At 45.1% G+C, this 49,457-nt stretch carries 37 protein-coding genes, 21 tRNA genes, 1 riboswitch and 1 other annotated feature; of the genes, 44 read left to right on the forward strand and 14 right to left on the reverse strand.

The genetic code is table 11. The features are described from left to right. Positions 1-13: 13 nt before the first annotated feature. Positions 14-3,063 (forward strand) — a sequence feature (most likely nonfunctional fraction of RNA operon). The 27 genes from FZC79_RS23930 (at position 131) to FZC79_RS21335 (ending at position 13,974) form a co-directional block, all read left to right on the forward strand. Further along, positions 131-256, forward strand: a complete 126-nt coding sequence (locus FZC79_RS23930) for a hypothetical protein (RefSeq protein WP_286365387.1) — start codon at positions 131-133, stop codon at positions 254-256. Its footprint overlaps the feature before it by 126 nt. A gap of 8 nt (positions 3,064-3,071) precedes the next feature. Further along, a tRNA-Val gene (locus FZC79_RS21210) sits at positions 3,072-3,147 on the forward strand. Between the two features lie 116 nt (positions 3,148-3,263). Next, positions 3,264-3,339 (forward strand) — tRNA-Thr (locus FZC79_RS21215). Between the two features lie 15 nt (positions 3,340-3,354). Next, positions 3,355-3,430, forward strand: a tRNA-Lys gene (locus FZC79_RS21220). Between the two features lie 35 nt (positions 3,431-3,465). After that, positions 3,466-3,550, forward strand: a tRNA-Leu gene (locus FZC79_RS21225). A gap of 3 nt (positions 3,551-3,553) precedes the next feature. Continuing rightward, positions 3,554-3,628, forward strand: a tRNA-Gly gene (locus tag FZC79_RS21230). 12 nt (positions 3,629-3,640) lie between these two features. Continuing rightward, positions 3,641-3,729, forward strand: a tRNA-Leu gene (locus FZC79_RS21235). Positions 3,730-3,743: 14 nt separating this feature from the next. Then, positions 3,744-3,820: transfer RNA gene (locus FZC79_RS21240), tRNA-Arg, on the forward strand. 7 nt (positions 3,821-3,827) lie between these two features. Next, positions 3,828-3,904 (forward strand) — tRNA-Pro (locus FZC79_RS21245). Between the two features lie 16 nt (positions 3,905-3,920). Next, positions 3,921-3,993 (forward strand) — tRNA-Ala (locus FZC79_RS21250). A 116-nt stretch (positions 3,994-4,109) separates the two neighbouring features. Next, positions 4,110-4,183 (forward strand) — tRNA-Met (locus tag FZC79_RS21255). Positions 4,184-4,189: 6 nt separating this feature from the next. After that, positions 4,190-4,266 (forward strand) — tRNA-Ile (locus tag FZC79_RS21260). 19 nt (positions 4,267-4,285) lie between these two features. Beyond that, positions 4,286-4,378, forward strand: a tRNA-Ser gene (locus FZC79_RS21265). A 14-nt stretch (positions 4,379-4,392) separates the two neighbouring features. Continuing rightward, a tRNA-Met gene (locus FZC79_RS21270) sits at positions 4,393-4,466 on the forward strand. A 35-nt stretch (positions 4,467-4,501) separates the two neighbouring features. After that, positions 4,502-4,578, forward strand: a tRNA-Asp gene (locus tag FZC79_RS21275). 184 nt (positions 4,579-4,762) lie between these two features. Further along, positions 4,763-4,838: transfer RNA gene (locus tag FZC79_RS21280), tRNA-Phe, on the forward strand. A gap of 19 nt (positions 4,839-4,857) precedes the next feature. Further along, a tRNA-His gene (locus tag FZC79_RS21285) sits at positions 4,858-4,933 on the forward strand. A gap of 10 nt (positions 4,934-4,943) precedes the next feature. After that, a tRNA-Gly gene (locus tag FZC79_RS21290) sits at positions 4,944-5,017 on the forward strand. Between the two features lies 1 nt (position 5,018). Then, positions 5,019-5,095: transfer RNA gene (locus tag FZC79_RS21295), tRNA-Ile, on the forward strand. Positions 5,096-5,104: 9 nt separating this feature from the next. Continuing rightward, positions 5,105-5,179, forward strand: a tRNA-Asn gene (locus FZC79_RS21300). A gap of 4 nt (positions 5,180-5,183) precedes the next feature. Beyond that, positions 5,184-5,274 (forward strand) — tRNA-Ser (locus tag FZC79_RS21305). A 9-nt stretch (positions 5,275-5,283) separates the two neighbouring features. After that, positions 5,284-5,355, forward strand: a tRNA-Glu gene (locus tag FZC79_RS21310). A gap of 671 nt (positions 5,356-6,026) precedes the next feature. Next, positions 6,027-7,979, forward strand: a complete 1,953-nt coding sequence (glgB, locus tag FZC79_RS21315) for a 1,4-alpha-glucan branching enzyme (protein ID WP_148948662.1) — start codon at positions 6,027-6,029, stop codon at positions 7,977-7,979. Beyond that, positions 7,909-9,069 (forward strand): glucose-1-phosphate adenylyltransferase, encoded by a 1,161-nt coding sequence (locus FZC79_RS21320; protein ID WP_148948663.1) that lies wholly within the window; start codon positions 7,909-7,911, stop codon positions 9,067-9,069. The genes glgB and FZC79_RS21320 overlap by 71 nt, the downstream gene beginning before the upstream one ends. 30 nt (positions 9,070-9,099) lie before the next feature. Beyond that, positions 9,100-10,128 (forward strand): sugar phosphate nucleotidyltransferase, encoded by a 1,029-nt coding sequence (locus tag FZC79_RS21325; RefSeq protein WP_148948664.1) that lies wholly within the window; start codon positions 9,100-9,102, stop codon positions 10,126-10,128. Further along, positions 10,125-11,576, forward strand: coding sequence for a glycogen synthase GlgA (gene glgA, locus FZC79_RS21330; RefSeq protein WP_148948665.1), 1,452 nt, complete (start codon positions 10,125-10,127; stop codon positions 11,574-11,576). The genes FZC79_RS21325 and glgA overlap by 4 nt, the downstream gene beginning before the upstream one ends. Then, positions 11,566-13,974, forward strand: a complete 2,409-nt coding sequence (locus FZC79_RS21335; protein WP_148948666.1) for a glycogen/starch/alpha-glucan phosphorylase — start codon at positions 11,566-11,568, stop codon at positions 13,972-13,974. Before glgA ends, FZC79_RS21335 begins: the two co-directional genes overlap by 11 nt. A gap of 124 nt (positions 13,975-14,098) precedes the next feature. Here the strand turns inward: FZC79_RS21335 and FZC79_RS21340 are convergent, their stop codons facing one another. Continuing rightward, a complete protein-coding gene (locus FZC79_RS21340; protein WP_148948667.1) occupies positions 14,099-14,854 on the reverse strand; it encodes a TraR/DksA C4-type zinc finger protein in 756 nt (251 codons plus the stop codon). A gap of 1,730 nt (positions 14,855-16,584) precedes the next feature. Beyond that, positions 16,585-17,505, reverse strand: coding sequence for a 1,4-dihydroxy-2-naphthoate polyprenyltransferase (locus FZC79_RS21345; RefSeq protein WP_148948668.1), 921 nt, complete (start codon positions 17,503-17,505; stop codon positions 16,585-16,587). Positions 17,506-17,977: 472 nt separating this feature from the next. Here FZC79_RS21345 and FZC79_RS21350 point away from each other — a divergent pair, with 472 nt between their 5' ends. The 6 genes from FZC79_RS21350 to menC all read left to right on the forward strand — a co-directional run bounded on the left by FZC79_RS21350 (position 17,978) and on the right by menC (position 25,955). Next, positions 17,978-19,384: an isochorismate synthase gene (locus tag FZC79_RS21350; protein WP_148948669.1), complete on the forward strand. Its 1,407-nt coding sequence runs from the start codon at positions 17,978-17,980 to the stop codon at positions 19,382-19,384. After that, positions 19,374-21,107 carry a 2-succinyl-5-enolpyruvyl-6-hydroxy-3-cyclohexene-1-carboxylic-acid synthase gene (gene menD, locus FZC79_RS21355; protein ID WP_148948670.1) on the forward strand — a complete coding sequence of 578 codons (1,734 nt, stop codon included), beginning with the start codon at positions 19,374-19,376 and terminating at the stop codon, positions 21,105-21,107. Before FZC79_RS21350 ends, menD begins: the two co-directional genes overlap by 11 nt. A gap of 108 nt (positions 21,108-21,215) precedes the next feature. Next, positions 21,216-22,022 carry a 2-succinyl-6-hydroxy-2,4-cyclohexadiene-1-carboxylate synthase gene (menH, locus tag FZC79_RS21360; RefSeq protein WP_148948671.1) on the forward strand — a complete coding sequence of 269 codons (807 nt, stop codon included), beginning with the start codon at positions 21,216-21,218 and terminating at the stop codon, positions 22,020-22,022. Between the two features lie 14 nt (positions 22,023-22,036). Continuing rightward, positions 22,037-22,855, forward strand: coding sequence for a 1,4-dihydroxy-2-naphthoyl-CoA synthase (menB, locus tag FZC79_RS21365; RefSeq protein WP_113927219.1), 819 nt, complete (start codon positions 22,037-22,039; stop codon positions 22,853-22,855). Positions 22,856-23,359: 504 nt separating this feature from the next. Then, positions 23,360-24,862 carry an o-succinylbenzoate--CoA ligase gene (locus FZC79_RS21370; protein ID WP_148948672.1) on the forward strand — a complete coding sequence of 501 codons (1,503 nt, stop codon included), beginning with the start codon at positions 23,360-23,362 and terminating at the stop codon, positions 24,860-24,862. Continuing rightward, complete coding sequence (gene menC / locus FZC79_RS21375; protein WP_148948673.1) at positions 24,849-25,955, forward strand: o-succinylbenzoate synthase; 1,107 nt, start codon at positions 24,849-24,851, stop codon at positions 25,953-25,955. Before FZC79_RS21370 ends, menC begins: the two co-directional genes overlap by 14 nt. A 547-nt stretch (positions 25,956-26,502) precedes the next feature. On the opposite strand, the gene FZC79_RS21385 is transcribed toward menC, so the two are convergent. From FZC79_RS21385 to FZC79_RS21395, 3 genes are all read right to left on the reverse strand, one after another. Beyond that, on the reverse strand, positions 26,503-26,658 hold the full coding sequence (locus FZC79_RS21385; protein ID WP_148938098.1) for a DUF1540 domain-containing protein: 156 nt from the start codon (positions 26,656-26,658) through the stop codon (positions 26,503-26,505). An 84-nt stretch (positions 26,659-26,742) separates the two neighbouring features. Next, entirely contained in the window at positions 26,743-27,771 is a 1,029-nt protein-coding gene (locus tag FZC79_RS21390) for a cytochrome d ubiquinol oxidase subunit II (protein WP_148948674.1), read from the reverse strand. A 42-nt stretch (positions 27,772-27,813) separates the two neighbouring features. Then, a complete protein-coding gene (locus FZC79_RS21395) occupies positions 27,814-29,166 on the reverse strand; it encodes a cytochrome ubiquinol oxidase subunit I (protein WP_148948675.1) in 1,353 nt (450 codons plus the stop codon). Positions 29,167-29,241: 75 nt separating this feature from the next. Between FZC79_RS21395 and FZC79_RS21400 the strand changes: the two genes are divergently transcribed. Then, entirely contained in the window at positions 29,242-29,499 is a 258-nt protein-coding gene (locus FZC79_RS21400) for a hypothetical protein (RefSeq protein WP_148948676.1), read from the forward strand. 301 nt (positions 29,500-29,800) lie between these two features. On the opposite strand, the gene FZC79_RS21405 is transcribed toward FZC79_RS21400, so the two are convergent. From FZC79_RS21405 to ytzI, 3 genes are all read right to left on the reverse strand, one after another. Further along, positions 29,801-31,009, reverse strand: a complete 1,209-nt coding sequence (locus tag FZC79_RS21405; protein WP_148948677.1) for a metal ABC transporter solute-binding protein, Zn/Mn family — start codon at positions 31,007-31,009, stop codon at positions 29,801-29,803. Between the two features lie 135 nt (positions 31,010-31,144). Continuing rightward, positions 31,145-31,381 (reverse strand): membrane protein insertion efficiency factor YidD, encoded by a 237-nt coding sequence (gene yidD / locus FZC79_RS21410; protein WP_215727448.1) that lies wholly within the window; start codon positions 31,379-31,381, stop codon positions 31,145-31,147. A 203-nt stretch (positions 31,382-31,584) separates the two neighbouring features. After that, on the reverse strand, positions 31,585-31,761 hold the full coding sequence (gene ytzI / locus FZC79_RS21415) for a YtzI protein (RefSeq protein WP_148948679.1): 177 nt from the start codon (positions 31,759-31,761) through the stop codon (positions 31,585-31,587). A 140-nt stretch (positions 31,762-31,901) separates the two neighbouring features. On the opposite strand from ytzI, the gene FZC79_RS21420 reads away from it, so the two are divergent. Continuing rightward, positions 31,902-32,093, forward strand: coding sequence for a polyribonucleotide nucleotidyltransferase (locus FZC79_RS21420; RefSeq protein ID WP_148948680.1), 192 nt, complete (start codon positions 31,902-31,904; stop codon positions 32,091-32,093). A gap of 165 nt (positions 32,094-32,258) precedes the next feature. Here FZC79_RS21420 and FZC79_RS21430 read toward each other — a convergent pair whose 3' ends face one another. Further along, positions 32,259-32,507, reverse strand: coding sequence for a DUF6154 family protein (locus FZC79_RS21430; protein WP_252183426.1), 249 nt, complete (start codon positions 32,505-32,507; stop codon positions 32,259-32,261). 148 nt (positions 32,508-32,655) lie between these two features. Here FZC79_RS21430 and FZC79_RS21435 point away from each other — a divergent pair, with 148 nt between their 5' ends. From FZC79_RS21435 to ytkD, 3 genes are all read left to right on the forward strand, one after another. Then, positions 32,656-33,066, forward strand: a complete 411-nt coding sequence (locus FZC79_RS21435) for a phage holin family protein (RefSeq protein WP_252183427.1) — start codon at positions 32,656-32,658, stop codon at positions 33,064-33,066. Between the two features lie 52 nt (positions 33,067-33,118). Beyond that, positions 33,119-33,442 carry a hydrolase gene (locus FZC79_RS21440; protein WP_148948681.1) on the forward strand — a complete coding sequence of 108 codons (324 nt, stop codon included), beginning with the start codon at positions 33,119-33,121 and terminating at the stop codon, positions 33,440-33,442. A 934-nt stretch (positions 33,443-34,376) separates the two neighbouring features. Continuing rightward, on the forward strand, positions 34,377-34,853 hold the full coding sequence (ytkD, locus tag FZC79_RS21445; RefSeq protein ID WP_148948682.1) for an RNA deprotection pyrophosphohydrolase: 477 nt from the start codon (positions 34,377-34,379) through the stop codon (positions 34,851-34,853). Between the two features lie 223 nt (positions 34,854-35,076). Here the strand turns inward: ytkD and FZC79_RS21450 are convergent, their stop codons facing one another. The 3 genes from FZC79_RS21450 to FZC79_RS21460 all read right to left on the reverse strand — a co-directional run bounded on the left by FZC79_RS21450 (position 35,077) and on the right by FZC79_RS21460 (position 37,726). Next, positions 35,077-35,880 carry an ABC transporter permease gene (locus FZC79_RS21450; protein WP_148948683.1) on the reverse strand — a complete coding sequence of 268 codons (804 nt, stop codon included), beginning with the start codon at positions 35,878-35,880 and terminating at the stop codon, positions 35,077-35,079. Beyond that, positions 35,864-36,637, reverse strand: a complete 774-nt coding sequence (locus tag FZC79_RS21455; protein ID WP_148948684.1) for an ABC transporter ATP-binding protein — start codon at positions 36,635-36,637, stop codon at positions 35,864-35,866. The genes FZC79_RS21450 and FZC79_RS21455 overlap by 17 nt, the downstream gene beginning before the upstream one ends. Before the next feature lie 84 nt (positions 36,638-36,721). Next, positions 36,722-37,726, reverse strand: a complete 1,005-nt coding sequence (locus FZC79_RS21460) for an ABC transporter substrate-binding protein (RefSeq protein WP_148948685.1) — start codon at positions 37,724-37,726, stop codon at positions 36,722-36,724. A gap of 483 nt (positions 37,727-38,209) precedes the next feature. On the opposite strand from FZC79_RS21460, the gene FZC79_RS21465 reads away from it, so the two are divergent. Beyond that, positions 38,210-38,995, forward strand: a complete 786-nt coding sequence (locus tag FZC79_RS21465) for an alpha/beta hydrolase family protein (protein WP_148948686.1) — start codon at positions 38,210-38,212, stop codon at positions 38,993-38,995. A gap of 15 nt (positions 38,996-39,010) precedes the next feature. Continuing rightward, complete coding sequence (locus FZC79_RS21470) at positions 39,011-39,253, forward strand: DUF2584 domain-containing protein (RefSeq protein ID WP_148948687.1); 243 nt, start codon at positions 39,011-39,013, stop codon at positions 39,251-39,253. Positions 39,254-39,295: 42 nt separating this feature from the next. Here FZC79_RS21470 and pckA read toward each other — a convergent pair whose 3' ends face one another. Then, positions 39,296-40,885 (reverse strand): phosphoenolpyruvate carboxykinase (ATP), encoded by a 1,590-nt coding sequence (gene pckA / locus FZC79_RS21475; RefSeq protein ID WP_148948688.1) that lies wholly within the window; start codon positions 40,883-40,885, stop codon positions 39,296-39,298. 677 nt (positions 40,886-41,562) lie between these two features. Next, positions 41,563-41,713: riboswitch (SAM riboswitch) on the forward strand. Between the two features lie 208 nt (positions 41,714-41,921). On the opposite strand from pckA, the gene metK reads away from it, so the two are divergent. Then, entirely contained in the window at positions 41,922-43,121 is a 1,200-nt protein-coding gene (gene metK, locus FZC79_RS21480; RefSeq protein WP_148948689.1) for a methionine adenosyltransferase, read from the forward strand. Between the two features lie 1,288 nt (positions 43,122-44,409). Here the strand turns inward: metK and FZC79_RS21485 are convergent. Next, positions 44,410-44,928, reverse strand: coding sequence for a gamma carbonic anhydrase (locus tag FZC79_RS21485; RefSeq protein ID WP_148948690.1), 519 nt, complete (start codon positions 44,926-44,928; stop codon positions 44,410-44,412). A 408-nt stretch (positions 44,929-45,336) separates the two neighbouring features. On the opposite strand from FZC79_RS21485, the gene FZC79_RS21490 reads away from it, so the two are divergent. From FZC79_RS21490 to FZC79_RS21500, 3 genes are all read left to right on the forward strand, one after another. Further along, entirely contained in the window at positions 45,337-46,146 is an 810-nt protein-coding gene (locus FZC79_RS21490; RefSeq protein WP_148948691.1) for an alpha/beta hydrolase, read from the forward strand. 30 nt (positions 46,147-46,176) lie between these two features. Next, positions 46,177-47,250: a tetraprenyl-beta-curcumene synthase family protein gene (locus FZC79_RS21495; RefSeq protein ID WP_148948692.1), complete on the forward strand. Its 1,074-nt coding sequence runs from the start codon at positions 46,177-46,179 to the stop codon at positions 47,248-47,250. Positions 47,251-47,411: 161 nt separating this feature from the next. Beyond that, a complete protein-coding gene (locus FZC79_RS21500; RefSeq protein WP_148948693.1) occupies positions 47,412-48,413 on the forward strand; it encodes an LLM class flavin-dependent oxidoreductase in 1,002 nt (333 codons plus the stop codon). The last annotated feature ends 1,044 nt before the right edge of the window (positions 48,414-49,457 follow it).

The following is a 49,457-nucleotide window of genomic DNA, read 5'->3' on the forward strand; positions in this document are numbered from 1 at the left end:
GGTTAAGTTAGAAGGTTAAGTTAGAAAGGGCGCACGGTGGATGCCTTGGCACTAGGAGCCGATGAAGGACGGGACTAACACCGATATGCTTCGGGGAGCTGTAAGTAAGCTTTGATCCGGAGATTTCCGAATGGGGRAACCCGCTGCACGTAATGGTGCAGTATCCATACTTGAATACATAGAGTATGGAAGGCAGACCCGGGGAACTGAAACATCTAAGTACCCGGAGGAAGAGAAAGCAAACGCGATTCCCTGAGTAGCGGCGAGCGAAACGGGATTAGCCCAAACCAAGAGGCTTGCCTCTTGGGGTTGTAGGACACTCTATACGGAGTTACAAAGGAACGAAGTAGACGAAGAAGCTTGGAAAGGCTCGTCACAGAAGGTAATAACCCTGTAGTCGAAACTTCGTTCCCTCTTGAGTGGATCCTGAGTACGGCGGGACACGAGAAATCCCGTCGGAAGCTGGGAGGACCATCTCCCAAGGCTAAATACTCCCTAGTGACCGATAGTGAACCAGTACCGTGAGGGAAAGGTGAAAAGCACCCCGGAAGGGGAGTGAAATAGAACCTGAAACCGTGTGCCTACAAGTAGTCAGAGCCCGTTAACGGGTGATGGCGTGCCTTTTGTAGAATGAACCGGCGAGTTACGATCCCATGCAAGGTTAAGTCGGAAAGACGGAGCCGCAGCGAAAGCGAGTCTGAATAGGGCGAATGAGTATGTGGTCGTAGACCCGAAACCAGGTGATCTACCCATGTCCAGGGTGAAGTTCAGGTAACACTGAATGGAGGCCCGAACCCACGCACGTTGAAAAGTGCGGGGATGAGGTGTGGGTAGCGGAGAAATTCCAATCGAACCTGGAGATAGCTGGTTCTCTCCGAAATAGCTTTAGGGCTAGCCTCATGTAGTAAGAGTCTTGGAGGTAGAGCACTGTTTGGACTAGGGGCCCTCATCGGGTTACCGAATTCAGACAAACTCCGAATGCCAAAGACTTATCCATGGGAGTCAGACTGCGAGTGATAAGATCCGTAGTCGAAAGGGAAACAGCCCAGACCACCAGCTAAGGTCCCAAAGTATACGTTAAGTGGAAAAGGATGTGGAGTTGCTTAGACAACCAGGATGTTGGCTTAGAAGCAGCCACCATTTAAAGAGTGCGTAATAGCTCACTGGTCGAGTGACTCTGCGCCGAAAATGTACCGGGGCTAAACGTATCACCGAAGCTGTGGATTGACACCRWTWGGTGTCAGTGGTAGGAGAGCGTTCTAAGGGCTGAGAAGCTGGACCGTAAGGACTGGTGGAGCGCTTAGAAGTGAGAATGCCGGTATGAGTAGCGAAAGACAGGTGAGAATCCTGTCCACCGAATGCCTAAGGTTTCCTGAGGAAGGCTCGTCCGCTCAGGGTTAGTCGGGACCTAAGCCGAGGCCGAAAGGCGTAGGCGATGGATAACAGGTTGATATTCCTGTACCACCTCTTTTCCGTTTGAGTGATGGGGGGACGCAGGAGGATAGGGTAAGCGCGCTGYTGGATATGCGCGTCTAAGCAGTTAGGCTGGTGATGAGGCAAATCCCGTCACCGTGAAGGCTGAGCTGTGACAGCGAGGGAAATATAGTACCGAAGTTCCTGATTCCACACTGCCAAGAAAAGCCTCTAGCGAGGAAAAAGGTGCCCGTACCGCAAACCGACACAGGTAGGCGAGGAGAGAATCCTAAGGTGAGCGAGAGAACTCTCGTTAAGGAACTCGGCAAAATGACCCCGTAACTTCGGGAGAAGGGGTGCTCTGGTAGGGTGCAAGCCCGAGAGAGCCGCAGTGAATAGGCCCAGGCGACTGTTTAGCAAAAACACAGGTCTCTGCGAAGCCGTAAGGCGAAGTATAGGGGCTGACGCCTGCCCGGTGCTGGAAGGTTAAGGGGAGTGCTTAGCGCAAGCGAAGGTGCGAACCGAAGCCCCAGTAAACGGCGGCCGTAACTATAACGGTCCTAAGGTAGCGAAATTCCTTGTCGGGTAAGTTCCGACCCGCACGAAAGGCGCAACGATCTGGGCACTGTCTCAACGAGAGACTCGGTGAAATTATAGTACCTGTGAAGATGCAGGTTACCCGCGACAGGACGGAAAGACCCCGTGGAGCTTTACTGTAGCCTGATATTGAATTTTGGCACAGCTTGTACAGGATAGGTAGGAGCCTTGGAAACCGGAGCGCCAGCTTCGGTGGAGGCGTCGGTGGGATACTACCCTGGCTGTGTTGAACTTCTAACCCGCGCCCCTTATCGGGGTGGGAGACAGTGTCAGGTGGGCAGTTTGACTGGGGCGGTCGCCTCCTAAAGAGTAACGGAGGCGCCCAAAGGTTCCCTCAGAATGGTTGGAAATCATTCGCAGAGTGTAAAGGCACAAGGGAGCTTGACTGCGAGACCTACAAGTCGAGCAGGGACGAAAGTCGGGCTTAGTGATCCGGTGGTTCCGCATGGAAGGGCCATCGCTCAACGGATAAAAGCTACCCCGGGGATAACAGGCTTATCTCCCCCAAGAGTCCACATCGACGGGGAGGTTTGGCACCTCGATGTCGGCTCATCGCATCCTGGGGCTGTAGTCGGTCCCAAGGGTTGGGCTGTTCGCCCATTAAAGCGGTACGCGAGCTGGGTTCAGAACGTCGTGAGACAGTTCGGTCCCTATCCGTCGTGGGCGCAGGAAATTTGAGAGGAGCTGTCCTTAGTACGAGAGGACCGGGATGGACGCACCGCTGGTGTACCAGTTGTCTTGCCAAAGGCATCGCTGGGTAGCTATGTGCGGAAGGGATAAGTGCTGAAAGCATCTAAGCATGAAGCCCCCCTCGAGATGAGATTTCCCATCACTTTATGTGAGTAAGATCCCTGAAAGATGATCAGGTAGATAGGTCTGAGGTGGAAGCGTGGATAACTCGTTATAATAGTATTTGTCCCTAAAAAAAGGACATTGTCTGGTGACTAAGGCGAAGAGGTCACACCCGTTCCCATGCCGAACACGGAAGTTAAGCTCTTCAGCGCCGATGGTAGTTGGGGGATCTCCCCCTGTGAGAGTAGGACGTCGCCAGGCTTTACAACGGAGGATTAGCTCAGCTGGGAGAGCATCTGCCTTACAAGCAGAGGGTCGGCGGTTCGATCCCGTCATCCTCCACCAAGTTTTTTATAAAGCGAAGCGGAGTAAATAAACTTCCTTTAAAAAGGCTTCAGCGTAAAAAGTAAAGCGAATTAAAATAACACCTAGTAAGTTGTTTCTAATGAGACAAAATACTTGCCGGTGTAGCTCAACTGGTAGAGCAACTGACTTGTAATCAGTAGGTTGGGGGTTCAAGTCCTCTTGCCGGCACCACTTTCTAATTAGTACGAGCCATTAGCTCAGTTGGTAGAGCATCTGACTTTTAATCAGAGGGTCGAAGGTTCGAATCCTTCATGGCTCACCATGGTTTTTTGCCAGAGGCAAATGACTTATAAACATGCGGGTGTGGCGGAATTGGCAGACGCACCAGACTTAGGATCTGGCGCCGCAAGGCGTGGGGGTTCAAGTCCCTTCACCCGCACCATTTGCGGAAGTAGTTCAGTGGTAGAACACCACCTTGCCAAGGTGGGGGTCGCGGGTTCGAATCCCGTCTTCCGCTCCATACAGTTTCTTAGCCGGGGTGGCGGAACTGGCAGACGCACAGGACTTAAAATCCTGCGGTAGGTGACTACCGTACCGGTTCGATTCCGGTCCTCGGCACCAGAGATTTTTCATATGCGCCCGTAGCTCAATTGGATAGAGCGTTTGACTACGGATCAAAAGGTTAGGGGTTCGACTCCTCTCGGGCGCGCCATTTATTTCGGGGAGTAGCTCAGCTTGGTAGAGCACTTGGTTTGGGACCAAGGGGTCGCAGGTTCAAATCCTGTCTTCCCGACCACTTTTCTCAACATTACGGGGCCTTAGCTCAGCTGGGAGAGCGCCTGCTTTGCACGCAGGAGGTCAGCGGTTCGATCCCGCTAGGCTCCACTTGATTTTTTTATGAAACGAAGTGAAGTAAAATAAATATCATTAACTTTGCGCAGTGCAGCGAAGCAATCGATATTTAATTTGAAAGTTTTGCAAAAGAATCTATTCAATATCATGGCGGTGTAGCTCAGCTGGCTAGAGCGTACGGTTCATACCCGTGAGGTCGGGGGTTCGATCCCCTCCGCCGCTACTTAAGGGACCTTTAGCTCAGTTGGTTAGAGCAGACGGCTCATAACCGTCCGGTCGTAGGTTCGAGTCCTACAAGGTCCACCATCTTTTTGAATGTTATAACGGAGGAATACCCAAGTCCGGCTGAAGGGATCGGTCTTGAAAACCGACAGGGGTGTAACAGCCCGCGGGGGTTCGAATCCCCCTTCCTCCTCCATATTCTTTTATCGTCGCGGGATGGAGCAGTTCGGTAGCTCGTCGGGCTCATAACCCGAAGGTCGCAGGTTCAAATCCTGCTCCCGCAATACAGAGGCTTTCGCTTACTGCGGAAGCCTCACATGGTCCGGTAGTTCAGTTGGTTAGAATGCCTGCCTGTCACGCAGGAGGTCGCGGGTTCGAGTCCCGTCCGGACCGCCATTTTCAAGATGAATTGTTAGAACATTTACTATTGAACTCATAGTTCAAACTAAGAGGGTTTCGATAAGCAAGAAGGTCGAGGAAGCAACCGAATGAACACCGGAGTGCACTGACAGGTGCATGAGGATGTGAATGAGGGCGCTGACGAAGAGATTCGCAGCTTAGCGGAAGCCGAAACTATTAAGGCTCAGTAGCTCAGTTGGTAGAGCAATGGACTGAAAATCCATGTGTCGGCGGTTCGATTCCGTCCTGAGCCACCATTATTAAAAAAATACTATGGCGATTGTGGCGAAGTGGTTAACGCATCGGATTGTGGTTCCGACATTCGTGGGTTCGATTCCCATCAGTCGCCCCATTTGGTTTTTGCGGGTGTAGTTTAGTGGTAAAACCTCAGCCTTCCAAGCTGATGATGAGGGTTCGATTCCCTTCACCCGCTCCATGGGCCTATAGCTCAGCTGGTTAGAGCGCACGCCTGATAAGCGTGAGGTCGGTGGTTCGAGTCCACTTAGGCCCACCATGATTTTTTTCCGCAGTAGCTCAGTGGTAGAGCTATCGGCTGTTAACCGATCGGTCGCAGGTTCGAGTCCTGCCTGCGGAGCCATATTGGAGAAGTACTCAAGTGGCTGAAGAGGCGCCCCTGCTAAGGGTGTAGGTCGGGCAACTGGCGCGAGGGTTCAAATCCCTCCTTCTCCGCCATCTGCATACGGCCCGTTGGTCAAGCGGTTAAGACACCGCCCTTTCACGGCGGTAACACGGGTTCGAATCCCGTACGGGTCATCCCAAGAGATTATCTTTTAGATAGTCTCTTTTTTGTTTGTCCAGTTTTTATAAATTCAAGGATGTTCTCAGAAGTATTGGTTTTATTTTGGCTTCCAGGGAAGTTTCCTTTGATAATAGAGTAGAGCTGAATCTCCTACATCCAAGAACTCTAATTCATCTATCCCTTCCTTACAGCACTGAATCTCCACCATGAGAAATCGATGCACTCAGAAACCCTCGCAGACAGCATAGAATCCACACATTGAATCAGCATAACCAAAAATCGATGCAGCCAGAATGCCACACAGAAAGCATTGATTCTCCCCCATACGAAATCGGTGCTGTTAGTAGCTGAGCATTCAATTCCATAAGGATAAATGGATACTACAAGTGAGCTGCCACTCAATACAGAATCTTGTAACCTTAATTGTACCGTTTCACAACAAATCTATTCCTCTCTCAAAAAAGTTTCATTTTCCTCTCCATTTTTTTATTTTCCCGCCAATAAGTTTCGACAAAAGAAGCCAAATATACGCATGAATACTGTTTAAATGTATGCTGTAATTCTTGTTAACCGCTTTCATGTAATATAAATGTCGGATTTGTTCGAAAACTCAATAGAGGGATTCCTTCTATTTAAGCGAAAGGTTAATATTAAATACATTTAAATTAAACTGCAGGTGAAAGAGATGAATGCCGTGATTCCTACTGATTTCAATATTCACTTATTCCATGAAGGGAATCTGTTCGAAGCCTACCGCATGCTGGGGGCTCATCGTTATTTAAAAAGGGATGGTTACTGTACTTCCTTTTGTGTCTGGGCTCCTCAAGCTCGTTCTGTGAGTGTGGCCGGCAGTTTCAATGATTGGAACAGCAAAGGCTTTGAGTGCCAGAAGATTAATAAGGAAGGTATTTGGTTTCTGGAGGTTGATGAAGATCTTCTTGACCATACGTATAAATATGAGATCGTGACAGCAACTGGGGACATCCTGTTGAAGAGCGATCCTTTTTCCTTTTTCAACGAGCTCCGGCCGGATACCGCAAGTATTGTTTCTGATCTTGGTGGGTTCAAATGGACGGATGAAGAGTGGCTGATGAAGAAGAGTAAGGTTCCCTTGTATGATCAGCCGATGTTCATTTATGAGGTTCACCTTGGAACCTGGCGCAAAAAAGGTGAAGAGGAATTTTTGAGTTATCGTGAAATGGCTGCGGAGATTATTCCTCATGCTGTTTCTCTCGGCTTTACTCATATTGAACTGCTTCCTGTGATTGAACACCCCTATGACAGGTCGTGGGGCTACCAGGGGACAGGCTATTTCGCTCCAACAAGCCGTTATGGTTCCCCATCTGATTTCAAGTACTTCATTAATGAATGTCATGCACAAGGACTTGGGGTCATCCTGGATTGGGTCCCTGGCCATTTTTGTAAAGATGCGCATGGCCTTTATCGTTTTGATGGTTCCTTTGCGTATGATTATTCCCAGCCTCATGACCGTGAGAATTATACATGGGGAACTGCTAATTTTGATCTCGGCAAAGGAGAGGTGCAAAGCTTCCTGATTTCCAGCGCCCGGTTTTGGATGGAAGAATATCATATTGATGGTTTCCGGGTGGATGCAGTAGCTAATATCATTTACAGGGCAAACCAGAATCAGAACAGTGTCAATGATGAGGGAATTGCTTTTTTGAAGAAACTGAACAAGGCGGTTTTTGAATATGACCCTTATGCCTTGATGATTGCAGAAGATTCCACAGATTGGCCCGGCGTTACCTCTCCGGTCCATTATGGCGGTCTTGGATTCAATTATAAATGGAATATGGGCTGGATGAACGATGTGCTGAAATATATGGAATCCGATTCTGGCCAGCGCAAGGAAAACCATTCGTTGATCACATTTTCCCTATGGTACGCTTTCTCGGAAAATTTTATCCTGCCTTTCTCTCATGATGAAGTGGTTCATGGAAAGAAGTCACTGCTTGATAAAATGCCTGGTGACTATTGGCAGAAATTCGCCCAGCTTCGATTGCTTCTCGGATTCATGACAGCTCATCCAGGTAAGAAACTTCTGTTCATGGGATCAGAAGTTGCTCAATTCTCAGAGTGGAAGGACCTGGGTCAAATAGACTGGCATTTGCTGGAGTACGAAAAACATCAAAAGTTTAACACATATCTCAAGGAACTTTTGCATTTATATAAAAAGTCGCCCTCATTATATGAGCAGGATCATCGTTCGGAAGGGTTTGAGTGGGTGGATGTAAGTAACTCTGCTCATCAGATTTTCTCTTTTATAAGAAAAGGGGAACAACCGGAAGATCATATGCTGGTTCTCTGTAACTTCAGCCCGGCTGTTTACCATCATTATAAAGTGGGTGTCCTGAAAGCGGATGGATACAGAGAAGTTTGGAACAGCGACCATGAACGCTTTGGGGGTTCTCATCAAATCAACCCGGAAGTATTGTCTGTAAAGCACGAAGGCTACCATGGAAAACCATGTTTTGTGGAGATGACCATCCCACCATATGCAGTAGTCTATTTGAGACCAATTCATCACAGGAAGGAGCGTATTAAATATGGCAAAGGCAAATTGTGTCGCAATGTTGTTAGCAGGAGGGAAGGGCAGCAGGTTAAGTTCACTCACTAAGAGCCTGGCAAAGCCCGCAGTACATTTCGGAGGCAAGTACCGTATCATCGACTTTACTTTAAGCAACTGTACGAATTCAGGAATCGAAACGGTAGGTGTTCTGACTCAGTATCAGCCTCTTTTGCTGAACTCCTACATAGGAATTGGGAGCGCTTGGGATCTCGACAGGAAGAGCGGCGGGGTAACGGTTCTGCCGCCGTATGCTGAATCGTCAGAGGTCCGCTGGTACACAGGGACGGCGAGTGCAATCTTCCAAAACCTGAACTATATTGAGCAATTTGATCCTGAATATGTTCTCATTTTATCGGGAGATCACATTTACAAAATGGATTATGAAAAAATGCTGGAGTACCACATCAATAAAAAAGCGGATGTCACTATTTCAGTGCTGGAAGTTCCATGGGATGAAGCAAGCAGGTTTGGAATCATGAATACTTCAGAGGATTTGAGAGTTGTAGAATTTGATGAAAAGCCTCAATTTCCGAAAAATAACCTGGCTTCGATGGGCATCTATATCTTTAACTGGTCACTGCTGAAAGAATATCTTGAGATGGATGACCGCAATCCCGAATCAAGCCATGACTTCGGCAAGGATGTGATTCCTTTGCTGCTAGAGGAGAAGAAAAAGCTGATGGCGTATCCATTTCAGGGCTACTGGAAGGATGTCGGCACGGTAAAGAGCCTGTGGGAAGCGAATATGGACTTATTGGATGATGACTGCGATCTCAACCTGTTCGACCATGAGTGGCGGATCTATTCTGTGAATCCAAATCAGCCGCCTCAGTATATTTCAGAGAACGCTGTGGTGGAAGGGTCATTAATCAATGAAGGCTGCTATATCGAGGGAACCGTCGACCACTCAGTATTATTTCAAGGGACAAGGGTGGAGGCAGGAGCCCATATCAAGAAGTCTGTCATAATGCCTGACGCGGTTATCGGGAAAGGCGCTTATTTAGAAAAGGTGATTGTGCCGCCGAATGTACGCATTCCGGATGGAGTATGCATCATTCCTGAAGAGGGATCAGACGAGGTTATCCTTGTCACAGAAACGTTCCTGCAATCATTCATGGAAGAAGAGGAAGTGCAATAAGAATTCATCTTAGTGACAGGGGGAAATCACATGAACAAATCTATGCTCGGGGTTATAGACGCAACCACTTATCATGAATCTTTGGAGGATTTATTAATTAATCGTTCTTTGGCCGCAGTCCCAATTGCCGGCAGATACCGGCTGATCGATTTTATTTTATCCAATATGGTGAATTCAGGCATTCACAGCGTTGCCATATTTCCTAAGTATCAGTACAGGTCTCTGATGGATCATTTAGGATCAGGGAAGAACTGGGATCTTAACAGAAAAAGAGATGGATTATTCTTTTTCCCGGCTCCTGTGGTCGATTCAGTAGACCAAGGGATGGGTTCTTTTAATCACTTCGCTCATCATATGGACTATTTCCGAAGAAGCAAACAGAAATATGCGCTGATAAGCAACTGCAACACCATTTTTACAACGGACTTCAACCCACTGCTAAAGCGTCATATCGAGACCGGCGCTGAGATTACCAAAATGAATCACCAGGATAAATCGATGGAGATATATTTGATGGAAACGTCCATGCTGATCGATCTGATAGAAACACGAGGAGAAACAGGATACACCTGCATGAGGGATGTAGTGGAAGACCCTGCAGGAAAACTAAGAGTCTGTGATTACCAGTACCTTGGCTATGTTGAAAGAATTCAGTGTATCCAAAGCTATTTCAATGCGAGTATGAATCTTTTGAAGTCCGAATGCTGGAAACAGCTTTTCCGAAAAGAATATCCTGTTCTGACCAAGGTGAAAGACGAACCTCCGACAAGGTATCAAAAAGGAGCATCCGTCAAGAATGCCATCATTGCCAATGGCTGCTTCATAGAAGGAGATGTGAAAGAAAGCACAGTCTTCAGAGGTGTTAAAATCGGAAGCGGATCGACCGTCTCAAACAGCATTATCATGCAAAAAAGCCAGGTTGGGGAAAATTGTGTATTAGAATATGTCATTCTGGACAAAGATGTGAAGATAGAGGACAATGTGAGGCTTGTCGGAAGCCCGGAGAATCCGATTGTCATCAAAAAAGGTATGATTCAAGGAGCGTTGATGAACTCGTGAAAGTATTATTTGTTGTCTCGGAATGTGTCCCATTCATAAAGTCCGGAGGCCTGGCAGACGTTGCCGGCTCACTGCCGAAGGAATTGAGAAGTCTTGGTACAGACGTCAGGGTCATTCTGCCGAAGTATCAGTCCATAGCGGAAGAATATAAAAGCAGTATGAAAAAGGTATGCGAGTTTACAGTTTCCATTGGCTGGAGAGAACAATACTGCGGCATAGAGTCATTGGAAATTGATGGGGTCACATTCTATTTTGTTGATAATGAATACTATTTCAAACGAGATGGTCTGTATGGATATTGGGATGATGGCGAAAGGTTCTCCTATTTCACTAAAGCAGTATTGGAAAGCTTGGAACACCTGAATTTTTATCCGGAGATTCTTCACTGCCATGATTGGCACACCGGTATGATTCCATTTCTCCTGCGCACCCAATATCAGTGGAGGAAAGGATACAGTTTCATCAGGACTATTTTCACGATCCACAACCTTCAGTTTCAAGGTGTTTTCCCTAAAGAAGTGATGACAGAGCTTTTGGGGATAGAAGAGTCCTGCTTTCATCCTGAAAAGCTGGAGTTTTACGGAAACATCAACTTCATGAAGGCAGCTTTGATCTCCAGTGATTATATTACCACTGTCAGCCCGACTTACCGGGATGAGATTTTGACAGCTTACTATGGTGAAAAACTCGAGGGTGTCTTAAAGGGACGTGCAGGAAATCTCCAAGGAATATTAAACGGTATAGATGATTCTTACTATTCTCCGGAAGCAGGCGGCGAGACCATCCCTTTCACAAAAGAAATTCTAAGTGGAAAAAAAGAAAATAAGATGCGTCTTCAGCAGAAATTCGGCCTCGAACAAAATCCAGAGGTGCCAATCATTTCGATTGTATCAAGATTAACTAAGCAAAAAGGGCTTGATCTGGTCAAGGGAGTCTTTCATGAAATCATGCAGGAAAATCTGCAATTTATCATTCTCGGTACAGGTGAGCAGGAATTTCAACAATTCTTCAAAGAAATGGAAAGCATTTATACGGAGAAGCTCAGAGTAACAATTGGATTTGATGAAGAACTTGCTAAACAGATCTATGCCGGAGCGGATCTTTTCTTGATGCCATCGCGGTTTGAACCATGCGGGCTGGGCCAAATGATTGCTTTAAGATATGGAACGCTGCCCCTTGTCCGCGAAACAGGCGGGTTGAATGACACCGTTCAGTCTTATAATGAGGAAACAAAAGAAGGACATGGATTCTCATTCGCGAATTTTAACGCCCACGATATGCTCTATACTTTAAATCGGGCACTGTCGATTTATCATGAAGATCAAGAAACATGGAACCTTATCGTCAAAGAAGCAATGGGGATCGATTGTGGATGGGCCCAGTCCGCTTTTAAATATAATCGGTTGTATGCGAAAATTTCCTCCAGGAGTGAGAGCCATGTTTTCTGATGTGAATGATTTCAAAGAAGCTTTTCTGAAGAGGCTTGAAATGATGTACGGAAAAACCTTCCCTGACTCCACCCCTCGCGACCAATACTTTACGCTCGGGAATATGATCAGGGAGTATATCAGCATTAATTGGATCGGCACAAATGAACAGTATCGATTCAACGGGCAGAAGCAGGTTTATTACCTGTCGATTGAATTTCTGCTGGGCCGTCTTCTGCGCCAAAATCTTATGAATCTGGGAATCTATGAAACGGTGGAAGCAGGGTTGAATGACCTTGGAATCGATCTTGATGAGATTGAGGAAGAGGAAGCGGATGCTGGTCTTGGAAATGGGGGATTGGGAAGGCTGGCTGCCTGTTTCCTTGACTCTTTGGCATCACTTGATCTGCCGGGACATGGGTGCGGAATCCGATATAAACACGGACTTTTCGAACAAAAGATCGTGAAAGGATTTCAGGTGGAATTGCCGGAACAGTGGCTTCGGCATGGGCACGTATGGGAAGTAAGGAAGCCGGATCTTGCGGTGGAGGTGCTCTTCTGGGGAAGAGTGGAATCCTCTGAAGACAAAGGCCGCTGGAAGTTCAGGCATGTGGACGCTGAAGCGGTGACTGCTGTTCCTTACGATATGCCTGTAGTAGGTTATCAGAATTCAACCGTCAATACCCTGAGGCTGTGGAGTGCGGAACCTTCTTCTTATCAAGCGGGCAAGGACATGATGAAGCATAAGAGGGAAACAGAAGCCATCACAGAATTTCTCTATCCGGATGATACCCATGATGAAGGAAAGATTCTTCGTTTAAAGCAGCAGTATTTCCTTGTCAGTGCAAGCCTCCGTTCAATTCTCAGATCTTACACTGCGAAAAAAAGGGATATCCGTGAGCTGCATGAATATATATCGCTTCATATCAATGATACCCATCCGGTGCTGGCAATCCCTGAATTAATGAGGATCCTGCTGGATGAACATGGATTGGATTGGGACGAAGCCTGGGAAATCACCACTAAGACGTTCGCCTATACCAACCATACGACATTATCAGAAGCGCTGGAAAAGTGGCCGGTAAGGATATTTCAACCGCTGCTGCCGCGTATTTTCATGATTGTGAATGAAATCAATGAGAGGTTCTGTCAAAGTCTGTGGAGTGAGTATCCAGGGGACTGGGACAGAATAGAGCAAATGGCCATCATTTCTCATAATGAGATCAAGATGGCGCACCTGGCGATTGCAGGAAGCTTCAGTGTGAACGGCGTTGCTGCGATACATACCGAAATTCTGAAGCAGCGTGAAATGAATTTGTTTTATCAATTTTATCCTGAAAAATTTAATAATAAGACCAATGGGATCACTCACCGCAGGTGGCTCCTGAAGGCAAATCAGCCGCTGGCCAAGCTGGTGTCGAATGCCATCGGCAGCGACTGGATTTATGAGCCGGAAAAGCTGCAGAAGCTTCAAGCATTCAAGGATGACCGCATGTTCCTTGAAGAGCTTCATAAAGTGAAAAAATATAAAAAAGAGCAGCTAGCCCTGAAAATTATGGAGCAAAACAGGATCGAGATTGACCCGGAATCGATTTTTGATGTGCAAATTAAACGTCTTCATGCTTATAAAAGACAGCTTCTGAATGTACTGCACATCCTTCATCTGTATAACCGTTTCAGGGAAGATTCAAGTTTTGATATGCACCCAAGAACTTTCATCTTCGGCGCGAAGGCTTCACCAGGATATTTTTATGCCAAAAAAATCATCAAGCTGATTGATTCAGTGGCGAAGCTTGTCAATAATGATCCTATAGTAAAAGGCCGAATAAAAGTCGTGTTCATGGAAAACTACAGGGTATCGCTGGCAGAAGATATTATCCCGGCCGCGGATATCAGCGAGCAGATCTCTACTGCAAGTAAAGAGGCTTCCGGTACCGGCAATATGAAGTTCATGATGAACGGGGCCCTCACTGTAGGTACGCTTGATGGCGCGAATATAGAAATCCTTGAGAAAGCAGGACAAGAAAATATTTTTATTTTCGGTTTGACGGCAGAAGAGGTCATGAAGTATTACGCTGAGGGCGGGTACTATTCTATGGAATATTATCATCATGATGAACATATCCGGCAAGTGGTCAACCAGCTGATCGATGGGACACTCCCTGATGCAGCCGATCATTTTGAAGAGGTGTTCGATTCGCTGCTCGCTGAAAATGATCAATATTTTGTACTGAGGGATTTCTCTTCCTATGCCTCTATTCAAGAAAAGGCAGGCAGAGCTTACGAAGATAGAGAAAAGTGGCTGAAGATGAGCTTAGCCAATATTGCAGAATCAGGTTATTTCTCCAGCGACCGGACCATTAAGCAATACGCCCGGGAGATTTGGGGGATTGCCGGGAAAGAACTGCAGAGAAGGTAACAGAAGGGAAGCACCAGTGTATCGGTGCTTCCCTTCTGTCTTAGTATGTAGGAGGCCGATTCCACCCGGCCCCCAAGTGTGAGTAAAGATATCTATACATCATCAGGCATCTTAGCCTGTGACTTTATTTTTTCTTATCGGAAACGTAGCTGTCCTCTTTTTTATATGGAATATCTCCAAGTGGGGATTCTAGTTCTTCCCGATCTAGATTTTCTTCGTACTTTTCCATCTTCTCATTTGGGACGACTTTCCTGTCCTTACCTTCAATGTCTGTCGCAGAGAAGGAATCAATGTCTTCGGTATTTCCGTCATTTGAATTGACGCCATCCTGGTACATGGAATCGTAATCCTCATAGGTGCCCTGAAAGTCGGATGGGGTTTCAGAAGTACCATATCTTCCGGCTTCCTGGAAGCTGTCCTGATAGTCTTTGATTTCATCCCGGCGGCCTTTGATATAACTGTCATTCTTAGGCGGAGTGAGGATTTCTTCCTCTACGGGCCTGTCTCCTGCAAGTGATTTCTCCGGCGTATCCTCTACACAATAAAGAGTAGTCGGCAGTACTTCCAGCCTTCCATACTCAATCTCCTTGCCGCATACCTTACATTCTCCGTAAGTCCCATCTTCCATGGCAGAAAGTGCTTCTTGTACTTTTTCCATCTCCGATTGAGCATGTTCGTCAAGGGCAAACCCTTTTTCACGCTCATATAACTCTGTACCGAGATCGGCAGGATGGTTATCGGCCGTATTCAACTCACCGTATCTTTCCTGCTCAGATTGGTTGTGCAGGGTCTCCTTGTCATTATCCAGGCGCCTTTGCAGCTGTTCCTTCCGCTCAAGCAATTCATCTTTTAACTTGCCAAGCTGTTTATCCGTCAACATCCGTTTCACGTCCTTTATACCTGTTTTTATATCGATGTAAACATTTTAGTGTAAAAAGTTACATTCATTTTCATGTATGTTGTACTTTATCCAATATGGCCGGTGTGGAAACATTATTTTGTTTTATGGAAAACTTTGAGAGGCTGCAGAACAAGTGAATCATGGTTAGTTGTTTGATTGATTTGGTTTGGTTTGGCACCTGGGGAAAGGGTTTTACTGAGTGTTGTTGGGCAGTTGGCAAAGTGATTTAAAATGTGGGAGATTGTGCTTTGGGGAGGGACATGTGTGAGTGCTTTTAAGCTGGATGTGTATCCAGAGAGTCGAGGTGGGTACACGAGTTGCTGCTTTTTAATGAAGATATGTATCCAGAGAGTCGAGGTGGGTACACGAGTTAGTGCTTTTTAGTGAAGATGTGTATCCAGAGAGGCGAGGTCGGTACACGAGTTAGTGCTTTTTAGTGAAGATGTGTATCCAGAGAGGCGAGGTCGGTACACGAGTTAGTGCTTTTTAGTGAAGACGTGTATCCAGAGAGGCGAGTTGGATACATGAGTAGGTGCTTTTTGGTGAAGACGTTGTATCCAGAGAGGCGAGGTGGATACATGAGTGAGTGCTTTTTAGTGAAGATGTGTATCCAGAGAGACAGGGTGGGTACATGAGTAGGTGCTTTTTGGGGAAGACGTGTATCCAGAGGGTCGAGGTGGGTACATGAGTGAGTGCTTTTTGGTGAAGACGTGTATCCAGGGAGGCGAAGTGGGTACATGAGCTTGTGCTTTTAGATGTAGATGTGTATCCAGAGGGTCGAGGTGGGTACAAGAGTAAGTGCTTTTTGGTGAAGATGTGTATCCAGGGAGTCGAGGTGGGTACACGAGTTGATGCTTTTTTGTGAAGATATGTATCCAGAGAGGCGAGGTGGGTACATGAGTAGGTGCTTTTTGGGGAAGACGTGTATCCAGGGAGGCGAGGTGGGTACATGAGATGGTGCTTTTTGGTGAAGATGTGTATCCAGGGAGGCGAGGTGGGTACACGAGTTGATGCTTTTTAGTGAAGATATGTATCCAGAGAGACGAGGTGGGTACATGAGTAAGTGCTTTTTAGTGAAGATATGTATCCAGAGAGGCGAGGTGGGTACACGAGTGAGTGCTTTTTGGTGAAGACGTGTATCCAGAGGGTCGAGGTGGGTACACGAGATGGTGCTTTTTAGTGAAGATGTGTATCCAGAGAGGCGAGGTGGGTACATGAGTAGGTGCTTTTTGGTGAAGATATGTATCCAGAGAGGCGAGGTGGGTACATGAGTAGGTGCTTTTTGGTGAAGATATGTATCCAGAGAGGCGAAGTGGGTACAATAGTGTGTGCTTTTGGGTGAAGATGTCCTAAAAGATTTTTGCTTTAGAATGCTATTTTATCTCCTCCACATTTTCACGTGGAAGGATTGGAGCGTAAGGCGTGCGACCTCCTGAGGGACTAGTGGTCGTCTAGTTCCAGCACCTAGCCCCTCGGGGTTAAATAACCTCAAGAGAATAAAAGGAAAAACCGCCTTTTTTCTCTTGAGAACATTTGCCTGTCGGGGCTGACCGAGGCGCTTCCACATTTATACAGGCGAAGCCGAGGAGGCCGGGCGCCCGCCCCGCGGAGTAGCGTGCCTGGAGCGGAAATCCATTACTTTAAATATAGCCACTATCTTTGCGAAAACAGCCATTAAGAAAGACCAGCCGATAAAAGGCTGGTCTTCTTTAGATATAACTGATGAACAGCCCGATTGAAAGCAGAAAACCAAAAATGGTATTTGTTTGCGCAGTTGCTTTCATGGCCGGCATCATTTGGATAGGCATCGTTTTTCCGATGAAGCCTTTATATGCTTTATAAGCTTTTGGGATGCTGACTAAACAAATCAGCAGCCAAGGGGTAAAGGAACCCGCTAGGACCAACCCGATGATCCAGATGTAGGATAGTGCAAACATGGCACCCAGGAGGTTGATTGCTTTTTTTCTTCCAATAAGGATAGCGAGTGTCTTTCTTCCGTTTTCTTTATCTCCGTCGAGATCACGGATGTTGTTGGCCATCAGGATCATGCCGACCAGGATGAAGATCGGGATGGAAATCAATATGCTTGAAAGGGTCACTGTACCGGTTTGGATATAGAAAGAGATCAATATGATGACAATTCCCATAAAGAACCCTGCTACGACTTCACCAAGAGGCGTGTAAGCAATTGGAACAGGTCCACCAGTATAAAAGTAGCCTGCCGCCATGCAAACTAAGCCTATTACCGCGAGCCACCAGCTGCTGTTTGCACAGATGTACATGCCTAGTAAAAATGCTATGCCATATAGGCCGAACGCGAGATTCTTGACAGTGGAAGGTTTCACTCCGTTGCGGACAATGGCTCCGCCTATGCCGATGGAATTCTCATTATCGAGGCCTCTGGCAAAATCATAGTATTCATTGAACATGTTGGTTGCGGCCTGAATAAGGATGCTGGCCGCCAGCATAGCTAAAAAAAGAAGCCAGTCAATTTCCCCGTATTGAACAGCCAGGGCGGTTCCCAGCAGGACGGGTACAAATGCGGCTGTAAGTGTATGCGGTCTGGTCAGCTGCCACCAGATACGCCAGCCTTTATCTGACTCCACAATATTGGACGTATAAGTCTCCATTTTTGTCTCTCCTTAATTGTGGAAAATAGTAAGATTACAATTGCTTTACAGATTAAAGTTTAGGTAAAGGACACAAATGTGTCAATAACTTTTTCAAAAAGCCGGAAGGTGTTATTTTCCATAAGCCGAAAGGCAAAACGTTCCGTTTCTCAAATGAGGAAAAAGAGGTTATTATATAATAAGGAAATAAATTGTTGAGCGTTGACACGAATATACGTCAGGTGTATCTTAAAATAGGTTTAATCTTAAGGAAAAAGCTGTTTTCGTATATTGCTGCTTTCGGAAAAATCCCAAGAGCCGGATTTTTCCCCGGATACTAAAGATTATCTCTCTTAACGGAGAGAGTAGCTCTTTTCTTTCTGCTTATCAGAATACTTCCGGTAAAATATGTCGTAAATCTATAATAGTCATATTAAATAGCAACAATGTTTACGGAAAGAGCCTAAGGAAAAGGCTTTATGGGGGGATTGTTTTGAGTATTATACAAGATATCAAAATCGGGGGAAGCTTTGACAAGGCTTTGGCGAAAGCGAAGGCTGAAGGCATACCGGTTTTATACAGTGCAGTTCAAAAAGTCAGCCACGTAAACCCCCTTTCATTTTATTCAAAGGGTATCTCTCTATATAATGGAGAACGCTTTTTTTGGAAGGATAAAGAAAATAATACAAAAATCGCCGGTTTAGGCAGCACATATATGCTTAGAAATGATTCGGAGGATAGTCGTTACACTTCGATTGAAAATGAGTGGAAGCGCTTAATTTCAAATGCAGTGATAGAGTCCGACCGGGAAATCGGCGGGACGGGACCATTGTTATTCGGCGGGTTTTCGTTTGATCCATCTGTTCCCCGGTCTAAAGAATGGTCCGATTTTTCACATGGTATCTTTCAGATGCCGACCTTCATGTTGACCGTTACAGGCCAAGAATGCTATCTCACGACCAATATCCTCTGTACATCCCAGGATGACGAAGGCTTGCTGAATATTATGGAAAAGAAGCAAGAAGAGCTGCTGGGGCAAAAGTCAGCGGGTACCTCCAACTTGAAATTGGTTGAAACAACGGAAATTGCTCCGGAAGAATGGAAGGAAGCTCTTGGGGAAGTTGTTTCCCAGTTGAAAAATGGAGACATGGAGAAGGTTGTGCTGGCGAGGAAAATGCTGATGTCATTCAAGGACAGGCCCCTTTCAGATGAGGTGATTCAAAACCTGTGGAATGAACAGCAGGACAGCTTCATTTTCTCCCTGGAGGTGGCTAACAGCTGCTTCCTTGGCGCCTCCCCGGAGCGGCTGGTGAAAAAAGCAGGTGAAGATATTCTATCTACCTGCCTTGCGGGATCCATTGCAAGAGGGGGCAATCCGGAAGAGGATTACAAGTTGGGCGAAAGCCTGCTTCAGGATGATAAAAATCTCTATGAACATAATCTTGTGGTGGACATGATCCGTGAAGTCCTGAAGCAATATTGTTCAGAGATCGACATGCCGGATAAACCTGAACTGATGAAGGTAAGAGACATTCAGCATCTCTATACTCCGGTAAAAGGAAAGGCCTATCAAGAGACCTCCATCTTGAACGTCATTGCCCAGCTTCACCCAACCCCTGCTCTTGGCGGGGTACCGAGGGAAAAGGCTATGAAGACGATCAAGCATGCTGAAAAAATGGACAGGGGCCTGTATGCTGCTCCTGTTGGCTGGATGGATTCATACGGCAATGGCGAGTTCGCTGTAGCGATACGTTCCGGTCTGATTCATAAAGATGAGGCCTATCTATTTTCAGGCTGCGGAGTTGTAGCAGACTCTACAGCGGAAAGTGAATATCGCGAAACACAAATCAAATTCAAACCAATGTTCCGGGCTTTAGGAGGAAATACTGATGGACTATGATCATCAGAAAGCTTTAACCGAATATCTTTCTGCTTTTATAGAAGAATTACATGCTTCGGGAGTCAATAAAGTGGTGATCAGCCCAGGCTCCCGTTCTACGCCTCTGGCGCTCCTGTTCGCCAAACACCCAAATGTGGAGGTCTTCATCAATATAGATGAAAGGTCGGCTGCCTTTTTTGCGTTGGGGATGGCTAAAGCGGACAATGAACCCGTCGCAATTCTCTGTACTTCCGGGACGGCCGCTGCGAACTATTATCCTGCGGTCATCGAGGCGCATTATTCACGCGTGCCGCTGGTAGTCCTGACAGCAGACAGACCCCATGAATTGAGAGAAATCGGTGCGCCACAGGCCATTAACCAAATCAATTTATTTGGCAGCCATGTGAAATGGTTTGATGAAATGGCACTGCCTGAACATACCGATGCAATGGTTCAGTATGCCAGGAGAGCCGCTTCCCGTGGAACTGCTCTTGCACGAAGCCTGCCAGAGGGACCTGTCCACTTCAACTTTCCGCTCAGAGAGCCTCTTGTACCCGACATGAATCATTCTTTTAAAGAGGGCAAAGTACAGACTGCGGTTGCTGCAGGTGCAGGAAGTGTATCAGCTGCAGTTCTGGAACGACTGTCTAACCTTCTCGTCCATAAGAAAAAAGGACTTATAGTCTGTGGCCCGCAAACAGATTCCAATGTCGTTGAGGCTATTGTCAAGCTGGCAGAAAAGACTCAATTTCCAGTGCTTGCCGATCCGCTTTCTTCCTTAAGAAGCGGAAGCCATGATAAATCAAATGTCATTGACGGTTATGACAGCTTCCTGCGCATAGAGAAGTTTAAAGAATCGGTGCAGCCTGATATTGTCATCCGTGTTGGTGCAATGCCTGTTTCGAAAGCATTGACTCTCTATCTTAAGAATCAGGAAATCGAGCACTGGGTCGTGGATTCCGGCGGGAGCTGGCGGGATCCAGCTGGGAAAGCAACGGAAATGATTTTTGCAGATGAGGCAGAATTTTTAACTTCCCTGTCCGATTCAATAGAAACCGCTCATTCCGATGAAGTGTGGCTTCGAAAGTGGAGCGGTATCAATAGCAAAACACAAGAAATAATCGCAGAGTATCAAAGCGGGAATGAACCATTGGACGAAGGGATGGCAGTGAGAAGCTTAATTTACAGCCTCCCTGAGGATTCGATTGTTTTTACGAGCAACAGCATGCCGATTCGGGATCTCGATACCTTTTTCTCCAACAATGATAAAAGAATACGTGTACTGGGAAACCGGGGCGCAAATGGGATTGACGGAGTAGTTTCCACGGCCTTGGGAGTCAGCACTAGTGGAAAGCCAACCTGCCTGGTAATTGGCGATCTTGCCTTTTACCATGACATGAATGGTTTGTTAGCCGGAAAAATGCACGATTTGAATTTGAAGATTCTGCTGGTCAATAATAATGGAGGCGGCATTTTCTCTTACTTGCCTCAGGCAAAAGAAAAAGATTATTTTGAACATTTATTCGGTACTCCCGCAGACCTTGATTTCAGCCATGCTGCTAACTTATATGGTGCAGCTTATTGGAAAGCAGAGACCCATGAAGCGCTGACAAAAGCGCTGGCACATTGGCAATCTGCCCAAGGCCTGTCCATCATCGAAGCAATCACAAACAGAGATGAAAATGTCCGTAACCATCGAGAAATGTGGAATAATGTTTCCCGGGAAATAGAAAAGCTGCTATAGTTCGTTGGAATATTTGAGAAAGTCCACGAATAACTGGGTAGAAACGCAGAATTTAGCTTTTCAACTCTAATAAGAGCTAGCCGGAAATTAAATTTTTTTTCAGGGGTTTTGCTAATGGTTATTAATGGTGTCCCTTACCATATCGATATCAGAGGTGAAGGCACTCCTGTACTGCTTCTTCATGGATTTACGGGTGATGGCAGTACATGGGATCACCTTCTTCCATACTTAAATGATTACAAAACAATTGCCGTGGATCTCCTGGGACATGGCAAAACGGATTCACCTGAAGATCCTCAACGATACAGGATGGAACAGGCAGTGAACGACTTAAATGTTATTCTGGAAGAGTTAGATATCACTGAAGTATATCTGCTTGGCTATTCTATGGGAGGAAGACTGGCACTTGCCTTTGCATCAGCTTTTCCTGACAAGGTGAAAGCTTTGATTTTAGAAAGTTCTTCACCAGGTCTTAAGCTGCAATATGAGCGGAGACAAAGGTCAGAAGGTGATGAAAAGCTCGCGGATATGATCTTGTCTAAAGGGTTAAGTGAATTCGTGGATTACTGGGAAGGTATTCCCTTGTTTTTATCCCAACACCGGCTTCCGGCAGCTGAGCAGGAAGCGATCAGGCAGAACAGGCTTTCACAGAACCCGCTTGGTCTCGCTAACAGTTTAAGAGGGATGGGGACAGGCAGCCAGCCTAGCTATTGGGAGGAATTAAGTAATCTTCCGATGGGGATGCTTTATATAGTAGGAGAACTGGACAGGAAATTCTGCATGATTGCTGAGGAAATGAAAGAAAGTGCACAGAATGCTTCTATTATAAAAGTTCCTGGCGCAGGTCATGCATTACATGTGGAAGAACCTGAAAAGTTTGGTACAATAGTAAGGAAGTTCTTAAAGAATACATAAGGAGGTTTCCCGTTATGTCATTTGAATGGGTAAGCGCAAGAAATTATGAAGACATTCTGTATGAAACATATAATGGAATAGCGAAAATCACGATTAATCGTCCTGAGGTCCGCAATGCATTCCGTCCGAAAACAGTCATGGAACTGATTGATGCATTTGCATATGCAAGAGATGATTCCAATGTAGGCGTAATCATCCTGACCGGTGCAGGAGAGCATGCATTCTGTTCAGGAGGAGATCAGAGAGTCCGCGGCCATGGCGGGTACGTTGGGGAAGATGAAATTCCTCGTTTGAATGTTCTTGACCTTCAGCGTTTGATCCGTGTAATTCCTAAACCGGTCATCGCAATGGTAGCAGGATATGCTATCGGCGGAGGCCATGTGCTTCATGTTGTATGTGACATCACTATCGCTGCAGACAACGCTGTATTTGGACAAACTGGTCCAAAAGTGGGCAGTTTTGATGCAGGATACGGTGCTGGTTATCTTGCTCGTATCGTAGGCCACAAGAAAGCGAAAGAAATCTGGTACCTGTGCCGTCAGTATGGCGCAGAGGAAGCTCGGGAAATGGGCTTGGTCAACACGGTGGTACCTTATGAGAAGCTGGAAGAAGAAACGGTTCAGTGGGCATCTGAAATGCTTGAGAAGAGCCCGACTGCACTTCGCTTCCTGAAAGCGGCATTCAATGCAGATACAGACGGCCTTGCTGGTCTTCAGCAGCTTGCTGGCGATGCAACACTTTTATACTACACAACAGAAGAGGCGAAAGAGGGCCGCGATGCGTTCAAGGAAAAACGTAAGCCGGACTTCGGACAATTCCCTCGTTTCCCTTAATAGGAAAGATGTTTAGGCAAGCTTGATGGGATTTCCCATCAAGCTTTTTTCAAATTTACTTATTCATTTGGTTGAAGTGCTGCGGATGGTTGATAGAATGAGCAAAGTGGTTGATAGAACCGGGAAAGCGGCTGATAGGGTGAGTAAACCGGTTGATAGGCCGTGCAAAGTAGTAGAAGATAGACTGGTAAAAGCCATTGATTGAACAGAAAAATATCTGCTGGTACCAGGGTGCTCATTAGCCCCATACATACAAACATACTTATGATTACAAATGGCTGTTTACCCATCTCTTGTTGCTTTCGGAAAAATCCCACGAACAGGATTTTTTCCCGGATACTAAGTTTTTCTGTCTAAACGGAAGGGGCAGCTCTTTTCTTTCGTGCTTACCAGGATATTTCCGGTAATGAATTATTTCATAGTATTCATACTAAATAGCAACAAAGGTTACGAAAAGAGCATTACTAATTAAAGAAAGAATCACAGAGGATTGGAGACTTCAAAATGGAGAATCATTTATTCCTGCCCAACTTATTAAAACAGAGAGCCTTCTTGACTCCGGAGCGAAGGGCGTTAACTTTTGAAAAGGATTCATATACTTTCAGGGAAGTTTTTAAGGTTGCGAGCAGCTGGGCGGGGACGCTGGTAAATCAGTTTAATCTCAAGAAGGGAAGTAAAGCTGGAGTATTGATCAAGAATACAAAAGAGGGTTACTTCCTTCTGCTCGCCCTTCAGCAGGCAGGTGTAACGGCGGTGATGCTGAATAACCGCCTGACTTTAAATGAACTAAGGTTTCAAATTCAGGATACAAGCGTCGATGCCTTAGTTTTTGATGAGGAATTCCATAGAGCGGCTCATGAGTTAAAGAAGAATATTCGAGATGAACATATTTTCTCGCTTTCTGAGGTGGATTCTAAGCAGGGTGGTGAATTTCTCCCGGAGGAACAAGTGGAGATGGATAGTATCTGTACAATTATGTATACGTCCGGAACAACAGGCAAGCCAAAGGGAGTACTGCAATCATACAATAATCATTGGTGGAGTGCCGTGGGTTCTGCTTTGAATCTCGGGCTCAAGGACACCGATGTTTGGCTGTGTGCTGTTCCGCTGTTTCATATCAGCGGTTATTCAATTTTGATGAGAAGCATCATTTATGGAATGGAAATCAAGCTCCATGAGAAGTTTGATGAAGAAGTTATTAACCGTGAGCTGAAAAATGGCGGCGTTACAATCATCTCAGTCGTTAGTGCCATGCTTCAAAGACTTCTGAAGAACCTCGGGGAGGAAGGCTATCACTCCGACTTCCGCTGCATGCTGCTTGGCGGGGGGCCTGCACCGAAAAGTATGCTGGAACAGTGTAAGGATCAAAGAATCCCCGTCTTTCAAACGTATGGGATGACCGAGACCTCTTCACAATTTGTGACTTTATCTCCTGAGGACAGTCTCACTAAACTAGGATCTGCGGGAAAGCCTTTATTTCCCTGTGAATTAAAGATTATACATAGAGGTAAAGAAGCTACTGCCAATGTACAAGGTGAAATTGCTGTCAGAGGTCCAAATGTAACCAGAGGGTATTATAATCGGGAAGAGGCAAACCAAGCGAGCTATGTCGATGGCTGGTTCTTGACGGGAGATATTGGCTATCAGGATGATCAAGGCTTTCTCTATGTTCTGGACAGGCGTTCAGACTTGATCATATCCGGAGGCGAAAATGTCTATCCTGCTGAAATTGAGTCCGTACTGGCTGCTCATCCCGCTATCATAGAGGCGGGTGTTATAGCCCTTCCATCCCAGGATTGGGGGCAGGTTCCTGCTGCTTTTATTGTAAAAGAAAGGCCGCTTACTGCGTCTGAAGTGAAGGATTTTTGCCGAAGCAGGCTTGCGGGATACAAGGTTCCTCATTATTTTTACTTTATAGAAAGCCTGCCCAGGAATGCATCCAATAAACTGCTGCGCAAGGATCTAAGGGAGCTCATCGAAAAGGGGAATTTTAATGAAGATCGATAAGGTGAACCTTCATGTGATAAAAATGGAGTTGAAAAAGCCTTTTTCGACACATCTTGGCACGGTGAAGGACCGCGAAGGCATTATTGTGGAAGTAGTGGATGAAAACGGAATCAGGGGATACGGAGAAGGAGTTGCCTTCAGCACTCCGTGGTATACGGAGGAAACCGTCGGCACAACTCTTCATATTCTCAAAGAGGTATTAATTCCGCTGCTATTGAAATCGACATTGGTTCATCCCCGGGAAGCTTCCTCATTGTTCTCAACTGTAAGAAGAAACAATATGGCAAAAGCTGCTTTGGAGTGTGCTGTTTGGGATTTGTTCTCCAAACAGCTGGATGAGCCATTGTGGAAGGTGCTTGGCGGAACCAGAGAAGTGATTGCGGCGGGTGCAGTAGCTGGTGCTCCTTCCGTCACCCAAACCATTGAGCAGGTTCATGAGTTCGTCAGGGATGGTTATGAACGAATTAAAGTGAAAATCTCACCTTCAAGTGACTATGAATTGATAAAAGAAATTCGCCAGGAGTTTCCATATCTGCGGTTGATGGCAGATGCCAACTCTGCGTTTACATTGGATGATATAGAAAGGTTAAAGAGGCTGGATGAGTTTCATTTGGAGATGATCGAACAGCCTTTGGGAATTGACGACATTTTTGAGCACAGCCTGCTTCAAAAGGATATGAAGACCAGTATATGTCTTGATGAGAGTATCACATCCTTCCATGACGCCAAGAGTGCCTTAGCCTTGGGAAGCTGCGGCTACATTAATATCAAGCTTGGCCGGGTCGGCGGCTACTCAACGGCAGTGTCCATTCATGACCTGTGCGGGCGTGAAGGGGTGCGGGTCTGGTGCGGAGGCATGCTTGAATTCGGGATATCCCGTGCCCATAATATTGCTCTTTCAACTTTGGAAGGCTTTGATTTTCCTGGGGATATTTCTTCTTCATCCCGTTACTGGGAACAGGATATCATCGAGCCGGAAATACAGGTCATCAACGGAAAAATTAATGTATCTAAGGAAGCGGGAATTGGTGTGGAGCTGAACAGAAAGAGGCTGAAGGAAGTCACTTTGTTTACTGAGGAGTATTCGCTTTGAAAATTGGCGTGAACACCATTTAAGAAAATAGCTTTTCATTTTTAAAAAAGGCTCAATTCGTAAACTTTGTTGCTATTTTATATTAACTTTGTAAGATACCCGCTTTATATTCTGGTATGCTAAATAAATGAACTGCTCCACTTCTATTGCTATAGAATGTGTTTTTACCTTTATCCCCCTTTACGTAGGAGGATTGAAGCGGAAGGCGTACGATCTCCTGCGGGACTAGCGGGACAGGTGAGACCCCCAATCCAGTTCCAGCGCCCAGTCCCTCGGGGTCAAATAACCCGAAGAGAATAAAAGGAAAGTTCGCCTTTTTTTCTCTTCGGAACATTTGCCTGTCGGGCCTGATCGGGGCGCTTACACTTTATATACAGGCAAAGCCGAGGAGGCTCACCGCCCGCCCCGCGGAGTCGTCCGCCAGGAGCGGAAATCCATTTCGTTCAAAGCAGCTATAATCTTCGCGAAAACAGCCTTAAAAAAAGTTAAGTTCGGAGATCCACTAATTTGAGAAAGGAGGCTGAAAGAATCAGCCTCCCTTTTCACATTATGAAATCGGTTCAAATGTTTTACAGTCAGTTTCATGCTGATCATCAGCCTGTTTCCCTGTATGGCTGACCACATAAATTTGTTCGGCACCACAGTGGTTTCCTTTTTTCCAGAAATGACAGTTGTTAACCTCACAGAGTACGTCCTTTGCCATCATTATCACTCCCATGTTAGAAATGCCGTACATAGTTAGTTTTAATGGTTAGGGGTGATTTTATGAATGGTAACAATATCTTTTCTAGGTTTTCTGCTTCAAATAGCGTTTGTCATTCATGAACAAACTCCAGAAATACACAAAGCCTGGAAACAGAATGGCAAAGCCGACGATATAGGTGATAAAGACGGCTTTGAAAGAATTAGGATCAGTAAAGCCGGATTGGATTGTCACCTCTGGATAGATGATATAAGGCAGATGTGCCTTCCCGTATACGTAGCTCGCAATCAGATATTGAAGAGTAATGGCAATCACAGCAATTCGCGGCATTCCCTTGATCCCTTTTTTATCGGTGGGTAAAAAGAGGGCTGCGCCAGCAACAAGGAAGCCGAGCAGGGAAAGTATAAGAAGAAGCTGGTCTTCCATCATCTTCTCATAGATCCAGGATGCTTCAGTCTGCATGGTGAACATAATCAGTAATGCCGTAACAAGGGACAGTGGCCCGGTTATCATGGCGTCCCTCCGGTAGACCCTATAGGCATCCAGTTCATCCGAAGCTTTGGAATAGTCCGCCAGTAAAAGGGAGGATAAAAACAGCGTGGAGCTGATGGCAAATCCGATGAAGGCATATTCATGCGGACTTGTGAACAATTCTCCCAATTGTAATGTCTGGCCATTTTCAAAATCGACAAACTCTCCATGTGATATGGGCAGAACGCTAATAAGAAGGCCGGGAATCAAAAGGCCCGTTATTCCGGAAATATAGGTCAGGATCTTCCGGTAATCATCGGCAACGTGTGAAAAGACTAGAAATGCGCTTCTAAGGGCCAGCAGCAGTAAAATCATGCTGCCCGGTACCAGCAGGACTGTACCGAGTGAATAGGCAGCTCCAGGAAAAAAACTATAGATTGCAACGACAATCGCTACGATAAAGGTATTGGTTACTTCCCAAGTAGGGGAGAGATATCGGTTCGCGATGTTGGTCGCTTTCGTTTTTTCTTGATTGATATAGACCATGGACCAGAAGCCCGCTCCGAAATCCATGGTCGCCATGACGGCATAGATGAAGACAAACCCCCATAAGACCGTGATGGCCAATAATTCATTCGACATCTTTTCACCTCCATAGGTGTTCCTCAGTGTATGTAATTGAGGTTACGAGAAAAATCCAGTCTCTGTGTGTTCCACTTTATTTAAATCATCTTCAGCAGGATGTCTTCTGAAGTAGTAGAGAAGTACGGATACTACCGCAATTCCCAGCACTACATAAACCGATGTAAAAGCGACAAACAGTGTTGCAAGGTTTCCAGTAGTGGTTACAGAATCCTCGGTACTCAACATTCTGTAGATGGTCCATGGCTGACGGCCTGTACAGGCAAATATCCAGCCGAATTCAATGGCCAGGATAGATAACGGACCACCGGCAACAAACAACCACATCATCCACTTCGGGAACCGGTCTTTTTTCATCAGCTTGTTCCAAACGAAGGCCATCAATCCAAGCAGAATCAAAAGGCTGCCGATTCCAACCATTGCGTTAAAAAGCGTATGGACGAAAAGAGGAGGCCAGTATTCTTCCGGAAAATCATTTAGTCCGATTACTTCGGTTTTAAAACTGTCTCCTGCCAGGAAGCTAAGAGCCCAAGGGATTTCAATCCCCCACTTTACTTCCTGTGTTTCTCTGTCCGTGAACCCTCCGATGGCCAGCGGGGCATATCGCTGAGTCTCGAACAGTCCTTCAGCAGCGGCAAGCTTTTCCGGCTGGTACTCATGAAGCATTTGGGCGGATTCATGGCCATTGATGGCCGTAAAAAAGGCAAATATCCCTCCAATGATCAATCCAAGCATCAATGCTTTTCGGTGGAATTTATAAACCCGGCTGCCAAAGTCCGCTTTCATCATTTTATAGGCAGCAACAGAGGCAATGACAAAACCGCCCGTTACATAAGCAGACAGCGCGACATGCCCTGCCGTAACAAAGAAGCTGGGGTTAAAAAAGGCTTTCCAAGGATCAACATCGACAATCTCGCCATTGACCATCCTGAACCCTGCCGGAGTACCCTCAAAGGCATGGACATTAGTAATAAGGACAGCTGATGCTAAACCACCAAGTACAACGAACGTCAGACTCAGGATCCTCATCCATGGAGCAATACGATTAGCAGCATAAACATAAATGGACATGAACAGAGCCTCAACAAAAAAGGCATAGATTTCAATTTGAAACGGCAGCGCCATGACTCTCCCTACGACCTCCATAAAACCAGGCCATAGAAGTGAAAGCTGAACACCGGCAATCGTACCTGAAGGAATCCCCACTCCGAGAAGGACAGCAAAAGCTTTTGTCCATCTTTTTCCCATAATTTCATACTCGCGGTCCTTCGTTTTCTGATAAAGCAGTTCTGCAATCAAAATCATCATCGGGATAGCGACACCAAGAGTAGCAAAAATGATGTGAAACCCCATAGTTGTCCCGAACATCGACCGTGCAATGACTAAATCATCCATAATGATACTCCTTTAAGTAAGTGATTGACGGTTATATTCTTCTCTAAAAGATAAAAATTATGCAGAGTTATCCATTTGAGGGAAATAGAATTTGCCAGTGAAACAGGAGTGTGGGAAAGAAGGGATTATGTAATCAGGCTGCAGAGTGCAGGGTGGCAGTGGATGTCCAAAGACGCTGAATATTTTATCGGCGGAAATTTCTGCTTTATCAGCGGAAACGCCCTGTTTATCGTCGGAAATGGAGGATTTATCAGCGCATTTCCCAGTTTATCGGCGCAAAGCCAGCTTTTATCGGCAGTAGCGGCTATGCTTGTAGAAAATCAGGCTGTGTAGGAAGTAGGGGCTGCAGAAAGAAGCTGCCGTCTATTTCATCGGCGGAAATTTCTGCTATATCAGCGGAAACGCCCTGTCTATCGTCGGAAACGGAGGATTTATCGGCGCATTTCCCAGTTTATCGGCGGAAAGCCAGCTTTTATCGGCAGAAGCAGCTATGCTTGTTTGAGAAACAGAATTTCCGTTAAACCAAGCGGCTCAGCGGAAGAAGGGATTCACTGTATAAAGGCAATGTCTTCAAACACCCAACAGTGGATTACATAATAAAAAAGTGCTGACCATTTAAGTCAGCACTTCTATTTCACTCACTGCCAAGGGCTTGCTGCAGTGTTTCTATATTTTCATTCATTAAATCAAAATAGTCTTTCTCTTCGTCAATATCTTCCTGTGTGCGGACACCGAGATTGTGTAAGAAAAGTTCTTCAGCACCAATTTCCTTTTGTACCACTTCAGTCAAACGGGACGATCCGTTTTGTTCAAAGATGATGTATTCAATGTTGTTTTCCCGGGCAGAATCAATAATTTTCTTTAACTCCTGCTGAGACGGTTCGTCCGTTGAAGAAATTCCGGAAATGGCTACCTGTTCGATGCCGTAACGTTGTTCCCAATATCCATAGGCTGCGTGGGCAACGAAAATTTGGCTATGCTCAGCATGTGCAGCAGTTTCTTCAAAGGTTTCGTTTAGTTCATCCAATTGAGAGACTAACTTTTCGTAATTGTTCTTAAATGTTTCTTCTTGTTCAGGCATTTTTTCGGTAAGTGCTTCATAAATACTGTGTGCTAATTCTTTGGAATATACAGGGTCCAGCCAAACATGAGGATCGATATCATGATCATGGCTGTGCCCATGGCCGTCATCTTCTGAATGTTCTTCTTCGTCTTCATGTGCATGCTCGTCAGAATGTCCTTCTTCGTCTTCATGCGCATGCTCGTCAGAATGTCCTTCTTCGTCTTCATGTGCATGCTCATCAGAATGTTCTTCTTCGTCTTCATGCGCATGCTCGTCAGAATGTCCTTCTTCCTCTTCATGAGCGTGTTCGTCGGAATGTTCTTCTTCGTCTTCATGTGCATGCTCGTCGGAATGTTCTTCTTCCTCTTCATGTGCATGCTCGTCGGAATGTCCTTCTTCGTCTTCTCCTTCAAGGCTACCTTCCAGTTCAGCTCCTGCAGCGACCATTGTTACATTTTCGTTCTCTAAAACTCCCTCTGCTTTATCCACAAAGCCTTCCAGACCCAATCCAATGTAGAAGAACAGGTCTGCATCGGATAAGTCCATCATATCTTTTTGGGAAGGTTCAAATGTGTGCTCATCGGCGCCAGGTGGGTAGATGGATTGTGTTTCAACATATTCGCCTCCGATTTTCTCAGTGAAATCACTTAACGGATAGACGGTTGTATAAACTTTTAAAGTATCTGAATCAGTGCTGTTACCTCCGTCAGTCTCTGTTCCTCCGCAAGCTGCCAGCAGCAGCAGAAAAGAAATGCTGACTAATAATTTAAGACGTTTCATGTTTTTCCCCCTCAATCAGTATAAATAGTATGGGCAAATTCAGAATTATTTTTATTGAATAAAAAGTAATGATTACGATTTGTATTCCCTAAATGATTCTACTATCCCTTGAGGATAAATGCAAGAGAAAAACCATCAAGATTTTTTTCTTGATGGCCACTCTTCAGGGACGTGGTCGATCCCTCCTGGATGGAAGGGATGACACTTCACTATTCTTTTTATGGTCAGCCAGCCTCCGCGCAAGGCTCCAAATCGTTTAATGGAGTCCATGCCATAATGGGAACAGGTTGGGTAAAATCGGCAAGTAGGAGGCTTTAAAGGTGAAATAACCATTTGGTAAAAACGAATCAGCCCAAGAAAAATTTTCTTCATGATCGGCCTCCTGAACGCTAATATATCAAAAATATAACACGGTGGAAGTTTAATTGAAAATAAATAACTCAGTTGATTGCTGTCTTATAAGCCTTTCCACCTTGGTGGTGATAATACAATGGCGGAAGGAGTTCCCTCTCAGGTGTAATACAGAAAGGAATGACAATCTGAATAAGAAGAGAGCTAAAGTGTAATCAGCTCTCTTATGGTTGTTTATTTTCACTTTTATGTGGATCATCATCGTTATCAAGGTGGGGATTGTTCTCAAGCGGATCCACTGTGTGCTTATAGTCATACGCCTTGCTGGTGGTCAGAACGCTCACCAAAATGATTATGACAATAAGGATGATGGAGATAACGAGTACACCTGTATAACCCATAACTGATTCCTCCCTTTTCACTTATTTTACCATGAAGGTGAAAACGAGTTAACACTATTCCTATTATCCCGGCCATCTGTTAGTTTTATATTGAGACTTCTATGACCTGCATACATTTTATAAAGAGATGGGGGATTTTGATGAACTTATCTGCAATGATGAGCAGGCAGACAGCTGAACTTCAGCATACTTTGAATTTAGGCCTTCTGCAAAGTCAAATGGCGTCTCAGATGGCTGGTGCAACAGCCATGATGGAAAATATGACTGAGACAGCCCACATGAAAGAAGCTCCTCATCCTTTTAAAGGCGGCTCTGTCGATTTGAAAGGATAAGGAAAACCCCGCAAGATTCTTGCGGGGTTTCTTGCTGCTCATGAAATTATAAGGTCACCTTCTGTGGGTTAAATACCCAAAGAGAATAAAAGGAAAGCCCGCCTTTTTTTCTCTTTGGAACATTTGCCTGCCGGGGCTGATCAAGGCGCTTACGCTTTTGTTCCTTTAATGGATATTCCTTCTGTAATTATGGACATTTTCATGATCTCCGGATGTCAGCTTTTCTTTCAAGGTTTCCAGTATGTATAAGCGGATAAAATATTGTAGTTCCTCGTTGTCCATTTCTTCAATAATACTTAAAAGTTCTTTTCTTGATGATTCTTCAAGTATTGTCAAAGCGATCATATCCAAATCTTCATCAGTTCCTCTGATCTTTCCTCTGTATATTTCGTACAGCTCCTCCACCAGTTTCATGTCTTCCACCTCCTGACTCATTTTTTTCATATTTATAACCGTAAGGATTCTTTCTTCATATGATATAGAGAGGGACAACCACTTAATAAATATTTACCCTTTTTTCAACAGGTTAATCACAATTTGTTTTCAGAGGGGAGGGAATGGAATGAACAAACTGATTATTCCATTTGCGTCAATCATCACCTCGACAGTGTCCAATATGACGAGCAGCGGATGGAGCCAGCTGCTGATGGTACTGATCATTGCCATGATTCTTGATTATATAACCGGATTGATTGCGGCTGGAATAAACGGCGAACTTTCGAGCAGCACAGGGATGAAAGGAATTGGAAAAAAAGTTCTTGTCTTCAGCTTGGTAGCTGCGGCCCACCTTATTGATACTATACTTGGAAATCAGCATATTATTCGGGATTCCACCATAATTTTTTATATTTGCAATGAAATCCTATCCATCATTGAAAATGCAGGCCGGGCTGGACTGCCGATACCTCCATTATTGAGAGGGGCCGTTAAATCTTTGCGGAATAAAATCACCCGGAAAAATAAATCTGAATAAATTTTCGCTGTTTGAGGGAAAAGATTAATAACATTGTGAAGGGGTGGGGTTCATGGCAGAAGAAAAACATGACTACTATATTGAAATAGCAACAGGAGAAATATCCAGAAGTTCTACCGATTCTCCATGGAACTTTAAAATAGCAGCCACTGATGAGGAAATCACCAGATTAAGGGAAGTGTTTGACCAGCAGCATTCAACAGACTGGCGAAACTTCTTCCGAGCCCATACACCCTATCTTCAATATCATTTTGATAAAGATAATGATGCCTATGACGACAACCTGCTGCATGTCTACCAGATGATTTATACACTCGGAGATGAGGAAGCCAAGCAGCATATCAAAAGTATGGGTATCTTGACGGATCTTACTTAACAGCACTCTATAGAGTGCTGTTTTTTGTTTCTTTTTTAGCTTAAGGCGGGAGGAAAAAGGTAACCAAGGGAGCGTCTGCTTTCCAGAATTTAACAGAAATTAAGGAAAAGTGCAGTTTGACAAGGATAATGAAAGTATGAGAGAAAGTAAAGTGTTTTCTTCCGGGATTAACAAGCTTTTATACCTGCTTAAGGCCATGGTGTTGGTTACCTTATATGAAGGATTTGAAGAAGAATAGTATAATGGGGGTATTCAATTTTTATTTTATACTTCAATAAATGCTGTGACGGAAACTGATAAGTATGAGGTTATCCGTGAAGCTGGTGGATACATGAGTGAAGGCTTTTGAAAAGAGATGTGTATCCAGGCAGGGGATGTGGATACATGAGTGGACGCTTTTGAAGAGAGAGGTGTATCCAGGCAGGGGATGCGGGTACATGAGTGGACGCTTTTGAAGAGAGAGGTGTATCCAGGCAGGGGATGTGGATACATGAGTGGACGCGTTTGAAGAGAGATGTGTATCCAGGCAGGGGATGTGGATACATGAGTGGACGCGTTTGAAGAGAGATATGTATCCAGGCAGGGGATGTGGATACATGAGTGGACGCGTTTGAAGAGAGATATGTATCCAGGCAGGGATGTGGATACATGAGTGGACGCGTTTGAAGAGAGATATGTATCCAGGCAGGGGATGTGGATACATGAGTGGACGCGTTTGAAGAGAGATGTGTATCCAGGCAGGGATGTGGATACATGAGTGGACGCTTTTGAAGAGAGATGTGTATCCAGGCAGCGTATGTGGGTACATGAGTGGATGCTTTTGAAGAGAGATATGTATCCAGGATGCTGGTGTAGTACCAAAATTGTAGGTCTACCCAGCCTAACAGAACACCTAAGTTAAAATTATCAGACTACATAGAAATGGTGAAATCAAATGGAAAAATTTTTAGACTACAATGGATACCAGGTTGAACTGTCATTAGGTGCCGCTGATTTCCCTATCATACCTAAACATGTATTGGTGATTGCCATTTATAAAGGTGGGTGGCTCTTGACCCGACATAAAATAAGGGGGCTTGAATTTCCTGGAGGGAAAGTAGAAGAGGGAGAAACACTTGAGGAAGCCGCCACACGAGAACTGTATGAAGAGACTGGCGGAAAGGCCTCGCAGCTCATTCGGGTTGGAACTTATAAGGTAAACCAGCAGAAGCCTTTTGCAAAAGCGATCTTTTTTGCTCAAGTGGATTTCCTGCAGGATAAAGGAGACTACCTGGAAACAGAGGGACCGCAGATTTGGAGCGGAGATTTGAATTCTTTAAAAGAGGATGAACAATTCAGTTTCGTGATGAAGGATGAGGTTGTCACTAAGTCACTGCAATATTTGTATGAGCAGGGATTTATACAAAAATAAGGTATGCATGCTTCTTCTAGTTCCAGCGCCTGAGGATCCGTACCCACCGGAACAGACTTAGCCCCTCGGGGTCAAATAACCCGAAGAGAATAAAAGGAAAACCACCTTTTTTTCTCTCCGGAACATTTGCCTGTCGGGGCTGGTCAAGGCGCTTGCACATTTGTAGCCGTCTAGTTCCAGCGCCTAGCCCCTCGGGGCTGGTCAAGGCGCTTGCACTTTTGTGTTAAAACTTTATTAATTTTTTCTCAAGTACTTCCACAACTTTGTACATAATCGTGGCAAACACTGCGATGATCAGCAATGAGAGTAATACGAGCGAGAAGTTGAATACTTGGAAACCGTATATGATCATATAGCCGAGTCCTTTGGCTGAAACCAGGAATTCACCGACAATCACGCCTACCCAGGACAAGCCCACGTTGACCTTTAGAGTGGAGATGATCGTTGGAAATGATGCAGGCAGAATTGCTTCTTTAAATGTCTGTGCCCGGGTTGCACCGAATGTTTGCATGACTTTCAAGTAGTTCGGGTCAACTTCCCTGAAAGAGGTGTAGACCACGATAGTCGTGATGATGATGGAGATGATGGCGCCCATGGCGATAATGGAAGTTAAACCCGGTCCCAGGGCAACAATCAGTATCGGACCTAATGCTACTTTCGGCATGGCATTCAGGATGACAAGATAGGGGTCGAGTACTTTGGACAAAAATGGCGACCACCATAAGACCGCAGCCAGCAAAGTGCCCAGCAGTGTACCAAGAATAAATCCTGCAACGGTTTCTCCCAATGTAATAGTGATATGCGTGATAAGTGAACCGTCTCCGATCTTTTCAATAAACAGATTTCCTATTTTATAAGGAGAACTGAATATCAGGGGATCAATCCATTTTAAGCGGCTTGCAGTTTCCCAAATAGAAAAGAAGGAAATGAAAATCAGCAGCTGATACAACCGGACCATTTTTCGTTCTTTTTTCAAGCTCTGCAAAAAATGTTCGTGCTGTTTTTCAATGTTACTTTGCGGACTCAAGAGTCTCCAACTCCTTCCATATACCTTGAAAGCAGACTGAATAGGCTTCATGGTTTCTAGCGTGGAAAGGCACCAGTTCCCTGAGCTCTTTCGGTACATGGACTACTTTGTGTACTCTGCCAGGTTTGGCGGATAGAAGGACAATCCTGTCACTCATGGCAATGGCTTCGCCGATATCATGGGTGACAAGCAGTGCTGTTTTGTTGAATGACTTTAACGTTTGAAATACGAGATCCTCAAGCTTCAGTTTGGTTTGATAATCGAGGGCGGAAAAAGGTTCATCGAGCAGAAGCAGCTTTGGCTCCAGTGCTAGAGTACGGACAAGTGCAGCGCGCTGTCTCATTCCACCTGACAACTGGTTAGGAGATTGCTTCGCGACTCCTTCAAGGCCGATTTCATCCAGCAGGTTCAAGGCCCAAGCCTTCTTTTCGGCGGTCAGCCGATTCATTGTTTTTAACCCAAGCAGGATGTTTTCCTCGATATTCTTCCACGGAAACAAATAGTCCTGCTGAAGCATATAGCCGATTTTATGTTTGTTCTTTTCTATTGACTCTCCTTCAATCGTGACTCTTCCGGAACTGGGTTGGAAAAGACCTGCAATGATGGAGAGCAATGTGGTTTTTCCGCATCCGCTTGGACCGAGAAAAGAGACAAATTCCCCTTCCGTCACAGTCAATGAGATGTCTTCCAGAGCCGTTGTGGCAGAGTCTGGTGTGAAATAGGTATGATGAATGCTGTCTATTTCGAGAAGCTCCATTCGGTATTCCTCCTTACTTGGTGTATAAGCGAAAGAGAGGTTAGCCCGGGAAATGGACTAACCAAGACATTCGCTCACATTACATTATTCATTCATTATCTCTTCAGCTATAGTGGTATTAACTAATTTTTCATGAGGAATCCGTCCAGGGAGTTCGCCCGCTTCGTCCATGATATCCTGCAGATTGTTCCATTCTTCTTCATCTAGAATAGGATCAGGGGCAAAGGAACCCTGGCTTCTGTATCGATCGACAACTGTTTCGATAATGTCGAGTTCAGTGTCCTCGAAATAGGATTGGATCAGCTCGGCCGTTTCAGAGGGCTCATGCTCTTCCACCCATTTCTGGGCTTTGTAAATCGCTCTTGTAAACTTCTCGACGGTTTCATTATTTTCTTTCATGAAGCTTTCTTTTGCCATGAATGTGGTATAAGGTACATGACCGGATTGTTCACCAAAAGAAGCGACGATATATCCTTTTCCTTCTTTTTCAAAAATGGATGCGGTCGGTTCGAACAATTGTACGTAGTCTCCCGTACCGGATGCGAAAGCGTTTGGAATATTCGCGAAATCTATATTCTGGATCAGATCAAGGTCTTCCTGCGGGTTGATTCCCTGTTTTTTCAGCACAAATTCTCCAACCATCTGCGGCATCCCGCCTTTACGCTGGCCGAGGAAAGTTGAACCCTTTAATTGATCCCATTCAAAGTTTTCAACGTTTTCCCTTGCAACGAGAAAGGTTCCGTCCGTTTGTGTCAGTTGAGCAAAGTTGATGACAGGGTCACTGGAGCCCTGTGAATCGACATAAATACTGGTTTCTGAACCTACAAGAGCAACATCGGCTCCATCGGCAAGCAGGGTTGTCATGGTTTTGTCTCCGCCCCATGTTGTAGTCAGTTCAATATCCAGTCCTTCTTCTTCAAAGAAGCCTTTTTCAATGGCAACATATTGAGGAGCATAGAAAATGGAACGCGTCACTTCGGCAATTCTCACTTTCTCTAATTTCTCTTCTTCATTGGAACAGCCCCAAACACCGATTGAGAGAATGAGGATCATAAAGAATGAAAAACTAATCTTCAGCAGCCTTTTCAATTTGGTTCCTCTCCTTTTATGCTGCCACGGCCCGCGGTCCTATTGGCTGCAAAGAGTCGATATACCGGGGATGACAAACATATATTGTTTGCTACCTATCGTATGTAAAAATAAAAAATGTGTGATAGCCTAGACCGCAAAGTGGCGAACGGAATTTTTTACTGAAGGGGATAAGAGGTATCAAATCGACAAAACAAAAAAGTAATCATGCAGGGGACTTAAATCTATTATCAAGGCTCTTTTCTAAAAGATTGTTGCTTTTGAGCGCTTTATTTTCCTCCTCCCTATTTTCACTAGAAGGATCTTCGCTGCAGGCGTGCGACCTCCTGCGGGACTAGCGGGACAGATGAGAACCCGCAGGCGAAGCCGAGGAGGCCGGGCGCCCGCCCCGCGGAGTCGTGCGCCTGGAGTGGAAATCCATTACTTTTAAAATAGCCACAATCTATGCGAAAACAGCCATTATCAAAATGAAAGGGTGAGAAGATGAAAAACGGGACTATATTAGAAAAAGAAATTTATCCTTCACCAAATCCCTCGGTAGAGCTTTATTCGGTTACATATTATGCAGAAGGTCTCCGTGTGAAAGGCATGATGGCCCAGCCTAAAGATGACCAGCCCTACCCTGGATTTTTATATTTAAGAGGCGGCATCAAAAATGTCGGGCAGGTACGTCCGGCGCGCATTGCTCAATTTGCTTCAGAAGGATTCATTGTTTTCGCTCCTTTTTACCGTGGAAACCAGGGTGGGGAAGGGAATGAGGACTTTGCGGGGGACGACCGGAATGATGCGTATGCTGCGTTTGACTTGTTGTCTGACCATCCAAGGGTGCTTGGAAAGAAGGTCCATGTGTTCGGCTTTTCCAGGGGAGGTGTCATGGGACTGCTGACTGCGATAGATAAAAAAGATACTGCATCGGTCGTTACGTGGGGCGGAGTTTCCGATATGGTGCTGACATATGGGGAACGGAAAGACCTTCGCAGGATGATGAAGAGAGTCATCGGCGGTACGCCAAAGAAGTATCCTATACGATACAAGTGGAGGACACCATTATACAGGTTGGATGAAATAGAGGCTCCGGTCCTTATCGTTCATGGTGCAAAGGATCACAATGTGTCCATTGAACATGCCCACAGACTTGAAAACCGTTTGAAAGAACTGGACAAACCGGTCGATACCTATTATTTTGAAAACTATACACATTATTTTCCTCCGTCCATCAACAGGGAAATCGTCAAACTGGTTTGTGACTGGATGAAAAAATACAGCTAAAGGAAGTGTTGTTCAGTGGGAATGGGTCTTGAATTAAATACAATGGTTGTTACAAAAGGCAGAGAAAAGAGATTAGAGGAAAATACATTTCAGCTGGTGAAGGAAGGCTATCGTTTATATCCTATGGAAATTCCAGTAGAGGTCAAGAGAACAAAAGACGGTGAAACCAATGGAATCGGGGAAATCAAGCGGCTTCAATGGGAAAATGGAGAAACGGTGATCACTTATCAGCTGATTTCACTTAACAGCACGAATTAAATAGAAGAGGCGGGCCCGTTTTAGGAGCCCGCCTTTAGTATTTTATCCTTTATTAGGTCCGCCCTTGGATTGAATCTCTTCAGGGACGTTCGAGAATTTAGTAAAGTTGTTTTTGAATTTGCCTGCAAGTTCTTTTGCTTTTTCGATATAAGCCTCTTCGTCAGACCAAGTCTTGCGCGGCTGCAGCACTTCATCAGGAACACCTGGTACATGCACTGGGATTCTAAGGCCGAAAATATCATCCGTGGCTGTTTCCACGTTCGCCAGTTCCCCTTCTAGAGCCGCTTGCACCATAGCACGTGTATAAGAAAGCTTCATTCTGCTGCCGACACCATACTCGCCGCCAGTCCATCCTGTGTTCACTAGATATACCTGTGCATTGTGCTCATCAATCTTCTTTCCAAGCATTTCTGCATACACTGTAGCAGGAAGCGGCAGGAATGGAGAACCGAAGCATGTAGAGAATGTCGCCTGAGGAGAAGTGATTCCTCTTTCCGTACCTGCCAGCTTGGATGTATATCCGCTCAAGAAATGATACATAGCCTGCTCTTTGGTCAGCTTGCTGATCGGAGGCAGTACTCCGAATGCATCTGCTGTAAGAAAAATGATCGTATTAGGATGTCCCGCAACACTCGGGTCAACGATATTATCGATGGCCTGAAGCGGATAAGCAGCACGTGTATTTTCCGTAAGTGTACTGTCTTCATAATCCGGGATGCGTGAGTTTTCATCCATCATTACATTTTCGAGTACAGATCCAAAGCGGATGGCATCGAAGATTTGCGGTTCTTTTTCACGTGTAAGATCGATGGTTTTGGCATAGCAGCCGCCTTCAATATTGAAGACTCCATTTGGAGACCAGCCATGCTCGTCATCACCGATCAAACGGCGGTTTGGATCAGCAGAAAGAGTTGTTTTTCCTGTTCCGGAAAGGCCGAAGAACAGTGCGACATCGCCTTCCTGGCCAACGTTGGCAGAGCAGTGCATGGAAAGGATATCATTTTCAGGAAGCATGAAGTTCATCACGGAGAAAATGGACTTCTTCATTTCGCCTGCATACTCAGTTCCTCCGATTAACACTGTTCTCTTTTCAAAAGAAACGATGATGAATGTCTCGGAGTTTGTTCCATCAACAGCCGGATCCGCTTTAAAAGTAGGAGCAGAGATTACGGTGAATTCTGCATTGTGATCCTTCAATTCCTCTTGGCTGGGACGGATGAAAAGCTGGTGGGCAAACAGGTTATGCCAGGCATATTCGTTGATGACCCTGATCGGCATACGGTGCTTAGGGTCTGCTCCTGCAAAACCTTTGAATTCAAAAATTTCTTCTTTTTCTTGTAAGTAATCAATGACTTTATTATATAGTTTGTCAAAGCTTTCTGTGGAAATCGGCTGATTCACAGAGCCCCATTCAATCTTATCTTTCGTCGAAGGTTCTTCAACAGTGAATTTATCCTGTGGAGAACGGCCAGTATATTTGCCTGTCTCTGCACGGACAGCACCTGAATTAGTCAGAATTCCTTCATTTCGATTCAAAACCTTCTCAACTAATTGAGGTACAGATAATTGTACTTTTATGTTCTTCCCATTAAGTAATTCATTTAGTTTATTAGACAGGCTAACTGAAGTCATAGTAACTAACCTTCCTTTGTACATTATTTAGTGCTCTCCTTTTAAAAAACAATCCTATCCCCTCAGTGCGGCTGTCTTATTTTGGACAGGAGCAGCAGTGAAAAGCTTTTAAAAGGAGAGCGATATTGAAATACCCCTTTGTTTCTCAAGAAATAGTATAACACAATAAAACAATTAGTCTATACTATTTAGATATTTTTTAAACCTGTTAACAAATTGTCACAATTATCCTTTATAAATAAATGAGAGCGCTGCCATTTTACACCCTATTTATGATTTAGTCTTAAAGAGGGGGAGGTAAACATTTATTTTTAACTTAATAAGTGTCAGTCCTCTTTTGGTGACACGGAACAGAACAGACAGAGTGCTATCCGTAACAAAATGAACGTGCCCTTCTAAGCTGGATCGACACCGATTAAAAAAGCAGGAATAATCTATAATAAGTTATGATATTGCAAATTCTTGAAAAATGTTACCGTTTTCATGGCGAATCTTATTATATAGGAAGTTTTGTGTGAATTGAAGCATAGATTTACAAATTTCCAGAAACTTTTTTAGGCTTGCCGCATTAGCAACTAATCCTTTAGGAATAAGGGATTAACCAGAAAATTTGGTCTTGAATAAAAATGGTTGACACGTTTTGACAAAGTAAGTTAATATTGACCATTGAACGGATACTCTTATTCCGAGCTGGTGGAGGGACAGCCCCAATGAAACCCAGCAACCTGCTTGTGAAGAATAGTACAGGAAGACTTAAACGATCCTGTACAGGTTACTTCCAGGCAAAGGTGCTAATCTGATGCAAGGATATTCCTTGATCAATAAGAGTGAAAGGCGCGGCTTAAATCACAACCTTTCCTCTATTTTTAGACGGGAAGGTTTTTTTATTGGAAACTTTCAGCCCCGGCGCTGAGTTCTTTTGATAAAATCTCCATGTTTACTTCATACTACTAAGGGAATGAGTACCGTGATTAAGTATTGAGAACAGGCCGGTTTTCTGTTCTGCCAATTATTTTTTTCTAAGGGAGGAACACCGATGTCAACTAAACGTCGTCTGTTTACATCTGAGTCCGTAACGGAAGGACACCCAGATAAAATTTGTGATCAAATTTCCGATTCTATCCTAGATGCAATCCTTGCAAATGACCCGAATGCACGCGTAGCCTGCGAAACGTCTGTGACTACTGGTCTAGTATTGGTTGCTGGAGAAATTACAACGAATACTTATGTAGATATTCCAAAGATTGTGCGGGAAACAATCAGAGGAATTGGATATACCCGCGCGAAATACGGTTTCGATGCTGAAACATGTGCAGTATTGACTTCTATCGATGAGCAGTCTGCCGACATTGCAATGGGTGTCGACCAGGCGCTTGAAGCCCGTGAAGGACAAATGAGCGATGAAGAAATCGATGCAATCGGTGCTGGAGACCAAGGTCTAATGTTCGGATTTGCTTGTAATGAGACGAAAGAGCTTATGCCTCTTCCAATCTCTTTGGCTCATAAAATTTCCCGCCGCCTGACTGAAGTGCGCAAGGATGATGTGCTTCCATACCTTCGCCCAGACGGTAAAACTCAGGTGACAGTTGAGTATGATGAAAATGACAAACCTGTCCGCATCGACACAATTGTTATCTCAACTCAGCATCATCCAGAAGTTTCATTGGAGCGTATCCAGCGAAATCTTAAAGAGTATGTCATCGATCCAGTTGTTCCTAAAGAGCTTATCGATGATGAGACAAAATACTTCATCAATCCTACTGGCCGTTTCGTTATCGGCGGACCTCAAGGGGATGCAGGCCTTACTGGCCGTAAAATCATCGTTGATACGTATGGCGGATATGCTCGCCACGGCGGCGGTGCATTCTCTGGTAAGGATGCGACAAAGGTTGACCGCTCTGCTGCCTATGCTGCCCGTTATGTAGCGAAAAACATCGTTGCTGCCGGACTTGCTGAAAAATGTGAGGTTCAGCTTGCGTACGCAATTGGTGTAGCCCGCCCTGTATCTATTTCTATCGATACATTTGGCACAGGCACAGTATCTGAAGAGGCGTTGATTGATGTTGTCAGCAAAAACTTCGACCTTCGTCCTGCAGGTATCATCAAGATGCTTGATCTGCGCCGTCCAATTTACAAGCAGACAGCTGCTTACGGCCACTTTGGCAGAAACGACCTTGATCTTCCATGGGAGCGTACTGACAAAGCTGAGATTCTTAAACAGCAGGTTCAAGCTTAATTTTATATTGGTTACATTTAAAGGCCCGGAGTATTTTCTTCGGGCTTTTTTGTTTATGGGGAGAGGAGTTTTGTGTGAAGCGGTGTTAAGGAGAGTTTTAGAGACCTAAAGAGCGTGCGGTTTTTAAGGTGAAGTGGTGTCGAGGAGGGTTTTAGAGACCCAAAGCGTGCAGATATTATGGTGAAGTGGTGTCAAGGAGAGTTTTAGAGATCCAAAGCGTGCAGATGTTAAGGTGAAGTGGTGTCAAGGAGAGTTCTAGAGACCCAGAGCGGGCGGTTTTTAAGGCGAAGTGGTGTCAAGGAGRGTTTTAGAGACCTAAAGCGTGCGGATGTTAAGGTGAAGTGGTGTCAAGGAGRGTTTTAGAGACCCAAAGCGTGCAGATATTAAGGTGAAGTGGTGTCAAGGAGGGTTCTAGAGACCCAGAGCGGGCTGAGATTTAGGTGAAGTGGTGTCAAAGAGGACTCTAGAGACCCAAAGCGTGCGGATGTTAAGGTGAAGTGGTGTCAAGGAGGGTTTTAGAGACCCAAAGCGTGCGGTTTTTAAGGTGAAGTGGTGTCAAAGAGGRCTCTAGAGACCCAAAGCRTGCGGATATTAAGGTGAAGTGGTGTCAAGGAGAGTTTTAGAGACCCAAAGCGTGCGGTTTTTAAGGTGAAGTGGTGTCAAGGAGGGTTCTAGAGACCCAGAGCGTGCGGTTTTTAAGGTGAAGTGGTGTAAAGGAGGGTTTTAGAGACCCAAAGAGCGGAAATTTCAACGGAAAAGGTCACCAAGAAGGGTTCTAGCTGCCCAAAACGCTAGGATTTCAGTGGAAAAGGTCACCAAGAAGGGTTCTAGCTGCCCAAAACGCTGGGATATCAGTAAAAAAGGACACCAAGAAGTGTTCTAGCTGCCCAAAACGCTAGGATTTCAGTGGAAAAGGTCAGCAAGAAGGGTTCTAGCTACCCAAAACACTGAGATTTCAATGGAAAAGGTCGCCAAGAAGGGTTTTAGCTGCCCAAAACACTGGGATTTCAGTGGGAAAGGTCACCAAGAAAGACTCTAGCCGCCCAAAGAATCAGGTTTTTAACCAAGCAGGTCACCAAGAAAGACTCTAGCTGCCCAAGGAACATTAATTTCAGCAGAAAAGGTTATCAAGCAGGGCTTTAGTAACTAAAGCTCCATGCCTTTTCTTTAAACTCGAAGAAACCCCCAAAAAAAACCTTCCAATCCCACTGGAAGGCACACCATTCAAAGAATCCCTCCCAAGAAAGAATAACTGGAAGGGATAATGGGTAAAAAACAGTAGAATCTATTACTTGAGAGGCTTTAGTGATTTATAGTATTGGCCTTTTTCGGCATACTCCCTCGAGATCCTTTGCATCTCACTGATATCATGATCGTTTAACTCCCGGATCACTTTTGCCGGGCGCCCGAATGCCAGGCTGTTAGGAGGGATGACTTTTCCTTGCGGGACGAGGCTTCCGGCTCCGATGAAGGCACCCTCGCCGATTTCAGCATTATCCAGGATGGTGGAGCCCATGCCGATCAGCGCTTTTCTTCTGATTTTACAGCTGTGTAGAATGACACTGTGCCCGATGGTAACTTCGTCTTCCAGGATAAGCGGGTTATTGGGGCTTTGGTGAAGAACTGAGTTATCCTGGATATTGACCTTGCTGCCGATGATGGTAGGAGCCACGTCTCCTCGGATGGAACTGTTGAACCAGACGGAAGATTCTTCCCCGATGACGACGTCTCCCGTAATCGTTACATAATCAGCAATATAGGTGCTATCAGCTATTTTGGGTTTTTTACCTTTATATTCATAAATCATTTTGCTTCTCCTTTCAAAAGGCAGTTATAATAAGTCTTAATAAATGGCTGTTTCTAAATAATGCAGCCGATGCATAATGGATCCAGCTCCAGCCCCATAACTCTGAAGAATTGACATTGAAAGGTCATAAGTCTTCTACTTCAATCTCCATACGAAATAAGGGATGAAGGTAAAATAAGCGATTCAAAAGCAAGTATCTTTAAAAAGGCTCTTTTCACAATGATTGTTACTGTATAGGAAATGGATTTCCACTACAGCCGTGCGGCTTTCGCTCCAATCCTTCAATATAAAAGGAGAGAGTGAGAGTAATCAGCAATAAAGCAACAATCTTATAGAAAAGAGCTTAGAAAAAAACTAACAAATTGAGTTTAACATAAATTATCAAATGTTGACCAAGGAGGAATAGCCATGTGGAAATGGGAAACTGAACAAGAAGCGAAGGCGGTCATTGTCATTATTCATGGAGCTATGGAGCATCATGGCCGTTATGGGTGGCTCATTGAAATGTGGCGGACATCAGGCTATCACGTCATAATGGGAGACCTGCCGGGTCAGGGGATGACTTCAAGAGCTCAAAGAGGACATATCGACTCTTTTGATGAATATATCATCGAGGTGAAGGACTGGGTCCAGGCGGCCTATCAATTTGATTTGCCGGTGTTTGTAATCGGTCATAGCATGGGAGGTCTTGTTGCTGCGAGGATGATGCAGGAATCTCATATTAATATCGCCGGCCTGATTTTGTCTTCTCCATGTCTGGGATTGGTCGATACCCCTCCGAAGCCGATTGACCTTCTTTCTCATATTTTAAATAAGGTAGCGCCGCATGTGAAATTCTCATCCGGATTGTCGGTGGACCTTGCTACCCGGAATGCGGATGTCAGGGAAATCGACAGTAACGATTCTTTGTATGTAACAAAGGTTTCTGTGCGGTGGTACAGGGAATTGGACAAGGCGGTCAAGCAGGCATTTATCAACGTTGGGAAAATGCCCGATATTCCTTTGTTGGTCATGCAGGGCGGAGATGATAAGATTGTAGATAAGTCTTCTGTAAAAAAATGGTTCAATGAGCTTTCGCTTTCAGAAATGCACTATAAGGAATGGCCTAAGTTCTATCACGAAATTTTTAACGAACCGGAGCGCGATGAAGTGTTTGAATACGCCAAAACATTCGTGGAAACCAGGTTGAAGACAATCGGATATGTAGTGAAGGATTGAATGCATGAAGAATCGTGAGAGGTGAAGAGAATGTCCATACCCACTCATCCCATTTCATTGATGAGTCAAGTTTATCGAAAGGTTTTTCCTGCGGTCCACAGGGAGCTGGCCTTTTGGACAGAAAAAGCGGAAGCGATTCCCAATCAGGAGCTGAGAATGCAGGCGCTTGCCAGTATCCGGCATAAGACCTTTCATTGTGAAGGGGGCTCGATTTTGGCTCTTCTGGCGTTAATGGAAAAAGAAAGAGCAATCAAATTTATTGTCAGTTATCAGACCATCAGTGATTATCTTGATAACCTGTGCGATCGCAGCACATCCCTGGATCCTGAGGATTTTTCGGCCCTTCACGAATCCATGAAAGATGCTTTGACGGTCGATGCACCATTGAGGCACTATTACCGCTGCAGAGAGGACCAGGATGATGGAGGCTACCTGGCAGACCTTGTCCAAACGTGCCAATCTGTTTTAAAAGAGGTGCCGGGCTACTCTTCCATCAGGCCGTACCTGCATGAGCTCTGTGATTACTATTGTGATTTGCAAATACATAAGCATGTGAAGCAAGAAGAAAGAACAGACAGGCTGAAGAGCTGGTTTCAGCAGCATAAAGACACCCTGCCGGAAATGGATTGGTATGAATTCTCGGCATGCTCAGGATCCACCCTGGGAATATTCTGTTTGGTATCCTATGCTCTCAGAGAAGATTTTGAAAGCGTACAGGCAGATTCTATCCGCAATGGATACTTCCCTTATATTCAAGGGCTGCACATCCTCCTTGACTACTTTATCGACCAAGAGGAAGATATCGAAGGCGGAGACTTGAACTTTTGTTTCTATTACGAGAATGAAGAAGTGTTGAAACATCGTTTGCTTCACTTTTTAAAAAAAGCAGACGAAAATACAAGCCGGCTCCCCCATGCTGACTTTCACCGTTTAATTAATAAAGGCTTAATCGGTGTTTACCTGTCGGATGAAAAAGCTTGGAAGCAGCAAAAGGTCTACTCTTTTTCAAAAGAGTTCCTCAATGCTTCAGGCTGGGTGACAAAGTTTTTTTATTACAACGGAAAACTATATAGAAGATTTCAGGGATGGAAGAAAAGTTCCTGATCGAAAAAGATGGCCCGGGAAAGGGTCATCTTTTTCCATTCTCTTGTTGCGGTAATTCGAAGTCTCATACTTCCTCCCTCCATTAAGCATGTTAGTGGACATTTCTTTTATCAAAAAAGATAATAATATGCACTAGGAACGAACGAAGGAGTTGGTAAAAAGTGTCTTTGAAGTTAAGTGTGTTGGATCAGTCTCCGGTAGCTGAAGGGATGAGCCCTGAAATAGCTCTTGAAAATACCGTAAAGCTTGCACAGCATGTTGAAAAACTAGGATTCACCCGCTTCTGGGTGTCCGAACATCATGATACAACAAGCCTGGCCGGTTCTTCGCCAGAGGTGCTGATCGCTCACCTGGCAGCTAAAACCGGGAAAATACGGGTTGGATCTGGCGGTGTGATGCTTCCTCACTACAGTGCATACAAAGTGGCGGAAAATTTCCGGGTGCTGGAAGGATTGAATCCCGGCCGGATTGATTTAGGTATCGGAAGAGCTCCGGGCGGAATGCCGCGAGCATCGCTGGCTTTAAATAACGGAAGCTATCGCGATGTCGACCAGTATCCTGAACAAATTGACGATCTGCTCGGTTATCTGACGGACGAACGTCCCGTAAACAACCCATATGATGGCCTTCAGGCGTCACCCATCATCAGCACGGTGCCGGACGTATGGATGCTTGGATCAAGTCCTTCTAGTGCCATGCTGGCGGCAGAGAAAGGCCTGCCTTACACATTCGCACAGTTTATAAATGGCGAAGAAGGACCGCGGTACACAGACCAGTATCGAAAGCACTTCAAGCCATCAAAATTCCTGGCACAGCCTCAGAACATGGCAGCCGTTTTTGTCATTTGCGCAGAAACGGATGAAGAGGCGGAACGGGTGGCATCAAGCATCGACTTATCTATCCTGATGGTCGAACAAGGCATGCGTTCGAATGGGACGCCAAGCCCAGAACAAGCAGCATCCTATCAATACAGTTCTTTTGAAAAAGCGAGGATCAGGGAAAACCGAAAACGCATGGTCGTTGGCAGCCCGGAAAAAGTCAAAAAGCAGCTGCTTGAATTAAGTGAACAATATCAAACAGATGAAATTATGTTAGTCACCATCACCTATGACTTTGAAGATAAGCTGAAGTCGTTTGATCTGGTGGCGGAGGCATTGTTGTGAACTGTGCAAGCTTCAAGATAGACAGGGGCGTTGCTGGGTACATCAAAACAGGGAAGTCGGTGAGATGATGTCCCCAAGTGTTCTCGATGGGAACATCAAATAGAGAAGTTTTGAAGAAGATGTGCCCAAGAGGCTTATATGGGTACATCAAAACCGTGAAGTCATGAAGATGATGTCCCCAAGAGCCCTCGATGGGTACATCAAATCAGTAAATTTATGAAGATGATGTCCCCAAGAGCCCTCCATGGGTACATCAAAACAGAGAAGTTGTGAAGATGATGTCCCCAAGAGCCCTCAATGGGTACATCAAAACAGAGAAGTTGTGAAGATGATGTCCCCAAGAGCCCTTCATGGGTACATTAAAACAGAGAAGCCGTGAAGATGTTGTCCCCAAGAGCCCTCCATGGATACATCAAAACAGAGAAGTCGGGAAGGTGATGTCCCCCAGAGCCCTCCATGTATAAATCAAAACAGCAAAACATGGAAAAAATGTCCCCAAGTGGTATACAGAGTGCCTTAAAGACAGCAGCCCACCAAGAGACGATGCCCATAAAGTCCGCTTGTAGATCAATCACAAGAGAAGGATCGGAACACTCAAATATAAAAAGAGGCTGGGACATAAGTTGGGATAGTAGAAAAATATAACCGCATGAGTTCAAGGTTTTATACTTGATTTCATGCGGTTCTTTCATTTTACTAGGCTCTATTTGAAAGATGTTGCTTTTAAGGTTTTTTATCGATTTTTCCTGAACGTAGACGGATTGGAGCGGAAGGTGTGCGACCTCCTGCGGGACTAGCGGGACAGGTGAGACCCACTGGCTTTGCGTAGGTTCCAAAATAAGTAAATAGAGCGGGAGAAGTTATAGACAAACACAAAAAAAGCTCCTATTGTAGATGTATTGACTGTTTGTTCCCAAAAACAAACTATCTACAAAAGGAGCACAAAACCTCTATTATGTTAGCTCAAAAAACAGTCATTAGTCAATGTTTATCTTTATTACCAACAAAGCATTTAGCTTGTCCTCTTATGAACTACGATATGAA

The sequence above is a fragment of the Rossellomorea vietnamensis genome (genome assembly GCF_008180615.1).
GTDB lineage: Bacteria > Bacillota > Bacilli > Bacillales > Bacillaceae_B > Rossellomorea > Rossellomorea vietnamensis_D.

Excerpts from the sequence above, each read along its gene's own strand:
- glgB (WP_148948662.1), top strand. The coding sequence starts at position 6,027 with ATGAATGCCGTGATTCCTACTGATTTCAATATTCACTTATTCCATGAA.
- FZC79_RS21320 (WP_148948663.1), top strand. The coding sequence starts at position 7,909 with ATGGCAAAGGCAAATTGTGTCGCAATGTTGTTAGCAGGAGGGAAGGGC.
- FZC79_RS21325 (WP_148948664.1), top strand. The coding sequence starts at position 9,100 with ATGAACAAATCTATGCTCGGGGTTATAGACGCAACCACTTATCATGAA.
- FZC79_RS21335 (WP_148948666.1), top strand. The coding sequence starts at position 11,566 with ATGTTTTCTGATGTGAATGATTTCAAAGAAGCTTTTCTGAAGAGGCTT.
- FZC79_RS21340 (WP_148948667.1), bottom strand. The coding sequence starts at position 14,854 with ATGTTGACGGATAAACAGCTTGGCAAGTTAAAAGATGAATTGCTTGAG.
- FZC79_RS21345 (WP_148948668.1), bottom strand. The coding sequence starts at position 17,505 with ATGGAGACTTATACGTCCAATATTGTGGAGTCAGATAAAGGCTGGCGT.
- menD (WP_148948670.1), top strand. The coding sequence starts at position 19,374 with ATGGACTATGATCATCAGAAAGCTTTAACCGAATATCTTTCTGCTTTT.
- menB (WP_113927219.1), top strand. The coding sequence starts at position 22,037 with ATGTCATTTGAATGGGTAAGCGCAAGAAATTATGAAGACATTCTGTAT.
- FZC79_RS21370 (WP_148948672.1), top strand. The coding sequence starts at position 23,360 with ATGGAGAATCATTTATTCCTGCCCAACTTATTAAAACAGAGAGCCTTC.
- menC (WP_148948673.1), top strand. The coding sequence starts at position 24,849 with ATGAAGATCGATAAGGTGAACCTTCATGTGATAAAAATGGAGTTGAAA.
- FZC79_RS21385 (WP_148938098.1), bottom strand. The coding sequence starts at position 26,658 with ATGGCAAAGGACGTACTCTGTGAGGTTAACAACTGTCATTTCTGGAAA.
- FZC79_RS21390 (WP_148948674.1), bottom strand. The coding sequence starts at position 27,771 with ATGTCGAATGAATTATTGGCCATCACGGTCTTATGGGGGTTTGTCTTC.
- FZC79_RS21395 (WP_148948675.1), bottom strand. The coding sequence starts at position 29,166 with ATGGATGATTTAGTCATTGCACGGTCGATGTTCGGGACAACTATGGGG.
- FZC79_RS21405 (WP_148948677.1), bottom strand. The coding sequence starts at position 31,009 with ATGAAACGTCTTAAATTATTAGTCAGCATTTCTTTTCTGCTGCTGCTG.
- yidD (WP_215727448.1), bottom strand. The coding sequence starts at position 31,381 with ATGAAGAAAATTTTTCTTGGGCTGATTCGTTTTTACCAAATGGTTATT.
- ytzI (WP_148948679.1), bottom strand. The coding sequence starts at position 31,761 with ATGGGTTATACAGGTGTACTCGTTATCTCCATCATCCTTATTGTCATA.
- FZC79_RS21420 (WP_148948680.1), top strand. The coding sequence starts at position 31,902 with ATGAACTTATCTGCAATGATGAGCAGGCAGACAGCTGAACTTCAGCAT.
- FZC79_RS21430 (WP_252183426.1), bottom strand. The coding sequence starts at position 32,507 with ATGAAACTGGTGGAGGAGCTGTACGAAATATACAGAGGAAAGATCAGA.
- FZC79_RS21435 (WP_252183427.1), top strand. The coding sequence starts at position 32,656 with ATGAACAAACTGATTATTCCATTTGCGTCAATCATCACCTCGACAGTG.
- FZC79_RS21440 (WP_148948681.1), top strand. The coding sequence starts at position 33,119 with ATGGCAGAAGAAAAACATGACTACTATATTGAAATAGCAACAGGAGAA.
- ytkD (WP_148948682.1), top strand. The coding sequence starts at position 34,377 with ATGGAAAAATTTTTAGACTACAATGGATACCAGGTTGAACTGTCATTA.
- FZC79_RS21455 (WP_148948684.1), bottom strand. The coding sequence starts at position 36,637 with ATGGAGCTTCTCGAAATAGACAGCATTCATCATACCTATTTCACACCA.
- FZC79_RS21465 (WP_148948686.1), top strand. The coding sequence starts at position 38,210 with ATGAAAAACGGGACTATATTAGAAAAAGAAATTTATCCTTCACCAAAT.
- pckA (WP_148948688.1), bottom strand. The coding sequence starts at position 40,885 with ATGACTTCAGTTAGCCTGTCTAATAAACTAAATGAATTACTTAATGGG.
- metK (WP_148948689.1), top strand. The coding sequence starts at position 41,922 with ATGTCAACTAAACGTCGTCTGTTTACATCTGAGTCCGTAACGGAAGGA.
- FZC79_RS21485 (WP_148948690.1), bottom strand. The coding sequence starts at position 44,928 with ATGATTTATGAATATAAAGGTAAAAAACCCAAAATAGCTGATAGCACC.
- FZC79_RS21490 (WP_148948691.1), top strand. The coding sequence starts at position 45,337 with ATGTGGAAATGGGAAACTGAACAAGAAGCGAAGGCGGTCATTGTCATT.
- FZC79_RS21495 (WP_148948692.1), top strand. The coding sequence starts at position 46,177 with ATGTCCATACCCACTCATCCCATTTCATTGATGAGTCAAGTTTATCGA.